The sequence below is a fragment of the Sulfitobacter sp. TCYB15 genome (assembly GCF_040435955.1).
Lineage (GTDB): Bacteria > Pseudomonadota > Alphaproteobacteria > Rhodobacterales > Rhodobacteraceae > Sulfitobacter > Sulfitobacter pontiacus.
In genome coordinates this window covers 57672-115342 of record NZ_CP159193.1, presented here as the reverse complement: position 1 = coordinate 115342, position 57671 = coordinate 57672, and the positions used below count along the sequence as shown (strand labels likewise).

50 protein-coding genes (2 of these 50 cut by a window edge) are annotated in these 57671 nt (G+C 61.4%); 31 read left to right on the top strand and 19 right to left on the bottom strand.

All coding sequences use genetic code 11. The features are described from left to right. Positions 1 to 292: the 5' portion of a DUF3305 domain-containing protein gene (locus ABM428_RS00515; RefSeq protein WP_132997911.1), read on the bottom strand. 245 nt of this gene lie to the left of the window's left edge; 292 of the gene's 537 nt are visible here — the first part of the coding sequence; its start codon is at positions 290 to 292; its stop codon lies off the left edge, out of view. Positions 293 to 657: 365 nt separating this feature from the next. Here ABM428_RS00515 and ABM428_RS00510 point away from each other — a divergent pair, with 365 nt between their 5' ends. From ABM428_RS00510 to ABM428_RS00475, 8 genes are all read left to right on the top strand, one after another. Further along, the gene (locus tag ABM428_RS00510) at positions 658 to 2610 is read left to right on the top strand and encodes a 4Fe-4S binding protein (protein ID WP_353628055.1); all 1953 of its coding nucleotides are present in this window, start codon (positions 658 to 660) and stop codon (positions 2608 to 2610) included. Between the two features lie 37 nt (positions 2611 to 2647). Then, positions 2648 to 2848, top strand: coding sequence for a DUF6494 family protein (locus ABM428_RS00505; RefSeq protein ID WP_009825478.1), 201 nt, complete (start codon positions 2648 to 2650; stop codon positions 2846 to 2848). After that, positions 2845 to 3912 carry an iron-sulfur cluster carrier protein ApbC gene (gene apbC / locus ABM428_RS00500; protein ID WP_009825477.1) on the top strand — a complete coding sequence of 356 codons (1068 nt, stop codon included), beginning with the start codon at positions 2845 to 2847 and terminating at the stop codon, positions 3910 to 3912. Before ABM428_RS00505 ends, apbC begins: the two co-directional genes overlap by 4 nt. After that, positions 3909 to 4610: a DUF4444 domain-containing protein gene (locus ABM428_RS00495; protein ID WP_353628054.1), complete on the top strand. Its 702-nt coding sequence runs from the start codon at positions 3909 to 3911 to the stop codon at positions 4608 to 4610. The genes apbC and ABM428_RS00495 overlap by 4 nt, the downstream gene beginning before the upstream one ends. Then, positions 4607 to 5125 carry a DUF6505 family protein gene (locus ABM428_RS00490; protein WP_005850279.1) on the top strand — a complete coding sequence of 173 codons (519 nt, stop codon included), beginning with the start codon at positions 4607 to 4609 and terminating at the stop codon, positions 5123 to 5125. The genes ABM428_RS00495 and ABM428_RS00490 overlap by 4 nt, the downstream gene beginning before the upstream one ends. Before the next feature lie 368 nt (positions 5126 to 5493). Continuing rightward, positions 5494 to 6006 (top strand): hypothetical protein, encoded by a 513-nt coding sequence (locus ABM428_RS00485; protein WP_005850277.1) that lies wholly within the window; start codon positions 5494 to 5496, stop codon positions 6004 to 6006. A 47-nt stretch (positions 6007 to 6053) separates the two neighbouring features. Next, positions 6054 to 8699: an NEW3 domain-containing protein gene (locus ABM428_RS00480; RefSeq protein ID WP_353628053.1), complete on the top strand. Its 2646-nt coding sequence runs from the start codon at positions 6054 to 6056 to the stop codon at positions 8697 to 8699. A 97-nt stretch (positions 8700 to 8796) separates the two neighbouring features. Beyond that, positions 8797 to 14535: a hypothetical protein gene (locus ABM428_RS00475; RefSeq protein ID WP_353628052.1), complete on the top strand. Its 5739-nt coding sequence runs from the start codon at positions 8797 to 8799 to the stop codon at positions 14533 to 14535. A gap of 86 nt (positions 14536 to 14621) precedes the next feature. On the opposite strand, the gene pnp is transcribed toward ABM428_RS00475, so the two are convergent. From pnp to rbfA, 8 genes are all read right to left on the bottom strand, one after another. Next, positions 14622 to 16757, bottom strand: coding sequence for a polyribonucleotide nucleotidyltransferase (gene pnp, locus ABM428_RS00470; RefSeq protein ID WP_009825473.1), 2136 nt, complete (start codon positions 16755 to 16757; stop codon positions 14622 to 14624). Between the two features lie 203 nt (positions 16758 to 16960). Then, positions 16961 to 17434 (bottom strand): GNAT family N-acetyltransferase, encoded by a 474-nt coding sequence (locus ABM428_RS00465; protein ID WP_132997870.1) that lies wholly within the window; start codon positions 17432 to 17434, stop codon positions 16961 to 16963. Positions 17435 to 17538: 104 nt separating this feature from the next. Continuing rightward, positions 17539 to 17808, bottom strand: coding sequence for a 30S ribosomal protein S15 (rpsO, locus tag ABM428_RS00460; protein ID WP_005850267.1), 270 nt, complete (start codon positions 17806 to 17808; stop codon positions 17539 to 17541). Positions 17809 to 18002: 194 nt separating this feature from the next. Then, positions 18003 to 18947: a calcium-binding protein gene (locus tag ABM428_RS00455; RefSeq protein ID WP_132997871.1), complete on the bottom strand. Its 945-nt coding sequence runs from the start codon at positions 18945 to 18947 to the stop codon at positions 18003 to 18005. Positions 18948 to 19052: 105 nt separating this feature from the next. Next, a complete protein-coding gene (locus tag ABM428_RS00450) occupies positions 19053 to 19562 on the bottom strand; it encodes a DUF1643 domain-containing protein (RefSeq protein ID WP_132997872.1) in 510 nt (169 codons plus the stop codon). Further along, complete coding sequence (gene truB, locus ABM428_RS00445; RefSeq protein WP_005850261.1) at positions 19559 to 20476, bottom strand: tRNA pseudouridine(55) synthase TruB; 918 nt, start codon at positions 20474 to 20476, stop codon at positions 19559 to 19561. The genes ABM428_RS00450 and truB overlap by 4 nt, the downstream gene beginning before the upstream one ends. A gap of 118 nt (positions 20477 to 20594) precedes the next feature. Further along, entirely contained in the window at positions 20595 to 21341 is a 747-nt protein-coding gene (locus tag ABM428_RS00440; RefSeq protein WP_132997874.1) for a phosphodiester glycosidase family protein, read from the bottom strand. Then, positions 21338 to 21757 carry a 30S ribosome-binding factor RbfA gene (gene rbfA, locus ABM428_RS00435; protein ID WP_168592275.1) on the bottom strand — a complete coding sequence of 140 codons (420 nt, stop codon included), beginning with the start codon at positions 21755 to 21757 and terminating at the stop codon, positions 21338 to 21340. The genes ABM428_RS00440 and rbfA overlap by 4 nt, the downstream gene beginning before the upstream one ends. A 79-nt stretch (positions 21758 to 21836) precedes the next feature. Between rbfA and dapB the strand changes: the two genes are divergently transcribed. Both dapB and ABM428_RS00425 read left to right on the top strand, forming a co-directional pair. Next, the gene (gene dapB / locus ABM428_RS00430; RefSeq protein WP_260004060.1) at positions 21837 to 22652 is read left to right on the top strand and encodes a 4-hydroxy-tetrahydrodipicolinate reductase; all 816 of its coding nucleotides are present in this window, start codon (positions 21837 to 21839) and stop codon (positions 22650 to 22652) included. Positions 22653 to 22742: 90 nt separating this feature from the next. Then, entirely contained in the window at positions 22743 to 23099 is a 357-nt protein-coding gene (locus ABM428_RS00425) for a dihydrodipicolinate reductase (protein WP_235183737.1), read from the top strand. An 85-nt stretch (positions 23100 to 23184) separates the two neighbouring features. On the opposite strand, the gene ABM428_RS17710 is transcribed toward ABM428_RS00425, so the two are convergent. Beyond that, positions 23185 to 23460 (bottom strand): DUF1674 domain-containing protein, encoded by a 276-nt coding sequence (locus tag ABM428_RS17710; protein WP_005850250.1) that lies wholly within the window; start codon positions 23458 to 23460, stop codon positions 23185 to 23187. 90 nt (positions 23461 to 23550) lie between these two features. On the opposite strand from ABM428_RS17710, the gene ABM428_RS00415 reads away from it, so the two are divergent. The 7 genes from ABM428_RS00415 (at position 23551) to ABM428_RS00385 (ending at position 32147) form a co-directional block, all read left to right on the top strand. Continuing rightward, entirely contained in the window at positions 23551 to 24822 is a 1272-nt protein-coding gene (locus ABM428_RS00415) for an RsmB/NOP family class I SAM-dependent RNA methyltransferase (protein ID WP_064217029.1), read from the top strand. 123 nt (positions 24823 to 24945) lie between these two features. After that, positions 24946 to 26694, top strand: a complete 1749-nt coding sequence (locus ABM428_RS00410; RefSeq protein ID WP_064217030.1) for a heparinase II/III family protein — start codon at positions 24946 to 24948, stop codon at positions 26692 to 26694. Between the two features lie 17 nt (positions 26695 to 26711). Further along, entirely contained in the window at positions 26712 to 28298 is a 1587-nt protein-coding gene (gene purH / locus ABM428_RS00405; RefSeq protein WP_132997876.1) for a bifunctional phosphoribosylaminoimidazolecarboxamide formyltransferase/IMP cyclohydrolase, read from the top strand. Between the two features lie 18 nt (positions 28299 to 28316). Further along, positions 28317 to 28826: a signal peptidase II gene (lspA, locus tag ABM428_RS00400; protein ID WP_168592271.1), complete on the top strand. Its 510-nt coding sequence runs from the start codon at positions 28317 to 28319 to the stop codon at positions 28824 to 28826. 62 nt (positions 28827 to 28888) lie between these two features. Beyond that, a complete protein-coding gene (locus ABM428_RS00395) occupies positions 28889 to 29392 on the top strand; it encodes a DUF3035 domain-containing protein (RefSeq protein ID WP_009825462.1) in 504 nt (167 codons plus the stop codon). Positions 29393 to 29484: 92 nt separating this feature from the next. Continuing rightward, a complete protein-coding gene (locus ABM428_RS00390; RefSeq protein WP_165934337.1) occupies positions 29485 to 30828 on the top strand; it encodes a pitrilysin family protein in 1344 nt (447 codons plus the stop codon). Beyond that, complete coding sequence (locus ABM428_RS00385) at positions 30825 to 32147, top strand: pitrilysin family protein (protein WP_132997878.1); 1323 nt, start codon at positions 30825 to 30827, stop codon at positions 32145 to 32147. The genes ABM428_RS00390 and ABM428_RS00385 overlap by 4 nt, the downstream gene beginning before the upstream one ends. 78 nt (positions 32148 to 32225) lie before the next feature. Here the strand turns inward: ABM428_RS00385 and ABM428_RS00380 are convergent, their stop codons facing one another. The 3 genes from ABM428_RS00380 to uraH all read right to left on the bottom strand — a co-directional run bounded on the left by ABM428_RS00380 (position 32226) and on the right by uraH (position 36069). After that, a complete protein-coding gene (locus ABM428_RS00380; RefSeq protein WP_353628051.1) occupies positions 32226 to 34565 on the bottom strand; it encodes an aldehyde dehydrogenase family protein in 2340 nt (779 codons plus the stop codon). Between the two features lie 49 nt (positions 34566 to 34614). Continuing rightward, positions 34615 to 35616 carry a deoxyribose-phosphate aldolase gene (gene deoC, locus ABM428_RS00375; RefSeq protein ID WP_005850232.1) on the bottom strand — a complete coding sequence of 334 codons (1002 nt, stop codon included), beginning with the start codon at positions 35614 to 35616 and terminating at the stop codon, positions 34615 to 34617. 93 nt (positions 35617 to 35709) lie between these two features. Continuing rightward, on the bottom strand, positions 35710 to 36069 hold the full coding sequence (gene uraH, locus ABM428_RS00370) for a hydroxyisourate hydrolase (RefSeq protein ID WP_005850231.1): 360 nt from the start codon (positions 36067 to 36069) through the stop codon (positions 35710 to 35712). 600 nt (positions 36070 to 36669) lie between these two features. Here uraH and puuE point away from each other — a divergent pair. From puuE to ABM428_RS00310, 12 genes are all read left to right on the top strand, one after another. After that, a complete protein-coding gene (puuE, locus tag ABM428_RS00365) occupies positions 36670 to 38082 on the top strand; it encodes an allantoinase PuuE (protein ID WP_132997882.1) in 1413 nt (470 codons plus the stop codon). After that, entirely contained in the window at positions 38079 to 38894 is an 816-nt protein-coding gene (locus tag ABM428_RS00360) for a bifunctional allantoicase/(S)-ureidoglycine aminohydrolase (RefSeq protein WP_132997883.1), read from the top strand. The genes puuE and ABM428_RS00360 overlap by 4 nt, the downstream gene beginning before the upstream one ends. Next, positions 38891 to 39382: an ureidoglycolate lyase gene (locus tag ABM428_RS00355; protein WP_132997884.1), complete on the top strand. Its 492-nt coding sequence runs from the start codon at positions 38891 to 38893 to the stop codon at positions 39380 to 39382. The genes ABM428_RS00360 and ABM428_RS00355 overlap by 4 nt, the downstream gene beginning before the upstream one ends. 59 nt (positions 39383 to 39441) lie before the next feature. After that, positions 39442 to 40884, top strand: coding sequence for a uracil-xanthine permease family protein (locus ABM428_RS00350; protein ID WP_005850223.1), 1443 nt, complete (start codon positions 39442 to 39444; stop codon positions 40882 to 40884). Between the two features lie 11 nt (positions 40885 to 40895). Further along, entirely contained in the window at positions 40896 to 42119 is a 1224-nt protein-coding gene (locus ABM428_RS00345; RefSeq protein ID WP_132997885.1) for a urate hydroxylase PuuD, read from the top strand. Between the two features lie 73 nt (positions 42120 to 42192). Continuing rightward, entirely contained in the window at positions 42193 to 44100 is a 1908-nt protein-coding gene (gene mutL / locus ABM428_RS00340) for a DNA mismatch repair endonuclease MutL (protein WP_353628050.1), read from the top strand. Then, positions 44097 to 45338, top strand: a complete 1242-nt coding sequence (locus tag ABM428_RS00335) for a DNA recombination protein RmuC (RefSeq protein ID WP_353628049.1) — start codon at positions 44097 to 44099, stop codon at positions 45336 to 45338. Before mutL ends, ABM428_RS00335 begins: the two co-directional genes overlap by 4 nt. Before the next feature lie 143 nt (positions 45339 to 45481). Continuing rightward, a complete protein-coding gene (locus ABM428_RS00330) occupies positions 45482 to 46801 on the top strand; it encodes an NAD(P)/FAD-dependent oxidoreductase (RefSeq protein WP_132997887.1) in 1320 nt (439 codons plus the stop codon). Beyond that, positions 46798 to 47559 carry a DUF1365 domain-containing protein gene (locus tag ABM428_RS00325; protein WP_132997888.1) on the top strand — a complete coding sequence of 254 codons (762 nt, stop codon included), beginning with the start codon at positions 46798 to 46800 and terminating at the stop codon, positions 47557 to 47559. Before ABM428_RS00330 ends, ABM428_RS00325 begins: the two co-directional genes overlap by 4 nt. Further along, the gene (locus ABM428_RS00320; RefSeq protein ID WP_132997889.1) at positions 47556 to 48797 is read left to right on the top strand and encodes an MFS transporter; all 1242 of its coding nucleotides are present in this window, start codon (positions 47556 to 47558) and stop codon (positions 48795 to 48797) included. Before ABM428_RS00325 ends, ABM428_RS00320 begins: the two co-directional genes overlap by 4 nt. Further along, entirely contained in the window at positions 48794 to 49357 is a 564-nt protein-coding gene (locus tag ABM428_RS00315) for a DUF3833 family protein (RefSeq protein ID WP_064217046.1), read from the top strand. The genes ABM428_RS00320 and ABM428_RS00315 overlap by 4 nt, the downstream gene beginning before the upstream one ends. After that, a complete protein-coding gene (locus ABM428_RS00310) occupies positions 49354 to 50085 on the top strand; it encodes an SDR family oxidoreductase (RefSeq protein ID WP_064217047.1) in 732 nt (243 codons plus the stop codon). The genes ABM428_RS00315 and ABM428_RS00310 overlap by 4 nt, the downstream gene beginning before the upstream one ends. A gap of 36 nt (positions 50086 to 50121) precedes the next feature. Here ABM428_RS00310 and ABM428_RS00305 read toward each other — a convergent pair whose 3' ends face one another. The 3 genes from ABM428_RS00305 to ABM428_RS00295 are packed head-to-tail and all read right to left on the bottom strand — an operon-like array spanning position 50122 to position 52459. Further along, complete coding sequence (locus tag ABM428_RS00305; protein ID WP_132997890.1) at positions 50122 to 51177, bottom strand: saccharopine dehydrogenase; 1056 nt, start codon at positions 51175 to 51177, stop codon at positions 50122 to 50124. After that, positions 51174 to 51794, bottom strand: a complete 621-nt coding sequence (locus ABM428_RS00300) for a glutathione S-transferase family protein (RefSeq protein ID WP_132997891.1) — start codon at positions 51792 to 51794, stop codon at positions 51174 to 51176. Before ABM428_RS00300 ends, ABM428_RS00305 begins: the two co-directional genes overlap by 4 nt. Positions 51795 to 51805: 11 nt before the next feature. After that, complete coding sequence (locus tag ABM428_RS00295) at positions 51806 to 52459, bottom strand: histidine phosphatase family protein (protein ID WP_132997892.1); 654 nt, start codon at positions 52457 to 52459, stop codon at positions 51806 to 51808. Between the two features lie 209 nt (positions 52460 to 52668). Between ABM428_RS00295 and fdhF the strand changes: the two genes are divergently transcribed. After that, positions 52669 to 55437, top strand: coding sequence for a formate dehydrogenase subunit alpha (gene fdhF, locus ABM428_RS00290; RefSeq protein ID WP_353628048.1), 2769 nt, complete (start codon positions 52669 to 52671; stop codon positions 55435 to 55437). Between the two features lie 2 nt (positions 55438 to 55439). Then, a complete protein-coding gene (locus tag ABM428_RS00285) occupies positions 55440 to 56645 on the top strand; it encodes a Zn-dependent hydrolase (RefSeq protein WP_353628047.1) in 1206 nt (401 codons plus the stop codon). Here the strand turns inward: ABM428_RS00285 and ABM428_RS00280 are convergent. The 3 genes from ABM428_RS00280 to ABM428_RS00270 all read right to left on the bottom strand — a co-directional run. Further along, positions 56634 to 56861: a WGR domain-containing protein gene (locus tag ABM428_RS00280; protein ID WP_005850193.1), complete on the bottom strand. Its 228-nt coding sequence runs from the start codon at positions 56859 to 56861 to the stop codon at positions 56634 to 56636. The two genes, ABM428_RS00285 and ABM428_RS00280, sit on opposite strands and share 12 nt — an antisense overlap. Before the next feature lie 106 nt (positions 56862 to 56967). After that, positions 56968 to 57438: an N-acetyltransferase gene (locus ABM428_RS00275; protein ID WP_037965213.1), complete on the bottom strand. Its 471-nt coding sequence runs from the start codon at positions 57436 to 57438 to the stop codon at positions 56968 to 56970. Beyond that, positions 57429 to 57671, bottom strand: partial view of a response regulator transcription factor gene (locus ABM428_RS00270; RefSeq protein WP_132997895.1) — the end only. It continues 459 nt past the right edge of the window; the window shows 243 of its 702 coding nt (coding positions 460-702); its start codon lies beyond the right edge, outside the window; its stop codon occupies positions 57429 to 57431. The genes ABM428_RS00275 and ABM428_RS00270 overlap by 10 nt, the downstream gene beginning before the upstream one ends.

Sequence of the window (57671 nt, the reverse complement as noted above, 5' to 3'; positions counted from 1 at the left end):
GAGAGGCGGTGACCATCACGACATCAAGCGGGCGGGCAGGGTCGCGGGTTTCGCGGCAGATGACATAAAGGCAGGGCACATTCGCGGCGAGCCCGTGCACATAGGCTTCGGTATCGGAGCGGTACAGCGTCAGCGGGACAGTGGTCACGTGATAGTCGGACACCTCGCCTTCGGTACGCAGCAGCTTCCAATCGGCGGGGTCGGCACCGGGCAGGACACAAACCGCACGCCAAACGACCTTCGCCCATTTCGTCACGCCGGGTGACTTGCGAAGGACTACCCCGACGGGCATCGTTTGCGCTGATTTAAGCGGTGCGTTCAATTTGGTTTCCGATGATGTTTCAGGCGTTTCCGGCCTCATATTGACGTAATCATAACGCGTATCAAAGAGGATTCTAGGGTTGAATCACACAGTTTTGTGATTGCTGCGGCGCGGCATTTCCCATGCGTCAGCATTTGCCATATTTGACTGGGGTTTCGGTCTTTCCGACTGTTTTTGTTGGGTAATTCATGCCGTAGGTGCGAACAGCCCTTTTGCGGGACGCAGGGGTAATTAGGGGTTTGCGGCGGGTCGCGAACACCACTAGCTTGGCCTGCGAGCGCTGACAGTGCCCCGCCGCTTGACCCATCCCATCCGGTGCTGTCCCCGAGGAGATTATGGAAAAGACTTTTCTGCTGTGCGACTGTCTGGGCAGTCAGGATATTGACGCGCCTGCCTTGTCAAAGGCGACGGGTCTGCCGTGCTCCAAGGTCTATAGCTGTTTGTGCACCGACCAGATCGGCACCGCGGCAGAGGCGATGGCCGCGGGCAATACCGTGATCGCGTGCCAGCAGGAACGCCCCCGCTTCGAGGAGCTGGCCGCCGAGATCAACGCAGAGGTGCCCCAGTTCGTCGATATTCGCGATCGCGCCGGCTGGCACGACGATCAGGGCGACGCGACGCCCAAGATGGCCGCCCTGATGGCGGAGCAGCAGCTTGCCGCACCGGCACCACGGGTGATGGATGTCGTGTCTGAGGGCACGTGTCTGATCATGGCCCCGCCCGCCCTCGCGCTTGAGGTGGCAGAGATGGTGGCCGATACGCTTGCGGTGACGGTGCTGTGGCAAGGCGATTATGAAGGGGCGGTTGATCCGCGTTTTGACGTGGTCAAAGGCGATCTGCGCAAGGCATCGGGCGCATTGGGCGATTTTAGCCTGACCTTTGACCAGTTGCAGATGTTGATCCCCGGTGGGCGCGGCGCGCCTTCGTTCACCGCGCCGCGGGACGGGGCCAAGTCGCAATGCGATATCATCCTGGATTTGACGGGGAACACATCGCTGTTTCCCGCGCCGCACAAACGTGACGGCTATGTGCGGGCCGATCCGGGCAGCAAGCCCGCCGTGGCAGAGGCCGTGCGCGAGGCCATGCAGATGGTCGGCACCTTTGAAAAGCCGCTTTACGTGCGGCTGAGTGAAAGTCTTTGCGCCCATTCGCGGGCCGGGCAGCCCGCCTGTTCCAACTGTCTGGACCTCTGCCCGACGGGGGCGATCACCTCGGCCGGGGAACATGTGGCGATTGACCCGATGATCTGCGCGGGTTGCGGTAGCTGTTCTGCGGTTTGCCCCTCGGGGGCGATCACCTATGACGCGCCGCCCGTGGATACCCTGTTCCGCCGGTTATCGACGCTGGCATCGACCTATCGCAAGGCAGGCGGCACCGCGCCGTGCTTGCTGGTGCATGACGACGACCACGGGGCCGAAATGATCCGCCTTTACGCGCGTTTTGGCGCGGGCTTGCCGGTTGATGTCATCCCGCTGGCGGTGGATGCGCTGGCGGGGTTCGGCCATGCAGAAATGCTCGCCGCACTTGGCTGCGGCTTTGCGCATGTGGATTTATTACTGTCGCCGCGTACAGAGCGTGACGTGATCGAGGTGCAGGCCGAGATTGCCCGCGCGATCAGCGGCACCGATACGATCCGTCTCATTGATGTGGCCGACCCCGATGCGCTGGAAACCGCACTGGTCACCGAAACCGCACAGCCCGCGCATGACACGCTGCTGCCTCTGGGCACCCGCCGTCAGGTCGCACGGCTTGCAGGCAAGACCCTTCAGCCCGAGGCCAAGGTGATCGACCTGCCCGACGCCGCCCCCTATGGCGCGGTGCTGGTGGATACCGATGCCTGCACCCTCTGCCTGTCCTGTGTGTCGCTTTGCCCGTCCGGGGCGCTTGGCGATAACCCCGATCTGCCCCAGCTGCGATTTCAGGAAGACGCCTGCCTGCAATGCGGGCTATGTGCGAACGTCTGCCCCGAGGATGCGATTACACTAAAGCCGCAGTTGAACCTGACCGCGCAGGCCTTCACCCAAGTGGTGCTGCATGAGGAAGAGCCCTTTGCCTGTATCGAATGCGGGTCGCTTTTCGGCGTGAAGTCCACGGTTGAGAAGATCACCGAAAAGCTGGCAGGAAAACACGCGATGTTCGCCTCCTCTGAGGCGGCGAAGATGATCCAGATGTGCGACAACTGCCGGATCAACGCGCAGTACCACGCGCAGAACAATCCGTTGGCTGGCAAAGAACGCCCGCGTGTGCGCACATCCGAAGACTATTTCAGCAAGCGCAAGGACCACTAAGCGCTGTGCCGACCCACCCAAAGAACAGGAGAAAATCATGAGCGATGATTTCAACATGTCGATGCGCAAGTTCCTCAAGCAGGTCGGTGTGACCTCGCAGCAGGCGATCGAAGAAGCGATGCGCGAAAACGGCGACACCGGCGGCAAGACATTCGAGGCCAAGGTGGTGCTGACCATCGACGGGTTGGACCTTGAACATGTCGTGACTGGCAAGATCCAAGGGCAGTCCGAAGCGTGAGCGTCACCCGTGATGCCGTACTGGCCTGCCTGAAAACCCTGAATGATCCCGTATCCGGTAAGGATATTGTAGAGCTTGGCCTTGTGAAGGCGCTGACCGTCGACGACGGCGCGGTGCGCTTTGTGCTTGAGGTCAATCCGAGCCACGCCGACGCCTACGCCAAGCTGCGCGACGAGGCCGACGCCGCTGTAAAGGCGCTTGAGGGCGTTGCCTCTGTCTCGGCCGTGCTGACGGCCCATTCCAAGCAGGCACCGCCGCCCGACCTGAAGCTGGGGCGCAAGTCCGAACCCGCGGGGCCCGAGAAGATCCCCGGCGTGGACCGGATCATCGCCATTGCGTCGGGCAAGGGCGGGGTGGGTAAATCTACCGTTGCCGCGAACCTTGCCTGTGCGCTGGCCGCCGAAGGGCGTCGCGTGGGCATGCTGGATGCCGATGTCTACGGCCCCTCGCAGCCGCGGATGCTGGGCGTGTCCGGGCGGCCTGCATCCCCCGATGGCAAGACGATCCTGCCGATGCGCAACTTTGGCGTGACGATGATGTCGATCGGGTTGATGACCAATGACGATCAGGCGGTCGTCTGGCGCGGCCCGATGCTTATGGGCGCGTTGCAGCAGATGATGATGCAAGTCCAATGGGGCGCGCTGGATGTGTTGATTGTTGATCTGCCCCCCGGCACCGGCGATGTGCAGATGACGCTGGCGCAAAAGGCCCATGTGGACGGCGCGATCATCGTCAGCACACCGCAGGATGTGGCGCTGCTGGATGCCCGTAAGGGGATCGACATGTTCAACCAGCTGAAGACCCCGATCCTCGGGATGATCGAGAACATGAGCACGCATATCTGCTCTAACTGCGGGCACGAGGAGCACGTCTTTGGGCATGGGGGCGTCGCCGCCGAGGCTGAAAAGCTGGGCGTGCCTTTGTTGGCCGAGATTCCGTTGCATCTGGATATCCGTGTCGCGGCTGACGGGGGCGCGCCGATTGTGGTGTCCAAACCCGACAGCACGCAGGCCGAAGGCTTCCGCAAGGTGGCCAAGGCCCTGATCGCGGGCGGGCACGCATGAGCGATAGCCCCGTCTTCCCCCCTTTGTTGACCGGCGCACAGGCGGAGGACCCCTTCGCTCAGGCCTGCGCAGAGGCGCGGCAGGGGTGTGATGCGGGGCTGGTGCTGTATAATCTGGGGCCCAGCGTATTGCAGGCCGCCATCGTCTTTGCGCCCGAGGTGCCGTTGGCCCGGGCGATGGCGATGCTCCCGCTTTGTGCCGTGGGCTTCCAGAACGCGCTTGGCGCGCTCGCCCCGCCAGAGGTGGGGGTGCATCTCGCGTGGAACGGCGATCTGCGTTTGAACGGTGCGATCTGCGGCCAGATGCGGGCGGCGGCGTCTGATACGGACCCTCATCACGTGCCCGACTGGCTGGTCGTTGCGTTTCACGTGAAGCTATTGCCGCACTCCGATACGCCGGGCGAAACGCCCGATGTCACCACGCTTTATGGCGAGGGGTGTGCCGAGGTAAGCCCGGTCGAGCTGCTAGAGGCCTGGGCGCGGCATATGCTGGTGGCGCTGAACCGCTGGGATGACGACGGCGCGGGCCCCTTGCATAAGGAATGGACCGGATTGGCCTGGGCCATGGGCGATCAGATCTCCTATGGCGATATGACGGGCGACTTTACCGGTATAGACGAAAACTTTGGCCTGCTGCTGAAAACCGATACGACCACGCATCTTATCCCTCTGACCGACCTGCTGGAGCCAGCCCCATGAGCGATCTTTTCCTCGCCCGCGCCATCCACTTTGATGAAAGCGACCGCAATGTGTTCCACGCGCCCGCGCGCACGGGTGAATGGTGCGTCTCTGGCGGGTTCGAATTTTCGAACTGGTCCGAAGGTGATCTGACCGGCAAGGCGCGGCAGGCCTTCGCGAATGGCTGGATGGGCGTAGAGACGTTTGGCCGCGTCACCTTTGTTGCCGTGACCAAAGCCGAACCCTTCGAGGTTGAAGCGATCACCTTGCAGCTGATGAAGCATTTCGTCGAGATCTATGGCGCGCCATCGCCCGAAGCGGCCCGCCCCGTCGCGGAAGAGGAAGTCGCCCAGATGATGGAGCTTTGCGCCGACCACGCGCCAAACACCTTGCTGACCGTCGCACGCGAGCTTTCAGACAGCGGTGTACGCGAAAGCTATCGTTTCATTGAACCGCAGGATGCGGGAATTGACCAGTTTGCGGTACACGGATCGTTAGACGATGACGATCATGGCGGGCACGGCCATTCTCACTGACAGTTAACTATACGAAACGCCCTGTCCGGCTATCCGGTCGGGGTTTTCCATGATCTGGGCCCGGATCGGGCCAAACATTCCCCAAAATAAATAGAATCAACGCCCTTTTGCATGAGGGTGACTCGGCTGCTTTGCGCAGCGAGATGCGGGTTTACGTCTGCAATCACCGCGCGAATTGCGTGTTTCGCCATCGAATTGATAGCGCCGCATATACGGACGGGTAGGGGGCTGCCCAGCAGATCAAAAACCTAACCCTAAGCGAGAATGCACCCCGAGACATTTCCCCTGATGATGAGTTCAGGACAGCCCAAACACTGGGCCGGTTCATCAAAACCGCCGGCGGTGGTCGGCAACTAGGGGAAAAAATTATGACTTTCAAAACTCAACAAATCGCCCGTGCACTGCTTGCTGGTGTCGCGATTTCTGTCGCCGGCGTGCCGGCTTTTGCTGACGCACTTTCCAGCACATTTTCTTTCCGCATCGTCGAAACCAATGACGGTGGCGAAGAGCAGTTGATCGAGCGGGGCACCGTCCGCCCAGGCGAGGTCATCCAATACCAACTGCAGCACGAGAACACGACTGCAGACGCACTTGCGGGGATCGTTATTGCGGCCCCCGTACCCGAAGGGGTCACCCTGACGCTTGGCGCACAGAGCACATCGATCAAGGCCGTGTTCGAAGTCCAGGCTGATCTCGACCCTGAAAACGATGGCCTTGAATGGTCCACACTTCCCGCCACCCGCATGGTCGCCGGTGCAGATGGCACACTTCAACCAGAACCACTTCCTGAGGATCAGATTGCTGCCGTCCGTTGGACGCTCAGCGAACCTTTGGAGTCAGGCGAAATCGCACTCAACAGCTATCGGGTGCGCGTCAACTGATCGGGGGGAACCTGATCCAATTTACCTAATCTAGATAAATCAAAGGAATGACTAACGTGAAACATCAATCTTTCTTCATGCGCTCTGCAAGCGCGATGGCGGTGACTGCCGCATTTGGCGCAGCCGCTTCGGCCGCCGCACCAGAAGCCGGGTCCGTGATCGGCAACCAAGCGGTTGCGACCTATACAAACCAAGCGGGCGATACCATCACGGTCACGTCGAACACGGTTGAAACGATCGTTCAGCAGGTTGCTGGCGTGACATTGACCTCGGACAACAACGAAACCATCGCACCCGGTGGTAAAGCCTTCCTGCCGCACATCGTTACCAACGAAGGGAACGGCGCAGACTTCTTCGCACTGACCGCAGTAGAGACAGACACAGGCACGCTCGATACCTCTGCCATCGTCTTTTATCCGGATGCGAACATGGATGGTGTCGCGGATAGCGCCACACCGCTGACCGAAACGCCAACATTGGCACCGGGCGAGCAGTTCGGCGTCGTAATCGAAGTCTCTGTCCCCTCGAACGCAACAGGGTCGGACAGCATCACAGTGACCGCAAGGTCTGATCTTGATGGCACCGAGACAGCCGTCAACACCGATACGCTAACCATCTCGAACGACGCGATTGTCGAACTGGTCAAGTCCATGGTCGCTGATGCAGCGTCCGGTGGTAACCCCAACATCGTCGATGCCGGCGATACCGTGAGCATCGAGCTGACATATTCCAGCACCGGTCTGGCAGCTGCGAACAACTATACCGTCGATGACATTCTGGACGGTCGCCTGGCCTATGTGCCCGGTTCGGCACGGTGGTCTGACGCCGCGGGTATTCTGGATGACGCCAACGGGTCTTCTTCGGTCGATGCGACCAATGGCTCGGGCGAGACAATCGCCTTTGATACCAACGGCCAGAGCGTCAACTTCAACATCTCGAGCGTCGGTTCCGGCCGTTCCGGTAGCGTGACGTTCCAAGCTGTGATCCTCGACACTGCTGATGCGGGTATCATTGAAAACGTCGCCACACAGGAAATCGACAACGTTGCCTTCCCACCCTCGAACACAGCTTCGATCATTGTGGATGACCAATTCGCGGTCTCCATCGCTGATACAGCCATCGACGGTGCTGGTGCGGCGGATCCAACGACGGCTTCGGCAACAGATGATGACGCGGCAAACAACGATGTCGTGACCGAAACTGGCGATGCGGCCCAGGGTGGCACAGTGAAGCATGAATTCGTGCTGACCAACCGGTCGAACCAGACCGACAGTCTGACGCTTGATGTCAGCAACATCGACTACCCCGCGGGCACAACCTTCCGCTTTGTGGGTGCAGACGGTGTGACACCGATCATCGGTTCCGTCGGTCCGCTTGCGGCGGGTGACAGCGCCAAGGTCACCTTGATCGCAACACTGCCAACAGATGTGGCCCCAACGGCTGCTGCCAACTTCAACGCCACCGTATCCACCACCTCCGATGCCTCGGGTGTTTCCGATACATCGACAGCGACCTTCACCGGTGCGATCCTTGCCTCTGCCGTTGATCTTGAGAACGCAGTCGCAGGCTCCGAAGGCGATGGCCTTGACCCCACCAATGCCGGCGCGCCATGGGTGAACTATGCCACCGATCCAGGTGCACCGGTCACCTACGACATGGTCGTTGAAAACAACGGTCCGGTATCCGACAGCTACAACCTCTCGCTGGCACAAGCGCTGCCCGCCGGTTGGACCGTCGAATTCCGCTCCGCTGACGGGTCCGCGATCAGCAACACCGGGACCATCCCTGCTGGTGCAAGCGATACCTTCACCGTTGTGGTAACCCCGCCGGCAGATCAGGCACCGGGTGACACATTGGTCGACATCGCGCTGGTGTCCTCTGTCTCGGGCCAAGGCGACCGGATCGTCAACGAAGTGACCGTGAACGAGATCTACAACGTAGAGATCATCGATGACCAGAACGCCCAGGCCTCGCCCGGTGGTATCGTCGACATGGTGCACACCATCACCAACACCGGTAACGTTGCGATCACCGAAGGTGCGATCAACGACACAGGGTTGAACAACTTCTCGGGCGCTTTGTTCTGGGATGCCAACGGCAACGGCGTGATCGACCCTTCCGAGCTGGTGATCGACAACTTTGATGATCTGACGGACGGTGTCTCGGCTGGTGTGAACGGGCTTGCCCCCGGTGAAAGCATCTCGGTTATCTACCGTGTGCAAACACCATCGACAGCGACAAGCGGTGTGACCGAAATCGGTACCATCAGCCTTGACCCCTCGCTGAACGGTGGCACAGCGACCGACGCGGATACTGCTGACAACGCAGTAGAAGACCGGATCGTGATCATCTCTGGCGACGTCACGCTGAGCAAGTACCAGTACATCGACGCCAACTGCGACGGCACCGTCGGGACCTTTACCAAGACCCGTCAGGACGTCTCTCCCGGTCAGTGCATCCGCTACAAAGTGGAAGCTGAAAACACCGGCTCCTCTCCCGCTGCAAACGTCATCATCTCTGATGCCGCCCCTGCCTACACATCGGTAACCGACTGTGGTGGCACATGCAGCGAGACGCTCTTCCCGGCAGGTAGCACCGCCACAGTCACCTCGAGCAACATCTCGAGCGACCACGGCACGGTCCTTCCGGGTGGGTTCGCCACGCTAGAATTCACCGTTCAGGTGGACGAGTAAACGAACCCCAGGTTTCCCCGGAGCACCCTTCCCCCCCTCGCTCCGGGGGAACCACACTTCCTCTCCTCTTAGAAAAGATAGAACAGGGATTGATCAAATGGACCGCAACTTTCACAAAACCGCCCTCCGCATGATGTCGTGTTTCTGGATCGTCGCGCTGGTGATCTCCCTCCTGCCGCACGGCGCCGCTGCCAAGCAGGTACCCGCAGGCACCTTCATCCGGAACGTCGCGCAGACCACCTACTTTAACGAAGCGCTGGGCATCATCGAGACTGTATACTCGAACGCCGTAGACGCCAAAGTAGCCGCAGTGCCTGCGCTGGATGTCAACGGATACTCCGAACTGATGCTGACCCGTGGCGCGATGGCGCAATACTACTTCGAGGTCGCCAACATCGGGAACGTCCCGCTGAACGCCGCCATGACCATGCAGCACCAAGAGGGTGCCGGCATGATGAACGACGCCCGCCTTGTCTATGACGCGAATGCCAATGGCCGCATCGACAATGGCGAAGCCACCATCAGCGCAGGCGCGCCGATGTTCATGGATGTGGGCGACAGCGCTCAGCTCATCTACGAATTCCGCACCTCCTTCTACGCCACGCCCGCCACGCTGATGCAGTCGGTGCTGTCGGTATCCGCCACAAGCACAACAGGCTTCGCGGCCCGTCGCATCCTGACGGGTGCCGCAGCTGGCAAGACCACCATCATGGGCAGCTCGCTTGAGCTGCAAAAGGAACAATCCGTCCGCGAGATGGAAGACGAAACACAGCTGACCTACACGCTGCGCCTGCGCAACGACTCGGACGGTGATGTGCTGGCCTATGGTGACGTACACGGTGCCCAGATCCGCATCGACGGGGCCGCCGCCACAGGTGTTCTGCTGCGCGACGAGGTGCCCCTGAACGCCCGTTTCCACAGCATCACCGACCCAAGCGGCATGGTTGCGCTGTATCACGCGGCGGGCGATGCGCGTCATGATTACCAGACTGCGCGCCCCGCTGGCGAGGTCGACGCCGTGGCTTTCTTTCACGAGGGCGACTACGAAATCGGTTTTGCCCGCGACCCCGCGTTCACTGTGACCGTGCCCATGAACTTGGGCGACGTAGAGGTCGCCAACACCGCCCGCAGCTTCGTGAAAATGGAAGATCGCACAGTTGATGTAGACTCTAACACAACAGTTTACAGCCGCGATGCTGCCGGGACCGGTGCCCTGCAATTTGAACATCCTGAAACCGCAGCAGACCAGCCTCATGCTGTGCCAAACAGCGATACCCGCCTGCGTCTGACCGCCGGTGCGTGCAACGAAACGATGTCCGCAGATCGTGCGATCATCACGCTGCGCAGCTTCCTGACCGGCGATGTAGAGCGTGTGACCGCCACGGAAACAGACCCTAACAACGGTGTTTTCCTTACCGCCGCCGTTCCTATGGCGCGGATGGATGTGCCCGTATCCGGCGACAATGTGATCGCGACCACCGACGGTGACCGTCTGATCGCCACTGCCGATTGTGCCGGTGCCGCGCTGCAAGACGAGCTGCTGATCACCCCCGGTAACTTCCTGTTCAATGCGCTGACCAACGAGCCGATCGGGAATGTGGCCATCGCGCTGATGGACATGAACAGCGGTGCCGAAATGGCGCGCCGTATGACCGATGCCCGCGGCTTCTTCAGCTTCGGTGACATGCCTGCCGGTGAATACCAGTACGCCGTGATGAACGCCCCCGCATGGGACGTTCCTTCCGTGCGCGCCGACTTCCCCGGCTTTAACCGTCGTGTTGCGGGGGCCGGTTATATGGCAAGCTTCCGCCACGCCGGTGGGATGCTCGACATCTCGGACATTCCTGCGGACCCACACTATGGCGTGCCGCTGGCGCTGGACAAGCAGGCCGACAAGGATATGGTCGGCGCGGGCGAGTTCGTGGTCTACACCCTGAACTTCACCAACAACATGAACCAGGCGCTGATCGGTGCCGAAATCATGGATCGCCCCGCCTTTGGCAGCCAGTTGGTTGCAGGGTCGGTGACCTTCAACGGCGAGACAATGGAAGACCCTGCCGTCGATGCGTCGGGTGACATGACCTATGACCTGGGCACGCTGGCCCCCCTGTCGAGCCACGAGCTGACCTATGTCATGCAGTTCACCGCAGCCGCCCGCGAAGGCCGCAACGAGAACACCGCGGTTCTGACGGGTCGTCAGGCGGGCACCGGTACCGTGATGCAGTCCCAGACTGCCCGCGCGATGGTCAAGCTGAACAACAGCGGTGGCGTCTTCGCCCGCGAAGCCACTGTCATCGGGTCGGTCTTTATGGACTGTGACAAAGACGGTATCCGTGGCGACCACACTGAACCAGGCATCCCCGGCGTCCGTATCGTGACCCAAGAAGGCCTGTCGGTTGTGACCGATATGGATGGTAAATACTCCCTTTTCGGTCTGCGTCCCGTGACCCATGCGTTCCTTGTGCAGGACGAAACCCTGCCCGTTGGTACCGAAGTGACCGTAACCCGCACCAATGATCTGCTGCGCGGTGGGTCGCGCCTGATCCCGCTGCGCAAAGGGGAACTGCGCGCCGAGCACTTCGCCGTGCTGGACTGCACCCCCGAAGCGATGGCCGAGGTTGACCAGCGTCAGAAGTACTTTGCCGAGCAGCCGCAATCCAACGCGCTGACGGCTGCCGACCTGCCGATTGAAGGCCAGCGTGCGCCGGTACGTTCCGTGCGCAGCGAAGCCGGTGTGGCGACCACCACGCAGCTGACCTCGCGTCTGATGCAGCGTCTGGATGAAAACCGCGCGGCGCACTCCGTCTCTGAAAAAGCGTCTGGCAAGGCACAGCGCCAGTCGCTCGAGATGCTGATCAAAACGCTGGACGATGCACCCGGTTTCGTGGACCTGACCGACGGTCAGACACTGGATCGCCGCACCCAAAGCGTGCGCGTCAAGGGCAAGGGCGATCTGTCGCTGGGCCTGCTGGTGAACGGCCGCGAGCTGAGCAGCGACCGCGTAGGCGAGCGTACAAGCTTCGAGAAGAACAACACGCAGGCACTGGATTTTGTCGCGGTGAAACTGGACGCGGGGCAGAACACCCTGACGCTGGTCGGCCGTGACGGTTTCGGCATCGAACGTGTCCGCGAGGAAATCACCGTGGTTGCCCCCGGCAAGCCCGCCAAATTCGAGGTGATCATGCCCGACACCGCGCCCGCATCGCCGACCGATGTGATCCCGGTTGTGGTGCGTGTGCTGGATGCCCGTGGCATGCCTGTACCTGCCTCCGGTACCGTGACCCTCAGCGCCAAGCTGGCCCTGTGGGACGTGGCCGACATCCGCGAAGGCACCCCCGGCGTGCAGGTCTATCTGGACAACGGCGAGGCCACCTTTGGGCTGATCCCGCCACAGGTTGCAGGCACAGACCGTATCACCATCAGCGGTGCCTTTGGCCGCGCCGAAGAAACCATCACATTCACACCTGATCTGGACCAGCGCATCATGGTTGGCGTGATCGAAGGGGCCGTGGCCTTGGGCGGCGCAAAGGGTGAGCTGCTGGACGCGGATCGTTTCAGCTCTTTCGAAGACACAACCACCGGTCTGCGGGGTGAAGTGTATCTTAAGGGCGTGATCTCGGGTGATGCGCTGCTGACACTGCGCTATAGCTCGGACCGTGACACCGAAGACCGCCTGTTCCGCGACATCCGTGGAGACGAGTTCTACCCTGTGTATGGTGACAACTCCGAACGTGGCTTCGACGCGCAATCCTCGGAAAACCTGTACGTTAAGGTCGAGAAGGGTCGTTCGTACATCCTTTACGGTGACATCGCGATCGAACCCGAAGCCAGCGCGCTGAAGCTTGACGGCATGCGTCGTGTGGTGACCGGTGCCAAAGCCCATTGGGAAAACGACAAGGTCGGCGTGACCCTGTTCGGTGCCCGTACCGCCCAAGAGCAGCGCGTGCAGGAATTCCTCGGGCGTGGTGTGTCCGGCCCCTATGACCTGGATCTGGACGGCTATGTACAAGGCTCCGAGCGGGTTGAACTGCTGGTGCGCGATGAAGAGGGCGGGGATGTCATCTCGACCACGCCGCTGCGCCGCGGCAGCGACTACCTGCTGGACTTCTTTGGCAACTCGATCACTTTTGACGATGCGGTGCGCCAGTTCGACGGTCAGGGCAACCCTGTGTCGGTGCGCGTCACCTACGAAGTCGATGTGGAAGGGGCCGACCGCTACTGGCTCTATGGCGGTGAGGTGAACCTCGCGCTGACCGACCGCACCACCGTTGGCGCACGTATCGTGCATGCCGATGCCGACCGTGGCAATACCGCCCGCGAGCGTCTGCACTCTGCCTATATCCGTCACGAGGGGACGCAGGGTGGCGTGTGGGAAGCCGAGGCTGCGCGCTCCGAAGATGCAAATGGCGTATCGGATACTGCGTACCGTCTGTCCTATGACATCCGCAAGGAAACCGGACACTTCAACTTCGAGATGGTTCACACCGGCGAGAAGTTTGCCTCGCGCGGCGGTCTGGCACTGCCCGGCACCACCCGTGCGCGTCTCAACTACGGTTTTGACATCGACGGGACCAGCGACTTTGTTCTTGGTGTGGACTATGTACGTGACCGCACCTCTGACATCGAGCGTCTGACCGTGGATGCCGTCTATGCCAAAGAGTTCAGCACGAACTTCAAAGGCTACATCGGGCTGGAGTATCGCCTGGACCACACCGCAACCTCGAAGAAGGCCCACCCCGGTCTGATCCTTGGCGGCCACTGGACCCCTGCGAACCGCCCCGGCACCGTCATCACCGCAGAGCTGCGTCACCCCTTTGGCGGCTCGGACCGTCCGACAGAGCTGACCCTGGGCATGTACCGCGAGCCCGTGCCCGGCTGGCGTGCCTATAGCGAGGTCGAAATGACCTTTGGCGACGACAGCATGGCCACACACTCCAAGCTGGGTTTCTCTTACGACCTGAACGACTGGCTGCGCGGAAGCACCGATTTCGTCAAAGGTCTGGGATCTTCGGACACCATGTTTACCCAGGCGATGATGGGCAAATGGGCGATGAACGGGAACACCAGCTTCAGCTTCGGGATTGAACATTCCCGCAGCATGGAAAGCGACGATCACCGTCTGACCAGCGTTGCCCTTGGCGCGAAGTGGGGGTCCAGCGCGGAAAGCTGGGTGGGCGATGCCGATGCGGACACTACATTTGAAGACAGTGGCAACACCCATTACGCCAGCTTTGGCATCGCGGGTAAGATTACACCTGACTTCACCGTGCTGGGCCGTACCCGTGTTGCACTGGACAAGCGCGACGGTCGTGACCACCGCCGGATCCGGTCGCGTGCGGGTATCGCCTACCGTCCGGTTCACGATCCACGCCTCGAAGTGCTGGCATGGTACGAGCACCGCATCGAACAGCGCGAGACCAAATCGGTGACCCATATGTGGTCTGTAGACGCGGCCTATGAAGTAGACGCCGACCTGCGCCTGAACGCGAAATACGCGGGCCAGTCGCAAAAGCTGACCACCCTTGGCGGCTTCTCTCCCCGCGCCACCACCCAACTGGTGCAGGCTGGCTTTAACTACGAGTTCGGCGACAACAGGTTCCAGATCGGCTTGAACGCCGCGCATCTGTGGGACAACCAAGGCAATGCCACCAACGGTATCGGCGCAGAGATCGGGTTTGCCCCCACCAAAGGTGCGCTGGTTGCATTGGGCTATAACCGCGCGATGAACAAGTCGGCCCTGCGCAGCGATCTGTATCAGGAAGGTTTCTACCTGCGCTTCAAGCTGCTGCTGGATAACTCGCTCTGGGACCGCCTGGACAGCTTTATGGAAAGCTAAAGCCAAACGGGACAAACCTATCACGGCAAAAAGAAGCCCCGGCACATAGGCCGGGGCTTTCGTCATTTCAGAAGGGGTGGGTAAGCTTACGCTTCGCCGCCTTCTTCTTTCTTGATTTCTTCGCCGGTTTCCTGATCGACAACTTTCATCGACAGGCGCACCTTGCCGCGATCGTCAAAGCCAAGCAGCTTCACTTTCACTTCCTGACCTTCCTTCAGAACATCCGAAGGGTGGTTCAGGCGGCGGTTTTCGATTTGGGATACGTGTACCAGACCGTCGCGCTTGCCAAAGAAGTTCACGAAGGCACCGAAATCAACGATCTTGACGACGGTACCGGTGTAAACCGCACCTTCTTCAGGCTCGGCCACGATGGACCAGATCATGTCATAGGCTTTCTTGATCGAGTCGCCGTTTGGCGATGCGATTTTGATGATGCCTTCGTCGTTGATGTCGACTTTCGCGCCGGACACTTCAACGATCTCGCGGATCACTTTACCGCCGGACCCGATCACTTCACGGATCTTGTCGGTTGGGATCTGCATCGTTTCGATGCGTGGAGCGTGGACAGAGAATTCACCCGCGCCGGAGATGGCTTTGTTCATCTCGCCCAGGATGTGCACACGGCCCGCTTTGGCTTGTGCCAGAGCTTTCTCCATGATCTCGGGGGTGATGCCGGCGATCTTGATGTCCATCTGCAGCGACGTGATACCTGCTTCGGTACCGGCCACTTTAAAGTCCATGTCGCCCAGGTGGTCTTCGTCACCCAAGATGTCGGACAGGATCGCGTAGGAGCCGTCTTCTTCCAGGATCAGACCCATGGCAACACCCGCGACGGGTGCTTTCAATGGAACGCCTGCGTCCATCATGGACAAGGAGCCACCGCAAACCGACGCCATCGAGCTGGAGCCGTTCGATTCAGTGATCTCGGACACAACGCGGATGGTGTAGGGGAAGTCGGTGGAGGCAGGCAGAACCGCCTGCAACGCACGCCAAGCCAACTTGCCGTGACCGATTTCGCGACGGCCGGGGCCACCGACACGGCCAACTTCACCAACCGAATAGGGCGGGAAGTTATAGTGCAGCATGAAGTTGGATTTGAAGTTGCCGTGCAGCGCATCGATGAACTGTTCGTCATCGCCGGTGCCCAAAGTGGTCACAACCAGACCCTGTGTTTCGCCACGTGTGAACAGCGACGACCCGTGTGTACGGGGCAGGATGCCGGTTTCGGCCACGATGTCGCGGATTTCGTCGGTCTTACGGCCGTCGATACGCTTACCGGTTTTAACCACGTCACCACGCAGGATGGACGCTTCGAGGCCTTTCAGTGCGGACCCGAGGTTCGCGTCTTCCAGTTGCTCTTCGGTCAGCGCGGCTTTGATTGTTTCGCGGGCAGCGGCAACAGCGGCGGTGCGCTCTTGCTTGTCGGCGATTGCAAAAGCGGCGCGCATGGCGTCTTCGCCAGCGGCTTTGACAGCAGCGGACAGGTCCGAATAGTCAACCGGCTGGAAGTCAAACGGCTCTTTCGCAGCGTCTTCGGCCAGATCAATGATCAGGTCGATAACAGGCTGGATTTGCTCGTGCGCGAATTTCACCGCACCCAGCATTTCTTCTTCCGACAGCTCATAGGCTTCGGATTCAACCATCATCACGGCTTCTTTGGTGCCAGCGACAACCAGATCAAGACGTTGATCAGGGTTCAGGCGCAGGTCCTGCATGTCGTCGACGGTCGGGTTCAGAACGTAATCGCCATCCTCGAAACCAACGCGGCAGGCACCGATCGGGCCACGGAATGGCGCGCCGGAAATGGTCAGCGCTGCGGAGGCAGCGATCATGGCGACCATATCGGGGTCATTGACCAGATCGTGGCTGAGAACGGTACACATCACCAGAACTTCGTTTTTGAAGCCGGGAACGAACAGCGGACGGATCGGACGGTCGATCAGACGGGCTGTCAGGGTTTCCTTCTCGGTGGGGCGGGCCTCACGCTTGAAGAAGCCACCCGGTACTTTACCGGCGGCGTAGTATTTCTCTTGGTAGTGGACGGTCAGCGGAAAGAAGTCCTGACCGGGTTTTTGCTGGCGTGCAAAGGTGACGTTCGCCATGACGCTGGTTTCGCCCAGTGTCGCAATCACCGAACCGTCTGCCTGACGGGCCACTTTGCCAGTTTCCAGTGTCAGCGTCTCTTCGCCCCACTGCATGGATTTTTTCGTTACATTAAACATCTACGTTTCCTGTTTCGGCCCGGATCGGGCCATTTGCGTAGAGGGCATATTCCCCCTGACTCCGGTATCTTCTTTGTCGGGCGCTGGAGTCCGGGCGCCGGCTTTCAGATTGTGCGGCCATACAGCAGTTTGCCTGCGATGGGAAGGGAAGCGTTGCCCCCTACACGCCACAGATTGCGAGCCGCAGCAGAGCGGCAAGGGGGTCAGCCTGACAAGGTCTTGAACATCTTGTAGTTTTGCAAGGTGACCCCGCCTTTGGTGACAATATTGGGGGCCTCGACGGTCCAGCCCATGCGCGTGAAAAACGGCTTTGCCTTTTCGCTGGCAAAGGTCCGAAGACGTCGCACACCGAATGTGCGGGCACGGTCTTCGATGGCAAAATAGACAGTGCGCCCCACGCCCGTGCCCATATGATCGGGGTGCACAAAGGCCAGATCGATCAGCCCCTCGCGGTCAAGGGTCATGAACCCTGCCATACGGTTGTCTATCTCGGCCACGATACCCGACACGGTATCAAACCGCCCTCGCCATGTGGCGGGTGCGGGCGCTGTCCCGGCCCAAGCGAAGCGTTGCTCGACCGAATACACATCCGCCATGCCCTGATGCACCGCGGCAAAGAAAAGCAGCGCGGCTGCATCGGTATCTTGTGGGGTGAGGTCACGCAGGTTGATTGGCATGGGCTTTCCTTTTGGCGCACATCACTAAAGCACAAGGGGGAAACGAAAAAACCGCCCCCTGTTGCCAGGGCGCGGTTTTCATCGTTGTGGTGGTGCAGCGCTGGTTAGCGGCGCAGGCCCAAACGTTTGATCAGGTCCTGATAACGCGCGTCATCTTTACCTTTGACATAGTCCAGAAGCTTCCGGCGTGTCGCAACCATTTTCAAAAGGCCACGGCGACCGTGGTTGTCTTTCTTGTGGGTTTTGAAGTGCTCGGTCAGCGTTGCGATGCGCGAGGACAGAATGGCAACCTGTACTTCGGGCGAACCGGTGTCGCCTTCTTTGGTGCCGAATTCTTTCATGACGCGTGCTTTTTCTTCTTGCGTAATCGACATCGGGGTCTCCTTTTCGAAAGGTTAAAGTGATGGCACAGGCCGGGATGTCGTCCAGCACAGGCCCGTGGAGTATCACCCGCTGACAGGAATCATCGGGCGATGGGGGCGTATAGGAAAGTTTCGCCCCCTTGGCAAAGGATTAATGCGTCGCGGGGCGCGTTGGCTTCTTTGCCCGGTGAGAGGGCATCGGCGGCTCAGCCGCGCGTTAGCCCCGCAGCGAGGGCCGAGCTGAGGGGGATAAGCGACAGGTCGCCCGGCATCAGCAACTGATCCGACTGAACCATTGCCACAATCGCACCGTCCATTGATATCAGATGGGAGTGCAGATCCTCCGGATCCGGTTCAACTGCCACTTTGGGCGCTGTCGCGGCTGCATCGCTGTCGTCCCAGACCAGCAGCAGGCTGTCATCTTCTATGTCGAAACTGCGGATATCGACGATGCCATCGGGGCTGACCCAATCACCAAGGATCACATCATCACGCCCTGCGCTGGGGGTCACCGTGTCGTTTGTTCCCGCAAGGATCACATCATCGCCGCCACCGCCATTCAGGTAATCCCCTTCGTCGATATCGGTGATGCGCGCATCCTGCCGGTCCGGATCGACGGTGCCGTCAATCGTATCGTTCCCCCATCCACCAAAGAGCGCGTCTTGCCCGCGCCCCCCAATCAGCAGGTCATCGCCCAAACCGCCCATCACGGCGTCATCCCCGCTATCCCCAAATAGCGTATCACCCCCGGCAGAGCCGTTTAGCGTATCGTGGCCCGCGCCGCCCTGCAGGATGTCATCGTCATTATGGCCGGTAAGCCCATCCGCATTCTCGGCCCCCACCAATAGATCATCGCCATCATTGCCATGCAGGTCATCGTTCCCCGCGCCGCCCCTCAAGGTATCATCGCCGCTGTCCCCAAAAACGCTGTCATCGCCATTCCGCGCCTCCACAAGGTCATCACCGCCATAGCCCGCGATCTGATCGCTGCCGCCCGAGCCGATAATCAGGTCATCCCGGGGTGTGCCGGAGATCACATCGCCAGCCGGTGCATCTTCGTCGGTGGCAGACTCCTCTTCCTCGACCCCGATGTCGATAAAGGCGGCGGCCCCGACGGTGATCAACCCCATTAATCCGGCAAGAAACAGCATGTGCAAACCCGACCCTATTGCCCGCATCACGCGGGGATACAGATGAAACGGCCCCAAAACCCAAGGCCGCATCAGCACCATAGAATCAAGAAAGTTAAGCTTGCCCTAAAGGCCCCAGAAAATCGGTTCCTGAGCATAGCGGATATACAAAGGATGCTTGGGATGCCCGTCCTTGGACAGGCCCAAATGGTACACGGGCGTTTGGCTGCGCGACAGGAGTTCTTGCACCTGCGCACCCCGTCCAAGATGTGCGCCATGGGTGCCCCAAGCCGCGATTACCTGATCGGCCCACAAGAGTCCTTCGTTCAAAATCATATCGTTATCAGGGCCGACGGGGTCTATGGCCTGACGCATCAGCTTGGGGCTGGTTTCGCGCCAGGCAAAGATATTGGTGACCTGAAACCCCCCGAAGCCCAAGGCGCGGGCACGGCGCTCGCACCGCTCGACCGTTGGGTCGTTTTCGATTTCCGTCGCTTTTGACGGATTTAGCATGACGAACAGCACCCGCTCCGCCTCGGGGTGCCAGACGCGGGTCAGACTATAGCGGTAGTTTTCGCAGTCCGAATAGACAGCCGTCGACGGCGCGTCGCCCTTGGTATGGCTGCGCGTGATCACGCAGAACCGGGCTGGTTGAACACACGCGACGGATGCAATTCGCCCGCCTTGAAACGTCCTACAGCAACGGCGCGGCCCTCAAACGACGCCCAGACCTCGTCGCCATATTCAACGTCATGGGCGATCACCATGCCGGGGTTGCCGTTGCGCAGACGAGTGGCCCCCTCTGGCGTGGCTTTCACCTCTGGCAGGTCCTGCAACCCTTGCTCTAACGGCAGCAAATGCGCGTCCAAAGCGTCTGTGCGCGCCATCTCTTCGATCTGCGCCAGCGTCAGCCCTTCAGAGGCCTCGAACGGGCCCGACCAGATGCGGCGCAATTCGCGCACGTGGCCCAGACACCCCAAGGCTTGTCCCAGATCGCGCGCAATCGACCGGACATAGCCGCCCTTGCCGCACACCATCTCCAACGTCACGTGGTCGGCATCGGGGCGGTCCACCAGCAGTAGCTGTTCGACAAAAAGCGGGCGGGCTGCCAGTTCCATCGTTTCACCGTCGCGCGCCAGTTTGTAGGCGCGCTGGCCGTCGATCTTCACTGCGGAAAACTGCGGCGGCACCTGCTGGATGTCACCGATAAATTTGCCCAAAGCATCCTTGATCGCGTCGTCATCGGGCCGCAGCTCCGAGGTTGCGATGACCTCGCCCTCGGCATCATCGGTATTTGTCGCGATCCCAAGGCGGACCGTAAACTCATAGGCTTTCATCGCGTCCGTGATAAAGGGCACCGTCTTGGTCGCCTCGCCAAGCGCGATTGCCAGAACGCCGGTGGCTTCGGGGTCAAGGGTGCCCGCATGGCCCGCCTTATTCGCGTTCAGCGCCCAACGGACCTTGTTCACCACGGTCGTAGAGGTCGGGCCAGCGGGCTTGTCCACCACCAACCACCCCGAAATATCCCGTCCCTTGCGCCTGCGTCCCATATCAAATGCCCTTAACTGATTTGCCCGCCTCCTATCAAAGGTCCGGCAAGATTGCCCAGAGACTCTGGCTTCCAAATGGTGAAAAATCCTCGCCGAAGGCAAGAAAACTGTTGTTGCGCTACGGCGCGTCGGGCTTCACGACGCCAATGATAGGGCCAAGCGCGCTAAAGCCCAAGTCATTGCGGCCCAGATCGGGTGCGCGCATCCTCGAGATATTGCCATCAAAATAAAGCGCATTTGGCAGCTTTAGGTGATCCCGGAACAGCAGCGCGAAATCATAGAAGTTCACCGTCTCGTTCGAGATGGCAAAAACCGCGCGTTTGCCATCGGCGCTGGTGCCAACGCCGTTGCGGATATAGCGCGAGGTGCCATCTTTCAGAAAGCGTGGGTGCATCTTGCCATCGATCACCAACATCGGTCCCGATTGTGTGGCGCTGCGGCAGTCGGGGGCGTCGCGCAGAAAAGCTTTGGTTTCGATCACATCGGCACGCCCGTCGCGCAGGCAGAACACGCCATTGGGCAGCAGGCCAAAGTTACCGGGGCCGTCGCTGCTGATCACCTGCTGATATTCTTTGCCGTTCTCAAGGTAGTAGCCCACCGGCGCACGGGTATCGTGATACATGCCCGCGTTCATCGCAAAGCCCAGCTGCGCGCCGCGCTTTTTCAACGCTGTATTCAATGTGTTGAAATACCCATGCGGTTTGCCGTCCGCATCGTAGAGGAACAGCTCAAGCCGGTCCTGCGTCAGGTCGACGTGGCACAGGGTATAGCCGGTGCCGTTATAAGTCAGGGTTTCGCAGGTCTCGGCTTGGACGGGCGCGGCGGCCCAGCCCATGAAGCCAAGCGCGGCCCAGAACCGTTTCACGCGTCTTCCGATCCGCGGTCGGGGGCGTCAGCATCGCGGCGCACCACGTCCTGCGCCAGCATCCGGCGCGTTTCGTCCATACGGTCGAACGTTTCGTCCAGTTGGAACCGCAGGTCCGGTGCGTATTTCAGGACCAGCTTCTTCGCCATCAACCGGCGGAGCTCGCCCTTGTTGCGCGCCAGCAGCTTAAGCACGTCTTCCTGACCGTTTCCGCCCAAAGGCAGCACATAGGCCGTTGCGATCTTCAGGTCGGGGGAGGCGCGTACTTCGCCCACGGTGATCGACATCCGGTTCAGCTCAGGGTCGTGGACATCGCCACGCGCCAGAACATCCGATAGGGCGCGACGAATGGTTTCGCCTACGCGAAGCTGCCGTTGCGACGGGCCTGAGCCCTCATGAAACTTGTTCTTTGCCATGCGCTTCATCTAAGGGTTCGCTGAGGTTTTGCCAAGCAGATCACCACGCGCTAAACCGGAACCGAATAAGGAGCATAACATGAGCGATACACCCGGCATAGTGATTACAGGGGCTTCGGGCCGCATGGGCCAGATGTTGATTGGGCAGGTTTCTGCCAGCGACAGGGTGCATCTGGCGGGTGCGGTAGAACGTGCCGGGCATGCGTGGGTCGGTCAGGATATTGGTGTTGCTATGGGCGGCACTGCTGTTGGCGTGATCGTGACCGATAACGCGGCAGAGGCGATGCAGGGCGCGCAGGCGGTCATTGATTTCACCGCTCCGGAAGCGACACTCGCTTTTGCCAAGATCGCGGCCGATGCGGGGGTGGTTCATGTTATCGGCACCACCGGTATGACCGACGCGCAGATCGGCGCGCTGGACGGACCTTCAAAGCAGACGGTGATCGTGCGGGCAGGTAACATGAGCCTGGGCGTTAATCTTTTGACCCAGTTGACCAAACGTGTCGCTGCCGCGCTTGATGAAGACTTTGATATCGAGGTGATAGAGTCGCATCACAACCAGAAGGTCGACGCGCCGTCGGGCACTGCGCTGATGCTGGGCGAAGCCGCCGCGGAAGGGCGCGGCGTCGCGCTGGCGGATGTCTCTGACCGCGGGCGTGACGGGATCACCGGTGCGCGCAAGCGGGGTGACATCGGGTTCACAGCGATCCGCGGGGGCGACATTGTGGGCGAACATGACGTTATGTTCGCCGCCGCGGGCGAGCGAATCATCTTGCGCCACATCGCGTCGGATCGCGCGGTTTTTGCGCGCGGTGCCATCAAAGCTGCCGTTTGGGGGCAGGGCAAACCTGCCGGAGCCTATGATATGCTGGACGTTCTGGGCCTGAACGACTGACGCCACCCGCCGCCCTGTCACTTAACCGTGGTGAAACTATCTTAACCTCTGGCCCGTATGTTCATGGGAACAATCTGGTTGGAGGGTGTGATGAAAAAACTGACGTTACTGACCTGCGCGGCGTTCTTTGCGCTGACCGGGGCCGCTTGGGCAGAATTCCAGAAACTGGACAGCCAGCGCGATTTCGTTTCGGTGGTGGAGGGTAAAACACTGACTCGCCCGCTGGTCGAATTGCGCGTCACCGAAAGCGGCGGCATATCGGGTACAGGTGCCGTGTGGGACGTGTCGGGCCAATGGGTCTGGAAGGGCGGGTATTTCTGCCGAAGCCTGATCTGGGGCGATGACGACCTTGGCTACAATTGTCAGGAAGTCGCTGTAAACGGTGGGAAAATCCGCTTTACCTCGGATAAGGGGGCAGGGCAGTCGGCGGTCTTCTCGTTGAAGTAGCCTCGCCCATGTGCAAGCGCCACAGGGCGCTTGGCCGTAATCTTGATCTGCGCGACGCAGGGTCAGCGCATAGGGGGCACTTGTCTTAAAAATCGACAGCGATGCCCTTTTTCTCCCAATCGCCATAGCGGACAGGTTCTGGTCCGTCGCGACCACCAAGCTCTGTCGGCAGGTCCAGTGCCTGCGCGGCCTTGCGGCGTTCGGCGGCCTCCGCCAGCGCGCGTTGCGCGGCGGCGGGAAGCTCTTGTACCATCGGCATCGGGTCGGGCGTGGGTTCTGGCGGAATATCCGGCCCGGGCTCCGGCATGGGTGTCGGATCATGGGGTGGGCTTGGCATGGGGCGTTTGCCGGCTTCGGTCATACTCTCATCCTCTTGAGGCCACTGTCCCCTTGATATACGCCGGAACCAAGCCCAGACAACCCGGGCACCCCAAAGAAGAAAGCGTATCGCATGTCAGACACCGGCGTTCAGGCCCGCAGAAGTGCGGTGTACCTTTTGGATATGATCCTGGGGGAAGAACGTCTGATGTCAGAGCTCTTGTCGGCGGGGGCGTTGGACAAGCTGCCCCCCGATGACCGCGCACGGGCGCAGCGTCTGGCGATGGATACCCTGCGCGGGATGGAACGCGCCGACCGTCTGTTGCAGAAACATCTGTCGAAATACCCGCCGCTGACTGTGCGCAACGCGCTGCGCGTCGGCACGGTCGAACTATGTCAGGGCGGCGCGGCCCACGGCGTGGTGAATGCGATGGTCGAACTAGTCGCGACGCATAAGAAACTCGGGCACCTCAAGGGGCTGACCAATGCCGTTTTGCGCAAAATCGCCGCCGAAGGGCCAGAGGCATGGGCGGCCTTGCGCGCGCCGCGCTTGCCAAAATGGCTGCGGGGTCCGCTGACCGAAGCCTGGGGGCCCGACGCGATGACGGGAATCGAGGCCGCGCATTTCGCAGGTGCGCCACTGGATCTGACCGCGAAACGAGATCCTGAAAGTTTGGCCGCGGCCGTGGGCGGCACCGTCTTGCCGACCGGTTCGGTGCGCGTCGCCGATGCGGGGCAGGTCACCACCATGCCCGGTTTTGCCGAAGGCGATTGGTGGGTGCAGGACGCCGCCGCCGCGCTGCCCGTTAAAATCCTTGCGCCACAAAAAGGCGAGGCCGTGCTCGACCTTTGCGCCGCGCCCGGGGGCAAAACCATGCAGCTTGCCGCCGCAGGTGCGCAGGTGACGGCGGTCGATAACTCCAAGCAGCGGATGCAGCGGGTTCGGGAAAACCTTGCACGGGTGCATCTGCCGGCCAAAGTCGTTGTCGTCGATGCGCGCCGGTTCGAGGGGACGTTTGACGCGATTCTGCTGGATGCGCCTTGCTCTGCTACGGGCACGATCCGTCGTCACCCCGATCTGCCCCACGCCAAGGATGGGTCCGAATTCGGTGATCTGATCGAGCTGCAGTCGGAAATGATCGACCATGCGTGGTCCCTGCTCAACCCCGGGGGGCGCTTGATTTTCTGCACCTGCTCCCTGCTGCCCGACGAAGGCGAAGTGCAGGTCGACGAGGCGTTGGAACGTCATGCGGATATGCGGGTCGACCGCGACGCTTTGGCTGTGCCCGGTGTTGATCCCGCGTGGACAACCCAAGAGGGCGGCCTGCGTTTGCGCCCCGATTACTGGCCTGAACTGGGCGGCATGGACGGGTTTTACATCGCCTGCCTGCGCAAGGACGCCTAAAGGCCCAACCTGATGCGGGCGGATTTGCGTCGCCCGCAAAAACCCGTGTCAAAATGCGGTGACTCAGGTGGCAACAGCGGCTAACATCCGCAAAACGCCAGCAGAGCGTACAAGGGCAGCCGCATGACAAGTACCAGCTTCAATGCGCGAAAAACGCGTTTTCTAAATCGGTGGCACGCCCGTGCCGCGACCAAAACGCGTACCCAAGCGAGGGGATTCGTTTCCTCTCCCGAACCGCGCACCATCGGGTCTTTTGCGCGGGGCCGGCAGCTGATCGCGGGCAACCTTCTGTTTTCCGGCAGTCTGATCGAAGCGCCGGACGCGTCAAGCCTGTGGGAAGTCGCCACGCCGGATCAGGATTTCGCGCGTGATCTGCACGGTTTCGCCTGGATGGATGATCTGGCTGCGGTTGGCGACGTGCGGGCCCGCGGCACGGCGCAGCGTTGGCTTTGGGGCTGGATCGACCACTACGGCAAGGGCCGAGGCATCGGCTGGACCCCTGATCTGACCGGCCGGCGGCTGATCCGCTGGATCAACCACGCGCTGTTTGTACTGCGTGGCACCTCGCAAGACGAAAGCGATGTTTTCTATCGCTCGCTGGTCGAACAAACGGATTTCCTGTCGCGCCGTTGGCATGCCGCAGCCCCGGGATTGCCGCGGTTCGAGGCGCTGACCGGGTTGATCTACGCGGGTCTTTCGCTTGAGGGGCAAGAGGCGCGCGCCGATCCGGCGATCAAGGCACTGGCCCGCGAATGCGAGGCGCAGATCGATGCGCAGGGCGGCCTGCCCACCCGCAACCCCGAAGAGCTGTTGCACGCATTTACCCTTCTGACATGGGCCGCCGCCGCGCTAAGCGATGCGGGACGCGGCACGCCAACTGCGCATATGGAGGCGATTGAACGCATCGCGCCTACCCTGCGCACCCTGCGGCATTCCGACGGCGGGCTGGCGCGGTTTCATGGCGGCGGGCGCGGGGCCGAAGGCTGGCTGGATCACGCGCTGGCCACGGCGAAGATCAAGACGCGCCAGCCGGACGGGCTGTCGATGGGGTATGCGCGCCTGTCCGCGGGGCGCACCAGTGTGATCGTCGACGCCAGCCCGCCCCCCGGCGGGGCCGCATCGTTCAATGCCCATGCCTCTACGCTTGCGTTCGAACTGACCAGCGGGCGGCGCCCTTTGGTCGTGAACTGCGGGCCGGGCGATTCATTTGGCGCTGATTGGCGGCGGGCGGGGCGTGCGACACCGTCGCATTCCGGCCTGTCGCTTGGCGGCTATTCCAGCGCGCGACTGGCGGAGCCCGACCGGCACACGGGTGCCGAGGCTTTGATCGAATGCCCCACCTATGTGCCCGTCGAAATCGGCTCCGTCGGGGACGGCACCCAGTTTCAGGGCGCGCATAATGGCTATGTCGCGGGCTTTGGCCTGACCCATGCCCGCAGCCTGGAACTGACCCACGACGGTCGCGGCCTCGCGGGGGAGGACATGCTGCTCGCGATAGAGCCCGCTGAAAAGCGTGTCTTTGATCGGGAAATGGATGCGGTGAAGCTTGCCGGTATCCCGTTCGAGATTCGTTTCCATCTGCACCCGGATGTGGATGCCACCGTCGATCTGGGCGGGGCGGCAATTTCCATGGCCCAGAAAAGCGGCGAGATCTGGGTGTTCCGTCATGATGGGACGCATAAACTGTCTTTGGAACCAAGCGTTTACCTTGAGCGCAACCGGCTGAAACCCCGCGCGTCGGTGCAAATTCTGCTTAGCGGGCGGGTCGTCGACTATGCCAGCAGGGTCAGGTGGTCCTTGTCCAAAGCGCAGGAAACTGCGATTGGCGTGCGAGATTTATCGCTCGACGATCCATATGATGACCAAGACTGACCAAAGGAACCTCCCCGATGCCTGATCTTCACCCCGTCTCCCGCGCGCTTCTTTCCGTATCTGACAAGACCGGTCTGGTCGAGCTGGGGCAGGCGCTCGCGGCGCATGGGGTCGAATTGCTGAGCACCGGCGGCACCGCCAAGGCGCTGCGCGACGCAGGTCTGACGGTGAAAGATGTGTCCGAGGTCACCGGTTTCCCCGAGATGATGGACGGTCGGGTCAAGACGCTGCACCCCGTCGTGCACGGTGGGTTGCTGGCGCTGCGTGACAATGACGAACACGTCGCGGCGATGGACAAACATGACATTGGCCCGATCGATCTGGTTGTGGTGAACCTGTATCCCTTTGAAGAAACCGTCGCCAAAGGGGCGGAATATGCCGAGGTGATCGAGAATATCGATATCGGTGGCCCTGCGATGATCCGTTCTGCCGCGAAGAACCACGGTTTTGTGAATGTGATCGTCGATGTCGAAGATTATGCGACAGTGATCAACGAACTGTCCGAGAATAACGGGCAGACCACCTATGCGCTGCGCCAGCGTTTGGCGCAGACGGCCTATGCCCGCACGGCGGCCTATGACACGGCTGTCAGCACATGGATGGCCGCGCAGGTCGGGGACACCCCGCGTCGTCGTACCGTGGGCGGCACGCTGGCGCAGACCTTGCGCTACGGCGAGAACCCCCACCAGCAAGCGGCCTTCTACACCGATGGCTCGGCACGTCCCGGTGTTGCTACGGCGACCCAGCATCAGGGTAAAGAACTGTCGTATAACAATATCAACGACACCGATGCGGCCTTTGAACTGGTCAGCGAATTCGATCCGGCCAATGGGCCTGCCTGTGCGATCATCAAGCACGCCAACCCCTGCGGCGTGGCGCAAGGCACGTCGATGGTGGATGCCTATACCCGCGCGTTCGACTGCGACCGCACCAGCGCCTTTGGCGGGATTATCGCGCTGAACCAGACGCTTGACGCCGAAACCGCCGAGGCGATCAGCGCGATCTTTACCGAGGTCGTGATCGCGCCGAACGCTACACCCGAAGCGATGGAGATTTTTGGCAAGAAGAAGAACCTACGCTTGCTGACCACCAACGGTCTGGCCGATCCGGCACAGGCAGCGTTGTCGTTTCGTCAGGTGTCGGGGGGCTATCTGGTGCAGGACAAAGACGTTGGCCGCATCACCATGGATGACCTGAAGGTCGTGACAAAGCGGCAGCCGTCCGATCAAGAGCTGTCGGACCTGATGTTCGCTTGGACCGTCGCGAAACACGTGAAATCCAACGCAATCATCTACGTCAAGGATGGCGCGACCGTGGGCGTCGGTGCCGGCCAGATGAGCCGCGTCGACAGCACGCGTATCGCCGCACGCAAAGCGCAGGATATGGCCGAAGCCATGGGCTTGCCCGCACCGCTGACGCAGGGCTCTGTCGTCGCTTCCGATGCGTTCTTCCCCTTTGCTGACGGGTTGATCACTGCCGCAGAAGCAGGGGCGACGGCGCTTATTCAGCCCGGCGGGTCGATGCGGGATGACGAAGTGATCGCAGCAGCGGATGAGGCCGGGCTTGCCATGGTCTTTACCGGCATGCGCCACTTCCGCCACTAACCACGGAAAGCGGTCGTTATGCGTACTATTTTTTGGGCCGGTTTTGCGGCGTTTCTTGCGGATCAGCTCAGCAAGTATCTTGTCGTGCATACGATGGAGCTTAGCCGTATCCGGTCCATCGACGTATTGCCGCCGCTGATCAACTTTCGCTACGGCGAGAACCGCGGGATCAACTTTGGCCTTTTCGGTGACGGGTCCGACGCAAGTCGTTGGATCCTCATCGGGCTGGCCTGTGCAATCTGTGTGGGCGTGCTGATCTGGGCAAGCCGTCAAACCATGAGCCTTTGGGCCAATATCAGCGCAGGTCTGCTGATCGGGGGGGCGTTGGCCAATGTGGTTGATCGCCTGATCTACGGCTATGTGCTTGATTTCTTGAACATGTCTTGCTGCGGGATCAATAATCCTTTCGTGTTCAACATCGCCGATGTCTTCATTTTTGCGGGCGCTTTGGGGCTGATTTACTTTACCGGCGACACCAAAAAACCGGCGAAAGCCACACCGAAAAAGGCCCAGAAAAAAGGCCAGTGACAATTACCGCGTGACTGCGATATTGGTACAAAGACCTTAACAAGTCCTTAAGGAGATCCGTCATGCGCTTTGTCGCCGCTCTTGTCTTGCTACCGCTTGCCCTTGGGGCCTGCGGCAACACTGGCCTGCGGGACATTCGCAGCACTGCGAAAGGGCCTGACGAATTCATGGTCCAGCCCTCTAAACCCTTGCAGCAGCCTGATAGCTATAACGCGCTGCCCGTGCCAACGCCGGGGCAGGCGAACCTGACGGACCGCAACGCGATTGCCGAAGGGGTTCTGGCCTTTGGCGGCACACCGCAAAGCAATACGACAGGCATCCCCGCCTCGGATGCCGCGCTCGTGCAACAGGCCAGCCGCATGGGCGTGTCGGCGAACATCCGTCAGGAACTTGCCGAAACCGATGCTGCGTTCCGCAAGCGCAAGGCGCGGTTCACGCAGATCAAGATCGTGCCGACAGATCGCTACGACCAAGCCTACAAACGCCAGATCCTGGATGCCCCCCGCGAGGCCGCGCGCTGGCGTCGGGCCGGTGCACGCACGCCCTCCGCCCCTCCGGCAGAGTGACGCTGGCCGAATTACAATTCTGTTAGGTCCCTTGATCACCCCGTGGGGTGGCGTAAGTAAGAGGTCTCAGGACCCTGCTCAAAGGACCGACCATGATCAGATTACCGGCCCTCGGGGCCCTATTGGCGCTTGCGCTGCCCACCACAGCCGCGCTTGCGCGTGACAACGAAGACGTCACGCATTTCACCTTGGACAACGGGATGGAGGTCGTGGTCGTCGAAGACCACCGCGCCCCCGCTGTGCAGCAGATGGTGTGGTACCGCGCTGGCTCGGCGGACGAACCCAAAGGGTCGTCGGGCGTGGCGCATTTTCTGGAACACCTGCTTTTCAAAGCCACCGACAAGATGGAGTCGGGCGAGTTTTCAGCCACGGTTGCCAAGAATGGCGGGCGCGATAACGCCTTCACCAGTTATGATTATACCGCCTATTTCCAACGGGTTGCCGCAGACCGGCTTGAGCTGATGATGCAGATGGAATCCGACCGGATGAAAAACATCCGCCTCACACCGGAAAACATCGCGACCGAACGGGATGTGATCATCGAAGAACGCAACCAACGCACCGAAAATGACCCGAGCGCGCTGTTCCGTGAACAGCTTAATGCCGCGCAATACCTCAACCACCGCTACGGCACGCCGATCATCGGATGGATGCACGAGATGCGCGCGCTGGACCTGCAGGATGCGCTGGATTTCTACAAGCTGTATTACTCCCCCAACAACGCGATCCTTGTCGTGTCTGGGGATGTAGAGCCTGAAAACGTTCGCACCCTGGCAGAACAATATTACGGCAAGATCCCCGCCAATCCGGATCTGCCCGACCGATCGCGAACGCAAGAGCCGCCACAGACCGCCGAACGTCGCCTGATCTTTCGCGATGACCGCGTTGCACAGGAATACGTCAGCCGGTCCTATCTGGCGCAGGAACGGGATCCCGGCGACCAGAAAACCGCAGCGGCCCTGACCATGTTGGCCGAACTGCTGGGCGGTGGCACCACATCCTATTTCGCCGAAAAACTGCAGTTTGACGAGCCCGTCGCGACCTATTCAGCGGCGTTCTATAGCGGTCAATCGCTGGACGATACGACTTTTAACCTTGTCGTTGTGCCGCAACCGGGCGTGTCCTTGCAGGACGCCGAAGATGCCATGGACACCGCCATCGCGGGTTTCATGAAAGACGGGGTGGATGCCGAGCAACTTGAACGGATCAAGCAACAGGTCCGAGCCGAACAAATCTATGCCCGCGATAACGCCGACAGCGTCGCCAACCGTTATGGCAGCGCCCTTGCCATTGGGTTGACCGTGCAGGACGTGCAGGATTGGCCGGATGTGCTTGAGGCCGTAACAGCCGAAGACATCATGCAGGCCGCCGAAGATGTGTTTAACCGCGAAGCCTCTGTCACAGGGTGGCTGATGCGCGAAGAGGTGACGGAATGAGACTGTTTTACGCAATCGTCCTGACGGTTCTGGCCGCGCTGCCCGCCCGGGCAGAGGTGGACATCCAAGAGGTGACGTCCCCCGGTGGCATCACCGCGTGGCTGGTAGAGGAGCATTCGATCCCCTTCGTCGCACTTGATGTGCGCTTTCGCGGCGGTGCATCGCTGGATGCCCCCGAAAAACGCGGCGCAATCAACCTGATGACGGGCCTGCTGGAAGAGGGGGCCGGTGACATGGACGCACGCGATTTCGCCCGTGCCGCCGAAGGACTGGCCAGCAGCTTCCGGTTCAGCGTGGATGACGACGCGCTTTCCGTATCCTCGCGGTTTCTCACCGAAAATCAGGATGCTTCGATCGCGTTGTTGAAACAGGCGTTGCAGACGCCTCGGTTTGACCCGGATGCGATTGAACGGGTGCGCGGGCAGGTGCTTTCGGGGATCCGCTCCAGCGCGAAAGACCCGAACGATATCGCGCGCAAAAAGATGGACGAGCTGCTGTATGGCGATCACCCCTACGGTTCGCCGCTCAGCGGGACCGAAGAAACGGTGACCGCTCTGACACGCGATGACCTTGTCGCGGCACATAAGGCTGTGCTGGCGCGCGACCGTATCTTCATCGGTGCGGTGGGGGACATCACGCCTGAAGAGCTGGGTCTGATGCTTGACGAACTGTTGGGCGATCTGCCCGAAACCGGTGCACCGCTGCCCCCACAGGCCGAGGTCTCTATCCCGTCGGGCACCACGGTCGTCGATTTCCCGACACCCCAATCTGTCGCGATTTTTGCGCAAAAGGGCATTTCCCAGAAGGATGATGATTTCTTTGCCGCGACCGTGTTGAACCAAGTGGTTGGCGGTGGATCGTTCGAAAGCCGTCTGATGACCGAAGTGCGCGAGAAACGCGGGCTGACCTATGGCGTCTATTCCTATCTGGTGCCAATGGATCTGGCTGAAACATGGCAAGGATCGGTCAGTTCGGCGAACGACCGGATCGGGCAGGCGATGGATGTGATCAAGGACGAATGGGCCAAAGCCGCGGCCGAGGGCGTGACCCAGCAAGAGTTGGACGATGCCAAGACCTATATCACAGGCTCCTACCCGCTGCGTTTTGACGGCAACCAGACCATCGCGAGCATCCTTGTGGGGATGCAGATGATCGACCTGCCCATCGACTATATCGCCACGCGCAACGACAAGGTCGAGGCGGTGACGCTGGACGATGTGAAACGTGTTGCCGACGACCTGCTGGACCCTGACGGGCTGGCCTTTGTTGTTGTCGGCCAACCCGAAGGGATCGAGGCCACGGCGCAGGAAAGCGACTGACCGCTGCCTCCAACACAGGACCGGACACAAAAAACGGGCGCTTCTCAGCGCCCGTTTTCGTTTCAGGACATCGGCAGCTTATTCGCCGTAAGGGATCCAGATATTCTTGACCTCGGTCGCGGCGTGCAAGAACGCTTTGCCTTCACCCTCTGCGCCGTCCCAGTCGCGGGCCATGCCGTTGTTGACCCATGTGCGCTTCAGGTTTTGCGCGCTGGCCCGCTCCACGGTTTCGCTTTGCGCCTTGTCGCCAAAGCTCCAGACCGCATCCACGTCCATATGCCGCGCCAGTGTTTCGGCGATGTCCTTCTGCGGCCCGGTCAGGATATTCACCACACCCGCCGGCACGTCAGAGGTTTCAAGCACCTGCACGAAATCCGTCGCAGCAAGCGGGAAGGGGGCGCTGGCGGACAAAATGATCCGGTTACCCATCGCAATCACCGGTGCCATGCAAGAGATCAGCCCCAGCAAAGGTGCCTCCGCCGGGCAAAGCGCGCCGATCACGCCCACAGGTTCCTTCATGGCAAGCGCCACGCCGCGGATCGGCACGCCATGCACCTGCCCATCATACTTGTCGGCCCACGCCGCATAGGTGAACAGACGTTTGACCGCGAGATCGACTTCGGATTTACCGGTTTTAGCGCCCTGCATCGCATCCAGACGCCGTGCGAATTCATCCCCGCGTGCCGCCAGATTTTCAGCGATATAATAGAGGATCTGCGCGCGCAGATGACCGGTGGTCTTGCTCCACCCCTTTGCGGCATGAGCCGCTTCCGCGGCATTGCGCACATCCTTGCGCGACGCGAGCGAGACATGGCCCAGCAGATCGCCGGACTTGCCCCAGACCGGTGCGGAATAGCCGCTGTCGGGTCGGCTTTGCTTGCCGCCAATATAAAGCTTGGCTGTCCGGTCGATCGGGTCCGCTGGCGTGCCGCTGCCGGAAAAGGCCGTGATCTCTTTCAACGGTTTTTGCGTGGTTTTCGGACGGGTATAGGCCGCCAGCCCTTCCCAGCCGCCTTCGCGGCCAAAGCCGCTTTCGCGCACACCGCCAAAGCCCGCCGCCGCATCCATCATATTGGTGCCATTCACCCAGACGATGCCCGATACCAGCTTGGGCGCGATATCCAGCGCGAGGTTGATATTCTCGGACCAGACCGTCGCCGCCAGCCCGTAACGGGTGTTATTGGCCAGCTCGACCGCCTCGGCAGGGGTGCGGAAGGTGGTGGATACCAGCACGGGGCCAAAGATCTCGTCCTGCATCAACGGATCGGCAGGGTTCATGCCGGTGATCAATGTGGGCGGATAATAGCATCCGGTCGCGGGGATATCGCCTGCGGTAAACACCTCGCCACCGGTGTTGGCGGCGACCATTTCGGTCACGCGTTGCACCTGAACGGGGTCCACCAGCGCGCCCACATCCACGGATTTGTCCAGCGGATCACCGACCCGCAGCTTCGCCATCCGCGCCCGCAGCTTAGCATAGAACCGATCCGCCACGGGCTCATGCACCAGCAGGCGAGAGCCTGCACAGCAGACCTGCCCCTGATTGAACCAGATCGCATCCACCAACCCCTCGACGGCCGAATCCAGATCTGCATCGTCGAAAACGATATAGGGCGACTTGCCCCCCAGCTCGAGCGTCAGCGCCTTGCCGCTTCCGGCGGTCGCCTCGCGGATGCGCCGCCCGACAGGGGTCGATCCGGTAAAGGCGATCTTGTCTACCTCAGCCTGCACGATCATCTCGCCCACGGCGCCGTCACCGGTGACAATATTGACGACACCCTTGGGCAAGCCCGCCTGCACACAGATATCGGCAAACAGCAGCGCGGTCAGCGACGTATACTCCGCCGGTTTCAATACCACCGTATTCCCCATCGCCAAAGCAGGGGCCACCTTCCACGCCAGCATCAGCAGCGGGAAGTTCCACGGGATGATCTGCCCGCATACGCCAAGCGCGTCTGCGTCGGGTAGCTCGGACTCCATCAGCTGGGCCATGCCCGCGTGGTAATAGAAATGCCGCTGCGCCAAGGGCACATCCACATCGCGCGCCTCGCGGATGGGTTTGCCGTTGTCCAGCGTTTCCAGCACGGCGAACAACCGGCTGTGTTTCTGCAGCAACCGCGCCAGCGCATAAAGGAACCGCGCCCGTCCGTGACCGCCCAGCTTGGCCCATTTGGGCTGTGCCTTGCGCGCCGCGGCAACCGCGGTGTCGACCTCTGCCTGGCTGGCCTGCGTCAACGTTGCCAGCACATTGCCATTGGCGGGGTTGCGGCTTTCGAAATCATCCCGCGCCTCGGTGAACGCGCCGTCGATGAAATGCCCGAAACGGCTGCCCTGATCGACCAGCCACGCCAGTGCGTCAGCGGCATTTTCCGGTGCCGTCCCATAGTCCATGGTTTCATAGATTTCGGACACGCTCATGGGTTCACCCTTTTCAAAATACTCAAATCCGACATTGGTTTCACGCGGCTCAGCTGATGGCGTGACGATGGCTTGCGGAATAGCTGCCCGACACATGGTGGTCGAGCTGTCGTTCGATGTCGCCCAACAGCGACGAGGCCCCGAAACGGAAGAGGTCGGGCTGCAACCAGCGGTCGCCCAATTCCTCTTTCATCATGGCCAGATAGACCAGCGCGTCCTTTGCCTTCGATATCCCGCCCGCGGGCTTGTAGCCAACGCGGAAGCCGGTGCGGTCGAAATAGTCGCGGATCGCGCGGATCATCACGAGGGTCACGGGCAGGGTCGCATTGACGCTTTCCTTACCGGTGGAGGTCTTGATGAAGTCAGCGCCCGCCATCATGCAGATCAGCGAGGCACGCGCGACATTGCGCAGGCTGCCCAACTCTCCGGTCGCGAGGATCGCCTTGACATGTGCATCACCACAAGCGGCGCGGAAGGCACGCATTTCATCATAAAGCGCCTGCCAGTCACCTGACAGCACATGGCGGCGCGAAATAACGATGTCGATCTCGGCGGCTCCGGCGGCGACGCTCATCTCGATCTCGCGCAGACGCAGCTCGAACGGGGAGAGACCGGCGGGAAATCCTGTCGAGACGGCAGCAATCGGGATGCCTGTGCCCTGCAGTGCTGCTTTGGCGGGGGCGATCATCTCGTGGTAGACACAGACCGCGCCCACGGTGATCTGCGACATGCCAAGCGCGTCCAGCAGCGCGGGCGCAATCGGTTGACGTGCCTTCGCACAAAGCCGCTCGACACGGCGGGCGGTATCATCCCCTGACAGCGTGGTCAGGTCGATGCAGCTGACGGCGCGGAGCAGCCACGCGGCCTGATACTCTTTCTTCACGGAACGGCGCGCGGGTAAACCCGCGGCGCGGCGCTCCACCGCAGAGGAGTTCACCTGCACGGCGCGCACCCAATCCATATCCAGCGGCATCCCCGGATTGCGGGGTTCCGTCACCTGTGGCAGGTGGCTTTGGGCCAGTTCGGTCGGGTCATATACATGCGTGGACATGGGCGCTTTCCTGTCTGATCAGACAGGCAATGTGCCACGGGGCAACGGCGCAATGCAAGCATCGCGCCCTCACGTCACATCCGCCAGCGGCGTTCAGCTGCCGCGATAGGTTGAATAGCCGAACGGCGATAGCAAAAGCGGCACGTGATAATGCGCATCCGCATCCGAAATGCCAAAGCGGAGGGGGATCTGGTCCAGGAACCGCGGTGCTTCGGGCTCCGCTCCGATGGCATCAAGATAGGCCCCGGCTTCGAACACCAGCTCGTAGGTGCCAGCCGCAAACTGGCCCTTGGGCAAGATCGGCGTGTCAGTGCGACCGTCAGCATTGGTGGTCATCTGCACCAGCTTCATGCGGTTGGCCCCCTCGATCCGGTAAAGCGTGATCTCCAGCCCGCCTGCGGGGCGGCCGCGGGCGGTGTCCAGAACATGCGTCGTCAAATAGCCGTTTGCCATGGGTGAGGTCTTCCTGATCCGTTGGACCCTTACGATAGGCGGGTGTCGGGCTAGGTCAATGGCGGATCTTCAGGCGGCTTTCTGGGCGCGCCAGCGCTGAAAGAGGCGGTGATTCGGGCGATGGTGAAAAATAATTCGCCTACCGAATCGTTTTTGCTTGAGCCGCGAATCATCCTGCGCCTATATGGTACACAACATTCAATCGGAGGTGTTGCCTGCCAGCGACCCATACAATCCGAGTATGTATTCTGGGGGACAGAATTCTTATGATCGGGCAAGTCGCACGTGGTGCGACGATCATTGGGCAGGGGCCGACAGGACTCGTGTTGCATAGCGCAGCAAGAGCGGCCCCTTCCACTCACTTTCCCGCCCGATATGCCCCCCGCATGTGTTTGAGTTTCAGGCCGGCCAGCGCCTTAGAACTTTCGCTATAAGAGAGCAGGGCCACTCGAGCCGATCTGGCAGCCGGCCGACCTTTCGGGAAGGGTTGGCTGGCTGTACATTGCGAAAAATCAGTGCCAGAAAACCGTTGGTTGACGAAAACAACGGCCCGCAGCGCGCGGTTTCCCCGCGCGCAGGCGCTGACCAAAGGACGATCCCATGACACGCTACCCTCGTGATTTTCACGGCTACGGCCCCACACCGCCTGATGCACAATGGCCGGGCGGCGCGCGGATCGCGGTGCAATTCGTGCTGAACTATGAAGAAGGCGGCGAGAACTGTCTGCTTCACGGGGATGCCGCGTCAGAGGCCTTCTTGTCCGAGATCGTCGGGGCCGCCCCTTGGCCGGGGCAACGTCACTGGAATATGGAATCCATCTATGACTACGGCGCGCGGGCGGGCTTTTGGCGGTTGCACCGCCTGTTCACGGGGGCCGATATCCCTGTTACCGTCTATGGCGTCGCCACCGCCTTGGCGCGGTCCCCGCAGCAGGTAGAGGCGATGACCCAGGCCGATTGGGAAATCGCAAGCCACGGGCTGAAATGGATCGACTACAAGGATCACACCGCCGAGGTCGAAAGCGCCGATATGGACGAGGCGATCCGCCTGCACCGCGAGGTCGTCGGCACAGCGCCGCGCGGCTGGTACACGGGGCGCAGCTCTGTGAACACGGTCGCGCTGGCGGCAGAGACGGGGGCCTTCGACTATATCTCGGATACATACGACGATGATCTGCCCTACTGGATGCAGGTGGCAGGGCGCGATCAGTTGATCATCCCCTATACTCTTGATTGCAACGATATGCGCTTTGCCACGCCGCAGGGCTTTAATTCGGGCGATCAGTTCTATGCCTATCTGCGCGATACCTTCGATGCGCTTTATGCCGAAGGCAGCGCCGGGCAGGCCAAGATGATGTCGGTCGGGCTGCATTGCCGTCTGATCGGGCGGCCCGGAAGGATACAGGCGCTGAAACGCTTTATCGACTACATCAAAGGGTTCGAAGGCGTCTGGACGCCGCGCCGGATCGACATCGCAGACCATTGGCGTGTCACCCATCCGCCCCAGCCGCGCCTGCGTCTGGACCAGATGGACCGCGCCAGCTTTGTCGCGAAATTCGGCGGGGTGTTCGAACATTCAGCGTGGATCGCCGAACGCGCCTATGACCTTGAACTGGGGCCCGCGCATAGCTCTGTCGCGGGGATACATAATGCTTTGGCGCGGATGTTCCGGTCGGCGACGCGGGCGGAACGCTTGGGCGTGCTGACCGCGCACCCCGATCTGGCGGGCAAGCTGGCGGCAGCCAAACGGCTGACGGCTGAAAGCACGCAAGAACAAGCCAGCGCCGGGCTGGACGCCTTGACCGATGCCGAGCGTACGCGCTTCGAGACGTTGAACAGCCAATACGTCGCGAAACACGGGTTTCCCTTTATCATCGCGGTGAAGGATCACGACAAGGACGGCATCCTGCGCCAGTTCGAGACCCGCATCGCCAACGCAACCGAAGATGAATTTACCACCGCATGTGCACAGGTCGAACGGATCGCACGGCTGCGTTTAGAGGATATGCTATGACCTATGCCTTCCCCCCCGGCGGTCTGCCGGACCAGACTGTCTCTCCTGAAAGCACGGCTGTGTTCACGGACGCCTACGCAGTGATCCCTGCTTCGGTGCAGCGGGACATCGTGACCAGCCTGCTGCCCGGATGGGTGAACACACGCGCTTGGGTGCTGGCGCGGCCGCTGACAGGATTTGCCGAAACCTTCGCACAATACGCGGTAGAGCTTGCCCCCAAGGGTGGCAGCGACACACCCGAGCCGGACGCGCAGGCGCAAGCGGTCTTGTTCGTGGCCACAGGCCGCGCGCGGTTGACGCTGGACGGGCAGGGGTATGATCTTGTGGCAGGGTCTTACGCCTATATTCCCCCTGCGGCCAAATGGACGCTTTGGAACACCGGCGATACGCCTTGCGGCCTGCACTGGGTGCGCAAGCGCTATGTGCCCGTGGACGGCTTGGATGCGCCAGAGGCATTCGTGACCCATGACGACGCAGTCGCGCCGATTGCCATGCCCGATACCGATGGCGCTTGGGCGACCCAGCGTTTCGCGGACCCAGGCGATCTGCGCCACGACATGCACGTCAATATCGTGACCTTCCAACCGGGCGGGCGCATCCCTTTCGCAGAGACCCATGTGATGGAACACGGGCTTTACGTCATTCAGGGCACGGCGGATTATTTGCTGAACCGCGACTGGGTGCCGGTTGAAGCGGGCGATTTCATGTGGCTGCGCGCTTTCTGTCCGCAGGCCTGTATCGCAACGGGGCAAGAACCCTTCCGCTATCTGCTGTATAAGGATGTGAACCGCCACATGCCGCTGTCGCTATGAGCCCGCGCGAGATCACCGTTCAGCCCCTGACCGCAGATGCCTTCGCCCCTTTCGGTGAAGTGCTGGACGCGTCGGGCGCGCCGGACCGGATCATCAACGCGGGGCTGTGTGGGCGGCACCATGATCTGGCAAAGCTGGATTTCGGGCCCGACGGTCGCGCGGGCATCAGCATCTTTAACGCGCAGGCCCGTAGCCTGCCCTACCAGTTGGACCTGCTTGAACGGCATCCCGAAGGGTCGCAAGCCTTCCTGCCGCTGACGGGCGCGCCGTTTCTTGTGATCGTGGCACCCGACGAGGGCGATACCCCCGGCACACCGCTGGCGTTCTTGACGGCACCGCATCAGGGCGTGAACTTTCACCGCGGGACATGGCACGGCGTGCTTACCCCTTTGGCAGAGCCCGGGCTTTTCGCCGTGGTGGACCGCATCGGCACCAGCCCCAACCTTGACGAATACCCGCTGGACCCGCCTTATGTGATCAAGGGGTAAACCCCGCAGATAATCGGACCGCACAAATAGCGGCCAGTGATCAACAAGGGACATTTGATATGACACGCCACGCCATCGGCACGCCGGAACAACTGCGCGACCCCAATTACATGCCGCCGCTGTATCGCGCTATTCCTCTGGGTGTTCAGCACGTGCTGGCGATGTTCGTGTCCAATGTCACCCCCGCCATCATCATCGCGGGCGCGGCGGGCTTTGGGTTCGGGTCGAACTCGCCCGACTTTCCCGAACTGCTGTACCTGATCCAGATGTCGATGCTGTTTGCTGGTGTCGCGACGCTGCTGCAAACGCTGACTCTGGGGCCTGTCGGGGCAGGGCTGCCGATTGTGCAGGGCACGTCTTTCGCGTTCATCCCCATCATGATCCCTCTGGTGGCGGGCAAGGGTGTGGACGGGCTTGCCGCGCTGTTCGGAGGCGTTGTGATCGGCGGTATGTTCCACGCCTTTCTGGGGCTGTTCATCGGCAAGATCCGATTTGCGCTGCCGCCGCTTGTTACGGGGTTGGTGGTCACGATGATCGGCCTGGCGCTGGTCAAGGTGGGGATCCAATACGCTGCCGGTGGTGTGCCCGCGATTGGCACGCCTGCCTATGGCAGCCTGCTGAACTGGTCGGCCGCGCTGGTGGTGATCTTTGTCACATTGGGGATCAAGTTTTTCACCCGCGGAATGCTGTCGATCTCGGCTGTGCTGATCGGCTTGATCGTGGGGTATATCTATGCGCTGGCCGTGGGGATGCTCAGCTTTGGCGACATCAGCGGGTCGTGGTCACGCTCTGCCGCCTTCGCGCTGCCCAATCCGCTGAAATACGGGTTCGAGTTTTCGGCAGCGGCGATCATCGGCTTTTGTCTGATGGCGTTTATCTCGGCGATTGAAACCGTGGGTGACGTCGCCGGGATCACAAAGGGCGGCGCGGGCCGTGAGGCGACCGACCGCGAAATCCAGGGCGCGACCTATGCCGACGGGATCGGGTCCGCCGTCGCCGGTCTTTTTGGGGGGCTGCCCAACACATCCTTCAGCCAGAACGTCGGCCTGATCGCCATGACAGGCGTGATGAGCCGCCACGTCGTCACCGTCGGCGCGCTGTTCCTGATCCTCTGCGGGCTGGTCCCCAAGGTCGGCGGCGTAATCCGCACCATCCCGATCGAGGTTTTGGGCGGTGGGGTTATCGTGATGTTCGGCATGGTCGTGGCCGCCGGCATGTCGATGTTGTCCGACGTAGACTGGAACCGCCGCAATATGGTGATCTTTGCCATCTCGATCTCGATCGGTCTGGGGCTTCAGCTGGAACCCGGCGCGGTGCAACACCTGCCGGACACGGCCAAAATCCTGCTGACCAGCGGTCTGCTTCCCGCGGCCCTGATTGCTATTGTACTGAACCTGCTTCTGCCCGAAGAACTGGCAGAGGAATCAACCGAGGAAGTCTCGGGCGGGCTGTCGGGCAGTTCTAAGGGTAAACTGCCGCATACACCCAAGACGCTACACTAAGGAGCCACCCCATGTACGATATGGCCGCCATTGGCGCTTGGATCGAGTTTGCCGTTCGCTGGGTGCATGTCATCACGGCCATCGCGTGGATCGGGTCGTCGTTCTACTTTATCGCGCTGGATCTGGGCCTGCACCGCGACCGCAACCTCAAAACCGGCGCGGACGGAGAAGAATGGCAGGTCCACGGCGGCGGGTTCTATCACGTGCAGAAATATCTGGTGGCCCCCGCGCAGATGCCCGACGATCTGATCTGGTTCAAATGGGAAAGCTATTCGACGTGGCTTTCCGGCTTTGCCTTGCTGATCCTGGTCTACTACCTCGGGGCGGAATTCTATCTTGTCGATCCCACTGTCGCAGAACTGGCGAACTGGCAGGCCGTGGGGATTTCCCTTCTGTCGCTTGGCTTTGGTTGGCTGGTCTACGACCAGATCTGCAAAAGCAAATTCGGCGATAACAACACAAGGCTGATGATCGGCCTCTATGTGATCCTTGTGGGGATGGCCTATTTCTATACCTCGGTCTTCTCGGGGCGTGCAGCGTTGCTGCATCTGGGCGCGTTCACCGCGACGATCATGTCGGCGAACGTGTTCTTCATTATCATGCCGAACCAGCGGATCGTGGTGGCCGACCTCAAGGCGGGGCGGGTGCCGGATGCGAAATACGGCAAGATCGCCAAGCAGCGCAGCACACATAACAACTATCTGACCTTGCCGGTCATCTTCCTGATGCTCAGCAACCACTACCCGCTGGCCTTCGCGTCCGAGATGAACTGGCTGATTGCGGCATTGGTGTTTCTGATGGGGGTCACGATCCGCCATTACTTCAACAGCCTGCACGCGCGTCAGGGCAATCCGACGTGGACATGGGCGGTCACCGCGCTGTTGTTCGTCACGATCATGTGGCTGTCGACCGCGCCGATGTTCCGCAGCGTCGAGCCGGAAAAGGCCACCGGCCCCGCACTGCGCTTTGCCCAGGCCGAAGGGTTTGACCGGGTGCATGATATCGTGCGCGGTCGGTGCAGCATGTGTCATGCGGCAGAGCCCGCGTGGGACGGGCTGCTTTGGCCGCCGAAATCCATCCGGCTTGAGACAGAACATCAGATCGCCAGCGCGGCCAGACAGATCTATTTGCAAGCGGGTGTGACCGATGCGATGCCCCCTGCAAACCTGAGCCATATGCAGGCCAGCGAACGCGCCGAGATCGTCGCCTGGTTCAATGCAGCCACACAGGATTAACCTCGCCGACGAGCGTTAACCATCCGTATTCGCGGCTTTCAGAATCGCGCGCCTCTATGCTAGGTCTAGCCGCATGGCGCATCCAAACCCCAATATAAGCGAAAATCGCCCGGTGATCCGGCAGCTCGACGACTCGGCGATTAACCGTATCGCCGCCGGAGAGGTGGTTGAACGCCCTGCCTCTGCGGTCAAGGAACTGGTCGAGAACGCGATCGATGCGGGCGCGCGGCAAATCACGGTCGAATATGCCGATGGTGGCAAGACCCTGATCCGCGTCACCGACGACGGCTGCGGCATCGCCGCGGACGATCTGACGCTGGCGCTGTCCCGGCACGCGACCTCGAAGATTGACGGGACGGACCTGCTGAACATCCACACCTTCGGTTTTCGCGGTGAAGCGCTGCCCTCGCTTGGGGCTGTCGGGCGGCTGACCATTTGCAGCCGTGTTGCCGGACAGGACGGGGCCGAGATTTCGGTCAACGGCGGCGTGACCGGCCCTGTGCGCCCTGCTGCGCTGAATGGTGGCACCGTCGTCACCCTGCGCGATCTCTTCTTTGCCACGCCCGCACGGTTGAAATTCCTGCGCACCGATCGCGCCGAGGCGCAGGCGATCTCTGACATCATCAAGCGGCTGGCGATGGCGGAACCCTTCGTGCGGTTCACCCTGCGCGATGTGTCCGGCGACGGACCGGGCCGCGAGGTGTTTCGCGCCGAGGCCGAACAGGGCGATATGTTCGCCGCGCTGCACGGGCGTTTGGCGCAGGTGCTGGGGCGCGAGTTTGCTGAAAACGCGCTGGCCATCGATGCCGAACGCGAAGGGCTGCACCTGACGGGCTACGCAGCCCTGCCGACCTATTCGCGCGGCTCTGCCGTGACGCAATACCTGTTTGTGAACGGGCGTCCCGTCCGTGACAAGCTGCTGGTGGGGGCGTTGCGGGGCGCTTATTTCGACCTGCTGAGCCGTGACCGCCATCCCGCCGCCGCGTTGTTCGTCGATTGCGATCCCAAGCTTGTGGATGTCAACGTCCACCCGGCCAAATCCGAAGTGCGCTTTCGCGATCCCGGACTGGCACGCGGGTTGATCGTATCGGCGCTGCGCCATGCACTGGCGGATGCGGGGCACCGTGCCTCGACCACCGTGGCGAATGCGACTTTGGGGGCGATGCGCCCCGAACAGCCCGGTGCGCGGGTGTATCAGATGGACCGCCCCTCGCTTGGTGCGCGCAGCGCTGCCTATCAGGCGCAAGCGCCCGAGCCCGGCTTTGCCGAAACCGCCGGCATGTGGGGCCGTGTTGAAACGCCCCCCCAGTACGAGGCTGGCGGTGCTGACTTCCAGACCCACGACACTCAGACCCATGACGCACACAACGCACACACTCCCGCCGCTGAACCCGCGCCGGACTTCCCCCTTGGGACCGCGCGGGGACAGGTGCACGAGAATTATATCATCGCACAGACGGCGACGGGCATGGTCATCGTGGACCAGCACGCAGCGCATGAACGACTGGTCTATGAGAAGCTGAAACGCCAGATGGCCGAAAACGGTGTCGCGGCGCAGGCCTTGCTGATCCCCGAGATCGTGGATCTGTCAGCGTCGGACTGCGCGCGGCTGCTTGAGGTCGCGGAAGACCTCGCGCGGTTTGGACTGGGGATCGAACCCTTTGGCGGCAGTGCCATTGCCGTGCGCGAAACGCCCGCGATCCTTGGCACGGTGGATGCCAAGGCGATGGTGCTGGATATCCTTGATGAGCTCGCCGATCAGAACGAAAGCAACACGTTACAGGCCCGGATCGAGGCGATCCTCAGCCGTGTGGCCTGTCACGGTTCCATCCGCTCGGGCCGCTGGATGCGGGGCGAGGAAATGAACGCGCTGCTGCGCGAGATGGAGGCGACGCCCCATTCCGGCCAGTGCAACCACGGCCGCCCCACCTATGTCGAACTGAAGTTGAGCGATATCGAACGTCTGTTCGGGCGCACATGATCCAGCTTGGCGGTGAAACCTACGCGCTGACAGACCCTGCCATGCTGCTGCTGATTGGCGGCGGGGGCGTGGTCTTGCTGGTGCTGATCCTGTTGGTGATGGCGGTGCGTGCGGCGGGGCGGTCGGCGCGGGTGGCGGCGCCGCTGGCGCGCCAGATGCAGATACTGGGCGGCCATGTGCAACAGCTTGGCATGGGGCAGGAACAACTGCGCGGGGGCTTGCAAACCGTGTCGGATACCCAAGCCAATGCACAAACCCAGATGGTGCAAAGCATCGAGGCCCGCATGGCCCATGTGCAGCAACAAATGCAGGACCGGCTGGCCGAGAACGCGGCCCGCTCTGCTCGGTCCTTGGCCGAGATGCAGGAACGCATGAGCGCGACGCTTCACGGTTCCAGCAAGCAGACGACGACCAGCCTGACCCAGCTACAGGAACGGCTGGCCGCGATTGACAAGGCGCAGGACAATATCACCAAACTGTCGGGCGACGTGTTGTCGCTGCAGGATATCCTGAGCAACAAACAGACCCGTGGCGCATTCGGTGAGATCCAGCTGCACGATATCGTCTCTAAGGCGCTGCCAAGTGACAGTTACACAATGCAGGCGACGCTTTCCAACGGCAGGCGCGCGGATTGCCTGATCCACCTGCCGAACCCGCCCGGCCCGATCGTGATCGACAGTAAATTCCCGCTTGAAGCCTATGAAGCCCTGCGCCGTGCCAAGACGGAATACGAGGTCAAGGATGCTGCCCGCGCCATGCGGGTTGCGGTCAAGTCGCATATTCAGGCGATCACCACGAAGTACATCATCGAGGGCGAGACCGCGGATGGCGCGCTGATGTTCCTGCCCTCGGAAGCGGTCTATGCCGAGCTGCATGCGAACTTCTCTGAACTCGTCCGCGAAGGCTTTGATGCGCGGGTCTGGATCGTATCACCGACCACCTGCATGGCAACGCTGAATACGATGCGCGCGATCCTCAAGGATGCGCGGATGCGGGAACAGGCAGGGGCTATCCGCAAAACGCTCAAGATGCTGCACCGCGATGTCGAGATCGTGGTCGAACGTGTGGGCAAGCTGAACACCCATTTCGGGCAGGCCCGCGCCGACCTTGAAGGTTTGGGCACGGCCGCTGAACGCGCGGGTAAACGCGCGGCAAAACTGGATAATTTCGATTTCGAAGAACTGTCAGAGCAGGATAATCGCGTTGTGCCGCTTTCGCGCCCTGACAAACGGCCCTGACGGGCTATCTAAGCGAGGAGCCACGACAAGGGTGTCACAAAAAGTCGTAGTTAGTGTCTGATTAACTGCAACTCATGTACCGTCCAGCCCGTGTATCACCGAAAGTGCCGATACAAACCTGACAGACTGGAAATTCTCGCCTTATGCCATTTGAAGCCATCGACCCGCCACAGAACCACTCTTTGGCAGGCCACCGAAAGATTGCCGTCATCGGCGCGGGTATTTCCGGCATGGGGGCGGCGCATATGCTGGGCGACGACCATCAGGTGACCTTGTTCGAAAGCTGCCCCCGTCTGGGGGGGCACGCGCGCACGAAGATGGCGGGCAAGAACGGCGACCAGCCTGTAGATACGGGCTTTATCGTGTTCAACTACGCCAATTATCCCAACCTCGCCGCGCTGTTCAAAGAGCTCGACGTGCCGGTGATCAAATCCAACATGAGCTTCGGGGCCTCCATCGATGGGGGGCGGTTGGAATACGGGCTGATGACGCTGGATTCGATTTTCGCGCAGCGGCGCAATGCGCTGAATCCGAAATTCCTGCGTATGTTGACCGATATCGTGCGGTTCAACAGCACGGCGACCAAGCTGGCGCAAGACCGTACGCTGACCATCGCGGGGTTCTTGGACAAGCTGGGTGCGGGTGAATATTTTCGAAAATACTACCTGACGCCGTTGTCGGGCGCGATCTGGTCGACGCCGGTGGACAAGATCATGGATTTTCCCGCCTATTCCATGATCGACTTCTTCGAGAACCACGCCTTGCTAAGCCACACAGGGCAGCACCAGTGGTATACGGTTAAGGGCGGGTCGCAGGAATATGTGAACCGTCTGGGGGCATCGCTGACAGCCAAGGGCGTCGACATTCGCCTTGGCACGCCGGTGCAATCCGTCCGTCGCACGCCCTTGGGCGCAGAGGTGAAAACCCATGGCGCGGAATGGGAAGCGTTTGACGAGGTCGTCTTTGCGAGCCATTCGGATGACGCACTTGCCCTTCTGGCCGACCCAAGCACGGCAGAGCGTGCGGCCTTGGGCGCGGTGAAATACCAGCCCAACGACGTGGTGCTACATGCCGATGCCTCTGTTATGCCCAAGCTGCGCAAGACCTGGGCCTCGTGGATCTATGCCGAGGATAAGGGGCAGAAGTCCGACCGGATCGACCTGACCTACTGGATGAACTCGCTGCAACCGATCCCGATGGATGACCCGCATTTTGTGACGCTCAATACCAAGCGCCCGATCCGCGAAGAGCTGATCTATGATCAGGTCACCCTGCGCCATCCGGTCTATGATCTGGGCGCGCTGGCCGCACAAGAGCAGGTGCGCGCCTTCAACGGCACGCAGAATACCTGGTTCTGCGGCGCCTGGATGAAGCATGGCTTCCACGAGGACGGGCTGTCTAGCGCGGTTGACGTTGTGCAGGGGCTGCGGGCCAAGGCAAAGGTCGCATTGGCCGCAGAATGAGCGCCGGCGTCGATCATATCCGTGGTGTGACCTATCATGGGCGCAAGGGGGCGGTCGAAAACAGCTTTCGCTATTCGGTCGATTACGTGGTTCTGGATGCAGAGGCATCGCTGCAAACACCAGCGTTGTTCGGGCGCAACCGCGGGGCCGTGACATCGCTGTGGGACGAAGACCACGGCGGAGCCAAAGGCGCGGGTCGCGGGGCCGCGTGGGTGCGGGATGTTCTGGCACAGCACGAAGTCACGGGTGTCGCGCGGATAGAGCTGATGGCGCAACCGCGCGTGTTGGGGCATGTGTTCAACCCTGTCAGCTTTTGGCTGTGCCACCGCGCGGACGAGGCGCTGATCGCCGTGATATCAGAGGTATCGAATACCTTCGGTGACCGGCACAGCTATCTATGCCACCACGATGACCTGCGCCCGATCACGGCCACAGATCATCTGCACGCGACCAAGATTTTCCACGTATCGCCATTTCAGCCGGTCGAAGGGGGATACAGTTTTCGCTTTGATATCCGCGCCGAACGTATTGGTGTCTGGATCGATTATACCCAGTCCGAAGGGGGCTTGGTCGCCACCCTGACGGGCCGTCGTGGCCCTCTCACGAACCGGGCAATCCTGTGGTCGCTGCTGCGGCGTCCTTTCGGGGCGCGGCGGGTGTTGGCCTTGATCCACTGGCAAGCACTAAAGTTGTGGTGGAAAGGCGGCGGCTATCGCCCGCGTCCTGAACCGCCAGTGAAAGACGTGTCGGGCACGTGACCCGTTCGGCACATCAACTGCCTGCCTATGCGCTGTTTGCGTCGCTTCTGGCGGCGGCGGGGCTGCCGATTTATATTCACGCGCCCAAGTTCTTTGTTGATGAATACGGGGTGTCTCTCGGGGCTTTGGGCACGGTGCTTTTTGCGCTGCGCCTGTTGGATGTGGTGCAGGACCCGCTGCTGGGGCGGCTATCGCAAGCCTTGCGCCACAGGCGTAGCACGGCGGTCGCCGTCGGTGTCGCCCTGATGGCTGTATCGATGTTTGCCCTGTTTGCAGTGCCGCCCTTGCTGCCGCCGCTGATGTGGTTCGCGCTGACACTGACGGGGGTGTTTTCGGCGTTCAGCTTTCTGACGATCTGCTTTTACGCGCAAGGGGTCGCCAAAGCCGCGCAGTTGCCCGGACGCGGACATCTGGTGCTGGCGCGCTGGCGCGAGACGGGGGCGTTGCTGGGTGTCTGCGCGGCCTCGGTACTGCCTGTGATGCTGGGGCTGGTGATGGGGGCCCCGTTTACAGGGTTTGCCATCGGCTTTGCCGCGCTTGGTCTGGGCAGCGTTTTTGCCATGCGGGGCGAATGGCACGGCGGGGATATCGCGGGGCCGACGGGGATCGTCGTGGTGTTGCGCGATCCGATTGCCCGTCGGTTGCTGCTGATCGCGCTGTTCAATGCGGCGCCTGTCGCGGTCACATCTACGTTATTTCTGTTCTACGTCGAAAGTGTGCTGCGCGCCCCGGGGTGGGCGGGGGCGCTGCTGTTGCTCTTCTTTCTTTCGGCTGCGGTGGCCGCCCCGCTATGGGGCAAGCTGGCAGAGCGTTTCAGCCCCAAACCCGTCCTGCTGTCCGCAATGGGCTTGGCGATCCTTGTGTTTGCAGGGACTTTGCTGCTGGGGGCGGGGGATGTGGCGTGGTTCGTGCTGGTCTGCATCGCCTCTGGCGCGGTGCTGGGGGCCGACCTGACACTGCTGCCCGCGATGTTCTCCGCGCGGATGGCGGTGGTCGCCCCGCAGGCCGCCGAGGGGTTCGGGCTGTGGTCGCTGGTGTCGAAATTCGCCCTTGCCTTCGCGGCGATAACGCTACTTCCCACCCTGCAGGCGTCCGGCTTTGACAGCGGTACGACGGGCAATGGACCGGTGGCAATCTCGACGCTCATATGGCTCTATGCGGGCGTGCCTTGCGGGCTCAAGCTGTTGGCCATCGGTTTTCTGGCCGCCACGCCGATGCAAAAGGATGATGAAGAATGATGGACATGTTGCAGTTTGCTCTGGGGGCCGCAGTGGTGGCCGCAATCTGGCTGGCGCGGCGGCGGATCACCGATTTCCCTGCGCAAAAGCCGTCGGATTATGCGGATGACTACACTGTCTTTGACATGAGGAAACATCTGGACGGGGCGATGGTCTGCGAAGGCGTAATCTTTGGCCCCGCGGGGCGGGTCACCAGCAGTTTCGTGGCAGATTTCAACGTGACATGGGACGGCGACACCGCATGTATCGAAGAACATTTCGTCTATGACGACAACACGACCCAAGACCGCACATGGACGATCACATTGGGCGAGACGGGGCATTTCACCGCCACCGCCCCGGACGTCAAGGGCACGGCCAAGGGCCGCAACGTCGGTGCGACGGTGCAGTCGAAATACACCATCAGGCTGCCCGATGACGTGGGCGGGCACCTGCTGAATACCGTGGACTGGATGTATCTGACCGGCGATGGCACGATCATCAACCGCAGTCAGTTCCGAAAATTTGGGGTGAAGGTGGCCGAATTGGTCGCCACCATCCGCAGAAAGGACGCAGCATGACCGAATGGACAGGAAAACGCTATTGGCTGATCGGGGCGAGCGCCGGACTGGGCGAAGCGCTGGCACATAAGCTGGGCCGACTAGGGGCCGAGGTCATCGTCTCTGCCCGGTCCGAAGGCAAGCTGGCGGCGCTGGTCGATGAACTGCCCGTTTCCGCCAGCTACCAGACCATCGACGTGCAGGATATCGGCAGCATCCGCGCCGCGGTCAAAGCCGTCGGGCCGGTGGATGGCGTTGTCTATCTGGCGGGGGCCTATTGGCCCTTTGGGGCCAAGGAGTGGGAACCGGAGCATGCGACCACAATGATCGATGTGAACCTCACCGGGCTGGTGCGCGTGATGGGCGAAGTGGTGCCCGATATGGTCAAGCGCGACGCAGGCCACATCGTGATCACCTCTAGCCTGACGGCTTATCGCGGGCTGCCAAAGTCTATTGGCTATACGGCGTCCAAGGCGGGCACCTTGTCCTTGGCGGAATGTATGCACGCCGACCTGCGCAAGACCGGCGTGAAAGTTCAGGTGATCAACCCTGGTTTCATCCGCACGCAGCTGACCGACAAGAACGACTTCAAGATGCCCTTTTTGATGGAGCCCGAGGCCGCCGCGCAGCAAGTGGTCGAGCATATGAGCGGCAGCAGCTTTAAGAAAAGCTTCCCCTTCGGGTTCTCGCTTTTCTTCCGGCTGGCGCAGTTCCTGCCCGACGGCATCTACTACCGTCTATTCGGGTGAGTTGACCGGGCGCGTGATCCGCCCGATCTGATCGCGTCACACGGCGGCGCTGTGTTCTTGGAACAGCGCATGGGCCCGCACCCAGACGGGCGAGGCATCTTCCGCCAGTGCCGAGAGCGTCGGCAGCAGCTGCGCGGCGTAGTCTTCAGAGCTTTCCAACGGCAGCATCGACGGCAGGTTGTCGATCGCGGTGACATCCAGAGGTGGGGTGTCATGCACGCGTAACGCGGGCTCTTCCCATGTGGTCGCGCGGTCATAGACCGGCACGGGGTTGAAGTCGCTGTCGGGATCGCAAGCGATATCGCCGATCACCCGCAGCGCGCGATCCCTGTCCAGCGCGCTTTTGGGCACGAAAACCGGTGTCTGCGGCCCCGCCAGAATGCAGTTGAAAAACAGCACATGCTGCAAAATCTCGGGGAAGGGGCCGCCGTGGGCGGTCTCCTTCATATCCCACCCGGTGACCTTGATCCCCAGACGGCCGCAAAGATCGGCGGCACCGCTGCCCACCCGACCAAGTGCACCGATGACCAAAGCGTCGGGCGTGGCGAGCCCGTCAATCTCTGCCGCGAGGTCGCGGGTCAGCGCATCGGCGTTGGGGTAGGGGGTGATGGGGGCGACAGCTTGCCCACGGGTCTGCGCGGCCCAGCATTTGACGGCCACCGCCGCCCCCGCGAACCCCGCCCAATAGCCAAAGGCGGCGACGCGTCGGCCGGTCTCGTCGGTCAGATACTCAAGGTCCAGCAAGGTGCCGCCGCCCGCCTTGAAACGTTGTAACAGGATACGCCCCGCCGATTGGCCCTTGTAGGTGTGACCGAACATGATGTGCCGGTGCACCAGCGGTGTGCCGTCCTCTGGCAGTTCCTTCAGGCCAAAGATGATCGCATCGGCAGGCGCGTCGGGCCAGCTGTTCTGTGGCGCGATGGTGCAGCCCGTGGCCGCATAGGCATCGGTCGCGATCGCGCGGCTGTCCGAGGCTTCGACGGTGACGCGAAACCCCTGCGCCATCAACGCGGTAGCCCCTTCGGGTGTGATGCCGACGCGGGTTTCATTGTCGCGCTGTTCGGCGCGAACCCATAGATGTGGCGCGGTCATAGCATCCCCTTGTCTTTCACCGCTGCCACGCTGGCGCGGGCGGTCATCTGCTGCATGAATGTCGTGATCTTGGGGTAGGCCGCCGTATCCACGCCGTCGCCCTCAAGCCAGTTGCACACGACGAACAGATAGGGATCGGCAAGGCTGAAATCGTCGCCCAACACATAGGGCCCGTGCAGGATATCGCTTTCGACAAAATCGGCACAGGCGGCCATGGTTTCTGGTACCTGAGCCGTCATATCCTCGAAGCTGGATTGTTGTTTGGCCCACCGCGATCCGCGCATCTTGTGGGCATGGGCGACATGCATGGTCGAGGCGAGGTAGTACATCGCGCTGCGCATCTGTGCGGCGGCGGTCGGGTCCGTGGGGACCAGCCCGGCTTTGGGCGCAATGGCAGCGACATAGTCCAGCAGCGCACCGGTTTCGGTCAGGATCGTATCATCCTCAAGCCGCAGCGCAGGCACGCGTCCCTTGGGGTTGATCGCCAGATATTCGGGTTTCGTCTGCTCTGCCGTGGCGAAATCGACGCGCACCGGCTGATAGGGCAGGGCGGCTTCTTCGATGGCAATCGCCACCGCGACAGAGATGGTTCCGGGCGTAAAATATAGCGTAAGCATCGTTTTGCCTTTCAGATATGGGTCTGCGCGACACGGCGTGCGGGGGTATCCAGATGGGGCACCGCGTTGAAGAGCACCGGCGACCAGTGGCCGCCAATGGGGAACAGCCGGTGCATCGACGTGTGCATGATCGCCAGCGCGATGCGCGACATGGCCGGAATGCCCAGCCCCATCGCCTGCGCCATCACCATCGAGATCAGTCCCCCAGAGGTCACGACCAGCGCCGGCCCGTCCCCGTCCGAGATCTCTGATAGCACGGATTTGATGCGCCCTTCGAAATTGGCGTAGCTCTCGGGCGGGTTTTCGAGTTTGTCGCTTTTCCACGTCTCGAACACCAGCGGCAGGTGGTTGGTGAACCCGCCCTGTTCCGTGGGGAAAGGGATGCCGTGCTGCTGCTCCATCATGGTGGCGAGGGTGAAATACTCAAGCTCGTTCAGCCGCGCGTCGCGTATCGGTTCAAGCCCGGTGTTCATCCCCTCTGCCGTCTCGATATGGCGGCGCAGCGTGCCGGTATACAGCCGCGTGTGGTGGGTTTCGGACTGGCGCAGGTGGTCGCCCAGCCAGGCGGCCTGTTCGTGGCCAAGCGGGCTTAGCTTGTCATAGCTGATTTCGTCCTTGGCCTGGGAATTTGCCTGACCGTGACGGATGAGGGTAATGTGGGACATAGCGCGCCTTTTTCTGTTGCGCCATTGATAGGCAAGCCATGCGCGGGTGGAAAGCCTGCCCGCCCCTCGCATGTCGATTTTTTGCAAGCGGCCCCCCGCGTCGCGTATCGGAAACGCCGGTGGCGCAAAAACGGGGCAGGGTGTCGGGAATATGACTGCCGTCGCATGCGTGCCCTGCCTATACTGCGGGGCGGTAAGGAGGGTTCCCCATGGCGGATAAGGTAAAATTCACGCTCGACGGCGAAGAGGTCGAGGCCGACACCGGGCTGACGATCTGGGAAATCGCCAATGGGCGCGGTCTGAAAATCCCGCATCTGTGTTTCACGCCTGAGCCGGGGTATCGCCCCGATGGCAACTGCCGTGCCTGTATGGTCGAGATTGAAGGCGAACGCGTGCTGGCCACCTCCTGCCTGCGCGAACCGAGCGATGGTATGGTCGTCACCACCAACAACGCGCGCGCCGAAAATGCCCGCAAGATGGTGATGGAACTGCTGGTCACCGATCAGCCCGCCCCCGAAGTCGCCCACGATAAATCCAGCCACCTGTGGGACATGGCCGCAATGGAAGGTATTTCGGAAAGCCGCTTCCCCAAGCTGGAAGAGGGGCGCATCCCGTTGCTCGACGACAGCCATGTGGCGATGCGTGTGAACCTTGATGCCTGTATCCAGTGCAACCTGTGTGTGCGCGCCTGCCGCGAGGTGCAGGTCAATGATGTGATCGGGATGGCCGGTCGCGGGCATGACAGCTATCCGGTGTTCGACATGGCCGACCCGATGGGCGCGTCCTCTTGTGTGGCGTGCGGTGAATGTGTGCAGGCCTGCCCGACGGGGGCGCTGATGCCCGCCACGGTGGTCGATGATGCGCAGGTGGGCGACAGCGCCGACTTTGATAGCGAGGTCGACAGCATCTGCCCGTTCTGCGGTGTGGGCTGTCAGGTGTCGTTGAAGGTCAAGGACGGCAAAATCAAATATGTCGAGGGCATCAACGGTCCCGCGAACGAAGGGCGGCTTTGCGTCAAAGGGCGCTTTGGTTTTGACTATATCCACCATCCCCATCGTCTGACCAAACCGCTGATCCGTCGCAAGGACGCCCCGCCCAAGGGGTTGAACGTGGACCCGGGCAATTGGCAAACCCACTTCCGCGAAGCCACCTGGGACGAGGCGCTGGATTTCGCTGCGGGCGGTATGAAAAAGATCGGCGGCGCGGGTGTGGCGGGCTTTGGGTCAGCGAAATGCACGAACGAAGAAGCCTACCTGTTTCAAAAGATCATCCGGCAGGGCTTTGGTCATAACAACGTCGATCACTGCACGCGGCTGTGTCATGCCTCGTCAGTGGCCGCTCTGATGGAGAATGTCGGTTCCGGTGCCGTCACCGCGACCTTCAACCAGATCGAAAACGCCGATGTTGCGATTGTGATCGGCGCGAACCCGACCGAAAACCACCCCGTCGCGGCGACCTTCTTCAAGCAGTTCGCCAAGCGCGGCGGCAAGCTGATCGTGATGGACCCGCGCGGCCAAGCGCTGAAACGGCACGCGTCACATATGCTGCAATTCCGCCCCGGCACCGATGTATCGATGTTGAACGCGATCATGCATGTGATCGTCGAGGAAAAGCTATACGACCAGCAGTATATCGAAGCTTACACCGAAAACTGGGAGATCGAGAAAGCCCACCTGAAAACCTTCACCCCTGAAAAGATGTCCAAGATCTGCGGCATCGACGCGGAAGTGCTGCGCGATGTGGCGCGGACCTTTGCGGGGGCGAATGCGGCGATGATTTTCTGGGGGATGGGTATTTCGCAGCACATCCACGGCACCGATAATTCGCGCTGCCTGATCTCGCTTGCGCTGATGACGGGGCAGATCGGGCGACCCGGTGCGGGGCTGCATCCGTTGCGGGGGCAGAACAACGTGCAGGGCGCGTCTGACGCGGGGCTGATCCCGATGTTCCTGCCCGATTACCAGCCGGTGTCCGATGATGGCGTCCGCTCTGCCTTTACCGAGGTGTGGCAAAGCAGCGATTTCAGCAACAAGAAGGGCCTCACCGTGACCGAGATTATGGACGCGGTGCATGACGGGGATATTCGCAGCCTCTATGTGCTGGGTGAAAACCCGGCGATGTCCGACCCCGATGTGGAACACGCCCGCAATGCGCTGGCCAAGCTCGATCATCTGGTGGTGCAGGATATCTTCCTGACCGAGACCGCGAATTTTGCCGATGTGATCCTGCCCGCTAGCGCCTTTGCGGAAAAGTCCGGCACGGTGACCAATACCAACCGACAGGTGCAGATGGGCCGCCCCGCGGTGCCGCCGCCCGGCGACGCGAAAGAGGATTGGTGGATCGAGGTTGAACTGGCCAAACGTCTGGGGCTGGGCTGGACCTACACCGACCCGAGCGAGGTTTTTGCCGAGATGAAGCTGAATATGTCGTCTCTCAATAACATCACTTGGGACCGGTTGGAGAGCGAAGGGGCCGTGACCTACCCGTCCACCAGCCCCACCGATCCGGGGCAGGCGATTGTCTTTGCCGATGGCTTCCCCCGACAGGACGGACGCGCACGGTTTACCCCCGCCAGCATTATCGCGCCTGACGACGCGCCGGATGACGACTATCCGATGATCCTGACCACGGGCCGGCAGCTTGAACATTGGCACACGGGGTCGATGACGCGGCGGTCCTATGTGCTTGATGGGCTGGAGCCCGAGGCGAACTGTTCGCTCCACCCGTCTACCTTACGCAAGCTGGGGGTAGAGCCGGGGGCCTATATCCGACTCACGACCAAGCGCGGGTCGATCGAACTGATGGCCCGCGAAGACCGCGCCGTGTCGCCCGATATGGTGTTCCTGCCCTTTGCCTATGTCGAAGCGGCGGCAAATATCCTGACAAATCCAGCGGTTGACCCTTATGGCAAAATCCCCGAGTTTAAATTCTCGGCCGTGAAAGTAGAGGCCGCAACAGCCCCCCAACCCGCGGAGTAACCATGCAGATCAACCCCGACCGCTTTCTCGCCGACCTTCACAAATTGCGCTCGTTCGGCGCAGCGGGGGTGGGCAAAGGGGTGGTCCGCCCGGCCTATAGCGACGCCGATGTCGCCGCGCGGGACTGGCTGGCCGATCAGATGCGCGATGCCGGACTGCGGGTTGAAATGGACCAGATGGGCAATCTTTTCGGCTTGGCAGATGGGCCGTCGCTGTTGATGGGGTCACATTCCGATAGCCAGCCCGAAGGCGGATGGCTGGACGGCGCGCTGGGCGTGATTGCCGCGCTCGAGGTCGCCCGCGCCGCAGCCGAGGCCAGCGGCCCCGCGATCTCTGTCGTGTCGTTTCAGGACGAAGAGGGGCGCTTTGGCGTCACCACGGGCAGCGCCGTTTGGGGCGGGCATCTGGATCAGGCCGCTGCCGATGCGCTGACCGATCATGCGGGCGTGACCCTTGGTGACGCGCGTCAGGCCGTGGCGCATCTGGTCACGGGCGAGGTGTCGCCCGATCTGTTCACCGGCTTTGTCGAGTTGCATATCGAACAGGGGCCGACGCTGGATACCAGCGGCGAACAGATTGGCGTGGTCACCGATATCGTCGGCATCCGCGACATGAAGATCGCCTTTGACGGGCAGCAGAACCACGCGGGCACCACACCGATGCATCTGCGCCGCGATGCGTTTCAGGCGGTCTCTGCCTTCAATGCCGCGTTGAATGACCGGCTGCGCAATGTCGTCACACCGCAAACCGTCTGGACCATCGGCCATGTTGCGCTGCATCCCAATGCATCCTCTATCGTGCCGGGGCGTGCGGTGTTTTCGATGCAGTGGCGCGACGCGGATGCGGACCGTCTGGGCCGGATGGAACAGATCATCCGCGACACCGCCACCGAGATCGCGGCGCAGCAGGGGCTGGCGGTCAGCTTTGGCACAATGCTGGGGCTGGAACCCGTCGCGATGGACCCGGCCCTGCGCACCGCGCTGGAAGCTGGCGCGGAAGAGGTCGCGCCGGGAAACTGGCGCAAGATGCCGTCAGGGGCGCTGCATGACGCGACCAATGTGTCGCGCAAAATGCCGGTGGCGATGCTGTTTGTGCCGTCGATCGGGGGGCTGTCCCATACTTTCGAGGAAGACACGGAGGAGGCCGATCTGCTGGCCGGTGTTCAGGTGCTTGCCCGCGCTGTGACGCGGCTGGGGTCAGTGACGTAGATAGCCGCGACGCTCGGCCCGTGTGCGATAGCGGTCTGCCATTTTTGACGCCTCGCGCAGGTTACCGAAACACTGGATCACCGCTTTGGGCTGGCCACCTGCGACGCCCCATTCGCGCAGGACAGAGACTTCGCTGAACAGGTTCATCGCGATTTCGACGCGATAGAACAGCCGTCTCTGGGCGGGGTTGGTCCTGTACAGCAAGCATTCGATCATGGGTAGAATCTAGCGGGCCAAGGGGCAGGCGCGCAATAAAAAACGGCAGCGCCCGAGGCAGAAAAGACAGCGGTGCCATCTGTGGCGGCAGGTGGCAACGCGTGGCTCAGGCCACGGTTTTGCGCAGGGTGATGCTGGTGGGGCGGTCAAACCCCGCGTGCGCTGTGCGGGCATATTCGTGAAAGCCGAGCGCGCGAAAGGTGGCGTGATTGTCCAACAGCTCCACCCGCGTTTGCAGCTCCAGCTGGCCAAGGTGCAGGGCACGGGCGCGGCTCTCGGCGTGGGTGATCAGATGGCGTGCCAGCCCCAGTCGCTGATGGCTGGGGGCGACGCAGAGCTTGCCCAGATACAGAACGGCCGGTTTCACACTCAGCACCACACAGGCCACGGGTGGTGCGCCGATCGCCCAGATTTCATCCCTATCTGCCGTGGCTTGCAGCGAGGGCAAAGTGGTTTGGCCAAGCGAGCTTGGCGGGTCAATGCGCCCCTCCATATAGGCAAAGCAGTCGCGCATCAGATGCAGCACGTCGCCCAGATGGGGACTGTTACCGCTGATGCGACGGGGGGTCAGCTCCATGTGACGTCGCCCAGAAAGATGTAGCCCGCGCCATAGATCGTCTTGATCAACTGCGGGTTTTTGGGGTCTTCGCGCAGTTTGGTCCGCAGCCGCGAAATCCGCACGTCCATCGCCCTGTCAAAGCTTTCAGAGGCGACGCCGCCAAGGCTCGACTGCATCTGCGCGCGGCTGAGCAGACGTTTGGGCGCGTCCAGAAACAGGCGCAGCACCTCCCCCTCCGCGTGGGAGAAGGG

What these genes read in the sequence shown, in the direction of transcription:
- ABM428_RS00510 (WP_353628055.1), top strand. Translation starts at nt 658, where the DNA reads ATGGAAAAGACTTTTCTGCTGTGCGACTGTCTGGGCAGTCAGGATATT.
- ABM428_RS00505 (WP_009825478.1), top strand. Translation starts at nt 2,648, where the DNA reads ATGAGCGATGATTTCAACATGTCGATGCGCAAGTTCCTCAAGCAGGTC.
- ABM428_RS00495 (WP_353628054.1), top strand. Translation starts at nt 3,909, where the DNA reads ATGAGCGATAGCCCCGTCTTCCCCCCTTTGTTGACCGGCGCACAGGCG.
- ABM428_RS00490 (WP_005850279.1), top strand. Translation starts at nt 4,607, where the DNA reads ATGAGCGATCTTTTCCTCGCCCGCGCCATCCACTTTGATGAAAGCGAC.
- ABM428_RS00485 (WP_005850277.1), top strand. Translation starts at nt 5,494, where the DNA reads ATGACTTTCAAAACTCAACAAATCGCCCGTGCACTGCTTGCTGGTGTC.
- ABM428_RS00480 (WP_353628053.1), top strand. Translation starts at nt 6,054, where the DNA reads ATGACTAACGTGAAACATCAATCTTTCTTCATGCGCTCTGCAAGCGCG.
- ABM428_RS00475 (WP_353628052.1), top strand. Translation starts at nt 8,797, where the DNA reads ATGGACCGCAACTTTCACAAAACCGCCCTCCGCATGATGTCGTGTTTC.
- pnp (WP_009825473.1), bottom strand. Translation starts at nt 16,757, where the DNA reads ATGTTTAATGTAACGAAAAAATCCATGCAGTGGGGCGAAGAGACGCTG.
- ABM428_RS00465 (WP_132997870.1), bottom strand. Translation starts at nt 17,434, where the DNA reads ATGCCAATCAACCTGCGTGACCTCACCCCACAAGATACCGATGCAGCC.
- rpsO (WP_005850267.1), bottom strand. Translation starts at nt 17,808, where the DNA reads ATGTCGATTACGCAAGAAGAAAAAGCACGCGTCATGAAAGAATTCGGC.
- ABM428_RS00455 (WP_132997871.1), bottom strand. Translation starts at nt 18,947, where the DNA reads ATGCTGTTTCTTGCCGGATTAATGGGGTTGATCACCGTCGGGGCCGCC.
- truB (WP_005850261.1), bottom strand. Translation starts at nt 20,476, where the DNA reads ATGGGACGCAGGCGCAAGGGACGGGATATTTCGGGGTGGTTGGTGGTG.
- rbfA (WP_168592275.1), bottom strand. Translation starts at nt 21,757, where the DNA reads ATGGCAAAGAACAAGTTTCATGAGGGCTCAGGCCCGTCGCAACGGCAG.
- dapB (WP_260004060.1), top strand. Translation starts at nt 21,837, where the DNA reads ATGAGCGATACACCCGGCATAGTGATTACAGGGGCTTCGGGCCGCATG.
- ABM428_RS00425 (WP_235183737.1), top strand. Translation starts at nt 22,743, where the DNA reads ATGAAAAAACTGACGTTACTGACCTGCGCGGCGTTCTTTGCGCTGACC.
- ABM428_RS17710 (WP_005850250.1), bottom strand. Translation starts at nt 23,460, where the DNA reads ATGACCGAAGCCGGCAAACGCCCCATGCCAAGCCCACCCCATGATCCG.
- ABM428_RS00415 (WP_064217029.1), top strand. Translation starts at nt 23,551, where the DNA reads ATGTCAGACACCGGCGTTCAGGCCCGCAGAAGTGCGGTGTACCTTTTG.
- ABM428_RS00410 (WP_064217030.1), top strand. Translation starts at nt 24,946, where the DNA reads ATGACAAGTACCAGCTTCAATGCGCGAAAAACGCGTTTTCTAAATCGG.
- purH (WP_132997876.1), top strand. Translation starts at nt 26,712, where the DNA reads ATGCCTGATCTTCACCCCGTCTCCCGCGCGCTTCTTTCCGTATCTGAC.
- lspA (WP_168592271.1), top strand. Translation starts at nt 28,317, where the DNA reads ATGCGTACTATTTTTTGGGCCGGTTTTGCGGCGTTTCTTGCGGATCAG.
- ABM428_RS00395 (WP_009825462.1), top strand. Translation starts at nt 28,889, where the DNA reads ATGCGCTTTGTCGCCGCTCTTGTCTTGCTACCGCTTGCCCTTGGGGCC.
- ABM428_RS00390 (WP_165934337.1), top strand. Translation starts at nt 29,485, where the DNA reads ATGATCAGATTACCGGCCCTCGGGGCCCTATTGGCGCTTGCGCTGCCC.
- ABM428_RS00385 (WP_132997878.1), top strand. Translation starts at nt 30,825, where the DNA reads ATGAGACTGTTTTACGCAATCGTCCTGACGGTTCTGGCCGCGCTGCCC.
- ABM428_RS00380 (WP_353628051.1), bottom strand. Translation starts at nt 34,565, where the DNA reads ATGAGCGTGTCCGAAATCTATGAAACCATGGACTATGGGACGGCACCG.
- deoC (WP_005850232.1), bottom strand. Translation starts at nt 35,616, where the DNA reads ATGTCCACGCATGTATATGACCCGACCGAACTGGCCCAAAGCCACCTG.
- uraH (WP_005850231.1), bottom strand. Translation starts at nt 36,069, where the DNA reads ATGGCAAACGGCTATTTGACGACGCATGTTCTGGACACCGCCCGCGGC.
- puuE (WP_132997882.1), top strand. Translation starts at nt 36,670, where the DNA reads ATGACACGCTACCCTCGTGATTTTCACGGCTACGGCCCCACACCGCCT.
- ABM428_RS00360 (WP_132997883.1), top strand. Translation starts at nt 38,079, where the DNA reads ATGACCTATGCCTTCCCCCCCGGCGGTCTGCCGGACCAGACTGTCTCT.
- ABM428_RS00355 (WP_132997884.1), top strand. Translation starts at nt 38,891, where the DNA reads ATGAGCCCGCGCGAGATCACCGTTCAGCCCCTGACCGCAGATGCCTTC.
- ABM428_RS00350 (WP_005850223.1), top strand. Translation starts at nt 39,442, where the DNA reads ATGACACGCCACGCCATCGGCACGCCGGAACAACTGCGCGACCCCAAT.
- ABM428_RS00345 (WP_132997885.1), top strand. Translation starts at nt 40,896, where the DNA reads ATGTACGATATGGCCGCCATTGGCGCTTGGATCGAGTTTGCCGTTCGC.
- mutL (WP_353628050.1), top strand. Translation starts at nt 42,193, where the DNA reads ATGGCGCATCCAAACCCCAATATAAGCGAAAATCGCCCGGTGATCCGG.
- ABM428_RS00335 (WP_353628049.1), top strand. Translation starts at nt 44,097, where the DNA reads ATGATCCAGCTTGGCGGTGAAACCTACGCGCTGACAGACCCTGCCATG.
- ABM428_RS00330 (WP_132997887.1), top strand. Translation starts at nt 45,482, where the DNA reads ATGCCATTTGAAGCCATCGACCCGCCACAGAACCACTCTTTGGCAGGC.
- ABM428_RS00325 (WP_132997888.1), top strand. Translation starts at nt 46,798, where the DNA reads ATGAGCGCCGGCGTCGATCATATCCGTGGTGTGACCTATCATGGGCGC.
- ABM428_RS00315 (WP_064217046.1), top strand. Translation starts at nt 48,794, where the DNA reads ATGATGGACATGTTGCAGTTTGCTCTGGGGGCCGCAGTGGTGGCCGCA.
- ABM428_RS00310 (WP_064217047.1), top strand. Translation starts at nt 49,354, where the DNA reads ATGACCGAATGGACAGGAAAACGCTATTGGCTGATCGGGGCGAGCGCC.
- ABM428_RS00305 (WP_132997890.1), bottom strand. Translation starts at nt 51,177, where the DNA reads ATGACCGCGCCACATCTATGGGTTCGCGCCGAACAGCGCGACAATGAA.
- ABM428_RS00300 (WP_132997891.1), bottom strand. Translation starts at nt 51,794, where the DNA reads ATGCTTACGCTATATTTTACGCCCGGAACCATCTCTGTCGCGGTGGCG.
- ABM428_RS00295 (WP_132997892.1), bottom strand. Translation starts at nt 52,459, where the DNA reads ATGTCCCACATTACCCTCATCCGTCACGGTCAGGCAAATTCCCAGGCC.
- fdhF (WP_353628048.1), top strand. Translation starts at nt 52,669, where the DNA reads ATGGCGGATAAGGTAAAATTCACGCTCGACGGCGAAGAGGTCGAGGCC.
- ABM428_RS00285 (WP_353628047.1), top strand. Translation starts at nt 55,440, where the DNA reads ATGCAGATCAACCCCGACCGCTTTCTCGCCGACCTTCACAAATTGCGC.
- ABM428_RS00280 (WP_005850193.1), bottom strand. Translation starts at nt 56,861, where the DNA reads ATGATCGAATGCTTGCTGTACAGGACCAACCCCGCCCAGAGACGGCTG.
- ABM428_RS00275 (WP_037965213.1), bottom strand. Translation starts at nt 57,438, where the DNA reads ATGGAGCTGACCCCCCGTCGCATCAGCGGTAACAGTCCCCATCTGGGC.